Below are 57671 nucleotides of genomic sequence, written 5' to 3'. Positions count from 1 at the left end.
AGCATTTTTCTTGTTTCAAGACCAAGCAGGACATTTTTATAAACAGAACGCCACTCAAAAAGACTGTCTTTTTGAAGCATATATCCTATATGAAGAAGTGAACCGGATGAGCTACATCCATTTATATATATTTCACCGCTGTCGGGATGCAAAAGCCCTGAAATCAGGGAAAGAAGTGTAGATTTGCCGCATCCGGACGGACCGACAATACATGTGAAGCTTCCGGAGCTGACATCAAAACTTATGTCAGTCAGGGCGGGAGTTTCACCTTCCTGTGTATGATAAGAATAGCTTACATTTTTAATGGAAAGAATATTTTTCATAACAGGGCTCCAATCAGGTTATATCTTATATTATGCATTTGTGTTGGAAGTGTCCGGCATAAGCATGCATATGCCAGGAAAATGATAAAAGTTGTAAAAAATCTTTACTTTTTTTGTTTGATATGGTAACATAACTTTTGTTTCATGCTACCATGGCTCAGTCGGTAGAGCGTCTCACTCGTAATGAGAAGGTCGCCGGTTCGATTCCGGCTGGTAGCTTACATCAAAAATCCCCGCAAAACCTTGTAGATAGAGGCTTGCGGGGATTTTTACATGTAAAAAATGTTTGTCGGTTTTAGGTGAAAATCAAGTGTTTTTTGGTAGTCAGAAGGTGTTCAGCCATCGATCACATTGGCAAAACGCTGTTCAATTTCATTGGTCAGCTCGGAAATATATTTATCGTTGTGGACAGGGTCTGTAATACGTTTATCATAAGGAACGAAACCACCGGCCATATTTTCGTGTCCGCCGCCGCTTCCGATGCCCTCAAGTGCCTGATTGGCAACCTTTCCGGCGTTAATTGTTCCGACGCTTCGCACAGATATTTTTATTCCGTCATCTTTTACAGAGTAAACGACTGTGTTGTCAGTTGTGTCGAGCATCATAATAAAATCAGATATTGCAGCAATAAGCGGTTCTGGACTGTTATATCCGGTATTGGCATATGATGTTTTTCCATATGTTTTTATGCTGTTAATTGCTGAGGAATATGCAAGCAGGTCTGTCTTACGCAGAGTGTTGTTATCAAGTTCGGCAATCTTTTTGCGGTCGGCAAGATTGAATAATTTATAAAACATATCAAGGTCAAGATTGGACATACCACGGCTCAATCCGGCAGTATCAATACGTATTCCGTATAAAAGTGCTGTTGCAATATTGTCGGGTATCTGCAGACCTTCATCAAAAATATATTGTGCTATCATTGAAGCACATGCACCAACTTCAGGTCTTATATCAGAAAAAGTATATTGTGATTTGCCAAATATAGGATGATGGTCAATGCAGACCACCTCATTTCCGGGCATGTCGATTATATTGGCATTGCCTTTCTGCGAATCAACAAGAATTATTTCTGCATCCTGTGACATATCAGTCATATCAGAATATTCAATGATTTTAATACCAAGCTTTTTAACCATTGCATTTGAACTTCCGTGTTCAACTTTTCCTTTGTAAATAATAGTAGATTCAAGACCTCTGCTGTGCAGAAGATACTGAAGACCGTAAGCACTTGCTATTGCATCGGGGTCAGGAAAATTGTGTGTTTGTATAAAAACATGCTTGTGTGTGAAACTGTCTATCATTTTTGTTAAATCAATCATCAGTGTTCTCCAATTCTGCGTTTAATTATATGCAAATTAAACTTTTGCCGCTTGTGTAAAAATTACATTTGAATAGAACTGTTTCAACAGTCCATAATTAAAAGTTATATTTTATTTTAATATAAGCGGTCATTCATTGCAATATGTCTTAATGTGAATAGTATATCCATACGTGAATAAAAATAAATTTTAAAAGCACAATATTATGGAGTGATAATATTTTTAATTTATAAAAACGGGGGCAGTATATGGAAGAAAAGGAAAAAGATAAGAAAATTCAGGACTTTGGACAGGTAGTGCTTGAGAATAATAAAAAACATGGTAAAATACATTTAATGACGATTATCGGTGAAATAGAAGGACACGATGTTCTTCCGGCATCAAGTAAATCAACAAAGTATGAGCATATTCTGCCACAGCTTGCATCAATTGAAGATAATGAAGAGATAGATGGTGTATTATTTCTTATGAATACAGTTGGTGGTGATGTAAGTGCAGGGCTGGCTCTTGCAGAGATGATTGCTTCAATGTCAAAGCCGACAGTTTCGCTTGTGCTTGGTGATTCACACAGCATAGGAGTACCGCTTGCAGTGAGTACAGATTATAGTTTTATTGCACCGACGGCAACTATGATTATTCATCCTGTAAGAATGAATGGAACGATTATAGGTGCACCACAGACATTTGATTATTTTAAAATGATACAGGACAGAATTGTCAGGTTTATATCATCACATTCAAAGGTTTCGGAAGATGAACTGGAGAAAATGATGATGAACACCGGAATTCTGACAAAAGACTTAGGAACAATTCTTGTCGGACAGGAAGCTGTAGATAAAGGACTTGTAAATGGCGTCGGAGGAATAAAGGAAGCATTTGCGAAGATGCAGGAACTTATGAATGAAAAAGGAAAAGAACATGACTGAAAATATTGCGGATAAGGAAATGTCCGAATGTAAATTATGTCCAAGAAATTGTAAAAAAAACAGAAAAAATAAAGAAAAAGGCTACTGCCTTATGACGGATGAACTCTGTGTTGCAAGAGCGGCCCTGCATATGTGGGAAGAGCCATGTATTTCAGGAGAGGAAGGCTCAGGAGCTGTGTTTTTTTCAGGATGTACTTTAAGATGTGTATTTTGTCAGAACAGAAATATAGCCGCGGCACAAACAGGGAAGATTATCAGCATTGACAGGCTTGCTGATATTTTTCTGGAATTGCAGGAAAAAGGTGCCAATAATATTAATCTTGTAACGCCGACACATTTTGTGGTGCAGATTGCACAGGCTATAAAAAAAGCAAGAAGGAACGGACTGATAATTCCAATTGTATACAATACAGGCAGTTATGAAAACATAGAAACTTTAAAGCTTCTTGATGGTCTTATTGACATATATCTTCCGGATATGAAATATATGGATGGTTTACTGTCGCTTAAATATTCCAATGCAAAAGATTATTTTGATGTTGCATCCAAAGCTCTTGATGAGATGTTTAAACAGGTTGGAAAACCAGTTTTTGATAAACGTGGAATTATGAAAAGAGGAATGATAGTAAGACATCTTATACTGCCGGGGATGACATATGATTCAAAAAATGTTATAAAGTATTTATATGAAACTTTTAAAGATGATATTTATATAAGTATTATGAACCAGTACACACCGCTGAAACAGGTTGAAAAGTACCCTGAGATAAACCGGAAAGTGACAGATAAAGAATATGATGAAGTTGTTGATTATGCCATTGAACTCGGAGTTGTAAACGGTTTTATCCAGGAGGGAGAGACTGCATCGGAAAGCTTTATCCCTGAATTTGACTGTGAGGGAGTTTGACTATATAATGAAAAAAGAAGTACATGGGCAGGATAATAAAATAAAACAAAATAGGGCACATATCTGGCAGATAGCCTTTTTTTCGCTTAATAATACATCGACTAATTTATTTCTGGCAATGATGGGATATGTATCATATTATGCCAATGGCATTGCGGGAATAGGTGTAGTTGTAATATCATTTATTCTTACCGGAATGAGGGTGTTTGACGGAATTACAGACCCTGTTATAGGATATATTCTTGATAAGACAAATGGTAGATTTGGAAAATTCAGGCCATTTATAGTTCTTGGATATATTCTTATGGCAGCAAGTTCACTGTTGCTTTTTTTTACAACACACCTTGTGCCTCGTATTATACGTGCACCGTATTTTATAATAATTTATGCTGTGTATATAATAGGATATACTTTTCAGACAACAGTTGTAAAATCAGGTCAGTCAGTTATAACGAACGATGTAAACCAGAGACCGCTTATAACATTTTTTGATTCAACATTTATAATGTTCGCACATGGTCTTACAGCATTTTATGTTTCGGTATATCTTATACATAAATATAAAAATTTTAATTCCAGTGAGCTTTTTGCTGAATTTGTAATAACTGTTGTTATTTTATCGGCAATATGTACGGTTCTGGCTGTAATAGGAATATGGCAGAAAGATAGAAAAGAATTTTTTAATCTTGAAAATAATAATTCGGGTGATAAGCCCCAGAATATTAAATTCCGCGATTATGTTTCGATTTTAAAGCATAATAAACCTATAAGAATGCTTATAATTGCGGCTGCGTCAGATAAGTTCGCTGCTATGGTTTACGGCAATTCTACAGTTATTGTCATGCTATACGGCATACTTATGAAAAATTATCCTCTTGCTGGAATTATTGGCATAATAGTTGGAATACCTAATCTTGGAATTATTTATATAGGAATTAAATATGCACAGAAATATGGACAGAAAAAAGCAATGACAGGAGCGACATGGTTTGCAATTATATTCCAGTCTGTATTGATGATTATGATGATTTTTTGCGACCTTACAAAAGTATCAGTTACGAATATTAATCTTATAACGATAGTATTTTTGACAGTATTTGCACTGCTCAATGGTGTAAAATCAATAACAAACAATATGGTTGTGCCTATGATAGCTGACTGTACTGATTATGAATATACAATAAGCGGACATTTTGTTCCGGGAATCATGGGAGCTTTATTTTCATTTATTGACAAATCATTTTCGGCACTGGGAACATTTTTTGTGGGAATATTACTTTCACTTATAGGTTATTCAAAAGTGTTTCCTCAGGTTGGCGACGAACTTACGCAGCCATTAAAATGGATGACAATTTTCTTTTATTGTATAATACCTATTATTGGCTGGCTTATAACTTTATTTGCAATGAGATATTATAAGCTCGACAAAGCTGCGATGAAAAATTTATACAGTCTGAAGGGTGGAAAAGAATGATAAATATAAAAAAAGGCAATCCGGCACAGCGTGGAGCACAAAAAACCGGAAGTATGTCATATAATTTTGCATTTGCAGGTGTTTCTGATAATATAACACTGCTGATATTTGACGGAAGAAAAAATCTGAAATGCAGAGTAGAGTTAGATGAAACATACAAGACAGGCGATGTGTTTTCATGTAATATTTCCGGTGAAAATCTTGATAAAGCAATGTACTGTTATGAGTCAGATGGAAAAATGATACCGGATTTGTATGCAAAGACAGTTACATGCTGCAGTGAATTTAATAAAATACAGGATAATGCCAGATATCTGAGCAGAATTGTGCTTGATGAATTTGACTGGGAAGGTGATATGCCTCTTCAGACTCCATATGAAGACAGTATTTTTTACAAAATTCATGTCCGTGGATATACTAAAAGCAGAACATCAATGGTAAAACATAAAGGGACTTTTGACGGTATTATCCAGAAAGCAGATTATCTTAAAGAACTTGGAATTACGGCGGTTGAACTTATGCCGGCTTATGAATATGATGAAGCCGGACGCTTTCCGGATTATGATGAAAATGAAAAACCATCAGGAATGTATAAAATGGCAGAGCAGGGACGTCCGCTTAATTACTGGGGATATTGCAATGCACTCCATTTTGCACCGAAAGCTTCTTTTACTTCGTGTGCATCATACAAAAATGATTACACATATGAGTTTAAAAATATGGTAAAGCAGCTTCATAAAAAAGGAATAGAAGTTATTATGGAGATGTATTTTAGCGATGAGACACCTGAACTTATCACAGATTGTATACGTTATTGGGTGATGGAATATCATATTGACGGAGTGCATCTGTATGGTCCGCCATGTGCATTAAATGTCTGTGCCACAGACCCTGTTCTTTCATATACCAAAATAATTACAGTGTTCTGGGATGGCAAGAGAGGACATGTGCGTCATATGGCAGATTATAATGACGGGTATCTTGGAATTATAAGACGTTTTCTGAAAGGTGACGATAACCAGCTTGAAGATTTTATAAATACACAGAGAAATAATCCACAGAATGCGGCGGTAATTAATTATATTACTAATCATAATGGATTTACATTAAACGACTGTGTGAGTTATGACAGGAAACATAATGAAGCAAATCATGAAAATAACCGTGATGGCGAAAGCTTCAATTACAGCTGGAACTGCGGATTTGAGGGCCGCACGAAAAAGAAAAAAGTTCTGGCTCTCAGGGAAAAGCAGATGAAAAATGCACTTATGATGCTTATGTTTTCAGCGGGAACACCACTTATTTTCGGTGGTGATGAATTCCTTAACAGCCAGCTTGGAAATAATAATCCATATTGCCTTGATAATGAAATTTCATGGGTAAACTGGAATGATAATGAAGTATCAAAAAGAATGACGGAATTTGTAAAGAAACTTATTTCATTCAGGAAAAAATATAATATCCTTCATATGAAAGACAAGCTGCTTGCCTCTGATTCACTTTCATGCGGTTACCCTGATATTTCTTATCATGGAAGCGGTGCATGGTATCAGGTTACAGAAAATTATAACAGGCATATTGGAATAATGTATTGTACAAAATATTCCGATTGTAAGACAAATGCAGGAAAAGATGATGAATTTGAGCTTATATATATTGCATACAACATGCATTGGGAAGCACATGAACTTGCACTTCCAAAAATTTCTGAATCATCATCATGGAATGTGAAAATATGTTCGGCGGATGATGAAAGTGTAAGCGTTACAGACAACAGAACACTTCATATCGCACCGAGGACATCAGCTGTATTAACAGCAACTATAAAAAATATTAAAAATATAAAAAGGGGTCATCGTGAATATAAATAATCCGGAAGAATTAAAAAAATATTTTGAGGAATTTAAAGAACTTGTAAAAAATGAAGAAGCAGATAAAGCAATGCATATGCTTGAAGAACTTCTTAAATCAATAGAAGAACAGGTGAAAGTAAGACGAGCAGGTTCTATAGATGCAAGAGGAAATATAAGCATCAGCGAACCACAGGATAATTGTGAACATATATATATGAGCCTTAATCATGTTATGGAATATTATATATATGCATTTTATTTCAAACCTGATTGCGATGTGGTACTAAGTGAACTTCCATATGGTGAATATTACAGGTCCTATGGCGATTTGTGTGTGAAAAGCGGGCGTTATAAAGCAGGTATTGAAGCATACAGCAACGCAATATGCTGGAATCCCGTAGATTTGGATGCAATTCTTGGACTTGCGGAATGTTACAAGTATCTTAATATGTTAAAAAGATATATGATAGCAACAAAAGAGGCGTACAGGCTTTGCTGCACAAGAGCAACAATGGCCAGATATTACAGAAATATGGGATTTTATTATCTTTCTGCATACAAGCCGGAAGTGGCAAGAGCCTGTTATATATATAGCAATATTTATTACAAAACAGATAATGCAGATGCAGAACTTTCTTATATTGAGCAGGCTTTAAATCAGGAGACGCCTAAGCTTTCCGTTAAAGAAATGCAGAAAATGTTTGATGATGAAGGAATTGAGCCGGGACCATCATCAGATACTATAGGTGTAATATATCGTGTCGGACAGATAATGATGGAAAGTCAGGATTATCGACTTGCAAAAGATTGTTTTTCGATAGTTTATGATATAACACAGGAAGAACAGCTTGAAAAGCTTCTGGAGGAACTTGAAAATGTTTGATTCAATAATATTTGACCTTGACGGAACATTGTGGGATTCAACAGTGCCAATCTGTGAGTCGTGGAATGTTGTATTAAAAAGACACGCTGAAATAAAAAGACCACCGGTTACAATAAATGAACTCGGTGAATGTATGGGACTTCCAATGTATGATATTGCGGCTAAACTATTTCCTTTGGAATCAAAAGAAGTACAGACTGCGATTATGGACGAATTGTGTGCGTATGAAAATGAATATCTTTCAGAACATGGTGCAAGGCTTTTTGACGGACTTGAAAATGTATTATCATTATTATCAAAAAGATACAGGCTGTTTATAGTGAGCAACTGTCAGGACGGCTATATAGAAGCTTTTTTAAAGGCTCACAGGCTTGCAAAGTATTTTGATGATACTGAGTGCTGGGGAAGGACGAGAACATGCAAGGGCGAGAGTAATAAGATTCTTATAAAAAGAAATAATCTTTGTAACCCTGTGTATGCCGGAGATACATCAGGTGATGCCGAATCGGCGGATTATGCGGGGATTCCGTTTATTTATGCAGCTTATGGTTTTGGAAATGTAAGCAGTGATAAATATATTGCAAAAATAGATGATATAAAAAATCTTCCGGAACTCATGGAAGAATTGTAAAAAAACTCATGGAAGAATAGTAAAAAACATTGACATGAAAATTTTTTAGTGTTACAATCAATCACAAGTTAAGTAAATAGAAAAAGTCGTTGAACAAAATAGTACATTTGGCACGTACATCACAGAGAGTCAGAGCAGGTGTGAACTGATATGGAAGGCTTTATGGAATGGGTTTGGGAGATGCGTAGGTGAATATATAAGTAGCTTACGACGTGGCCTCACGTTACAGGGGAAAGATATTATATACCGGCAGGTATTAAGTATCGGAATGAGACAAGATTTGTTTTTGTAAACGGTGGCATATCCAGTTTGGATATGTCTTTTTTTTTATACAGATATCAGAGCGGATGTCAATGTATAGACTACATTTTCAATCTTGTGAATAAGGGTGGCACCACGTTAATTCGTCCCTGGCAGCTTTTATGGCTGTCAGGGACTTTTTATATGCAAAGGAGTTGGATTATGAAAAAAGTTTTAAGAGCATACAAAAAGACAGTCAGTATAGTAAATGAAACTGCTATCTGGATGTATGAAAATCTCGGAAGTGATAGAATTGGTTTCCTTATGGAAAGTAATGAAAAAGAAAGTGGAAAATATACATTTATGGGTGTTGATCCGCAAGCACTTGTTCAGTCAGAAAAAGATGGTCTTGTGATAACTGAAAACAATGGAAATGTAACAAAACTAAAAGGAAACCCACTTGTTTTATTAAAAGAATATTTCAGCTCTTTTGAAGTACATTCAGATGAAACACAGGATGAATTTAATGGTGGACTTGTTGGAAGTCTGGGATATGATTTTATAAGATATACAGAAAATCTTCCGGATGATAATGAAGATGAGATTGGAATTGAGACAATCCAGCTTATGCTTGCTCTTAAATTCATTGCCATAGACCATATGGCAGAGACGGTTACGGCGGTCGTTCTTGACGAAGATAACGAAGAGGGAAAGAAAAGAGCACTTGCTGAGGCAGAAAAGCTTATTGATGAAGCGAGAACTCCTGGAAATGAAAATAAAAAGAGCTGTGAAATAAAAAATCATCACGATGGAGTGATAATAAAAAAGTCGGATACGCTTGAACAGTATTCTGAAAAAGTAAATAAAATAAAAGAATATATTAAAGAAGGTCATATTTTCCAGACAGTATTGTCACAAAGATGGACAATACAGACTAAACAGACAGGATTTGATTTGTATAAACAATTAAGAGTTCTTAATCCGTCACCGTATCTTTATTATTATAATTTCGGAAAATTTGAGATAATCGGAAGTTCACCGGAAATGATTGTAAAACAGACAGGTAACAATGTTTATACATGTCCTATTGCAGGAACGAGAAAAAGAGGAAAAACTAAAGAAGAGGATGAAGCATTGGAGCGAGAACTTCTTTCTGATGAAAAGGAAAAGGCAGAACATGTAATGCTTGTTGACCTTGCAAGAAACGATTGCGGAAGGGTATCGCAGATTGGTAGTGTCAAAGTTACAGAATTTATGAGAGTCCAGAGGTATTCACATGTAATGCATATTGTTTCACTTGTTGAGGGAAAAAGATACGGTTCATGTCATCCGCTTGATATGGTTTCCTCATTTTTACCGGCAGGAACATTAAGCGGTGCACCGAAAATCCGTGCAATGGAAATTATAGATGAATTAGAGACAGTAAGAAGAGGTCTTTATGGCGGTGCAACAGGATATCTTGCATTTGACGGAAATATGAATTTTTGTATAACAATCAGAACAATGATTAAAAAAGGCGATAAGGTATATCTTCAGGCAGGAGCCGGAATAGTTGCCGATTCGGTACCGGAAAACGAATATCAGGAATGCTGCAACAAAGTAATGGCACTTGCAAAAACGCTTGTTGAGGAGGAAAATTTATGATTTTGCTGATTGATAACTATGATTCATTTACATACAATCTTTATCAGTATATAGGTACATTTAATGATGATATAAAAGTTGTAAGGAATGATAAAATTACAATAGAAGAAATTGAAAAAATGAATCCGGAAAGAATCGTCATCTCTCCAGGACCTAAGAGCCCAAAAGAAGCCGGAATATGTCTTGATGTAATAAAAAAATTCGCACCGGCGATTCCGATTCTTGGCATATGTCTCGGACATCAGTGTATAGGTGAGGCGTTTGGAGCAACAATCGACCATGCAAAAAAGATATTTCACGGCAAGCAGTCGCTTGTCACACATACGGGAACAAGCGTGTTTACAGGAATTGATTCACCTGTAAAGGTGGCAAGATATCATTCACTTGCAATAATACCTGAGACAGTTCCTGACTGCCTTTCGGTTATCGCAAAGACAGATGACGGTGAGATAATGGCTGTGAGACATAAAGAGTATAAAACAGTAGGTCTTCAGTTCCATCCTGAATCAATATATACAGAGCATGGCAAACGAATGATAGAAAACTTTGTAAATGACAGAATTTAAGCGGGAGGAAATAAAATGATTCTTGATGATATAGTAGCTGCAAAAAAGAAAAGACTTGTTCGGCATAAAGAAAATGTAAGTGAACAGGATATGAAAAATCTCGCATTAAATGAAAAACGCGTTCCGATAAGTTTTTATAATGCTTTAAGAAAGCAGGGGCTTTCAATTATAGGCGAATTTAAAAAGGCATCGCCAAGTCACGGGAAAATGAATAATAAAATTGAACTTACGGACAGAATAGACCAATATAATAATGCGGTTGATGCGATATCATGTCTTACTGAAGAAGATTATTTTCTCGGAAATACTGATTATCTTAAACAGATAAGAAAGATTACGAATCTTCCTATTATACGAAAAGATTTTATAATTGATGAATATCAGGTGTATGAGGCAAAAGTGATAGGGGCAGATGCAATACTTCTTATTGCTGCAATACTTGACGATGAAAAGTTCAAAGAATTATATGACCTGGCATACAGCCTTTCACTTGACGTTCTGTGTGAAGTTCATAACGAAGAGGAAATGCAAAGAATGATTAATCTCGGAGTTAAAATAATAGGAATTAACAACCGCAATCTGAAGACATTTGAAGTATCTTTGGATACAACAAAAAAACTCGCTTCATTAGCACCTGAAGGAACGGTTCTTGTATCCGAGAGCGGCGTTTTAAATGATGATGACATAAAAGTTTTGAAGGCAAGCGGTGCCGATGCACTTCTTATAGGAACAGCATTTATGGAAAACGAAAATCCAAAAGGACTTGCGTTGGAATGGAAGGCGATTTATGACGGAAATTAAAATATGCGGAATAAAATATGATGAGGATATTGGGATAATCAATGAATTAAAACCTGATTATGCAGGAATGGTGCTTTTCTTTGAAAAGAGCAAAAGAAATATTGCAATAGACAGGGCAGCAGAAATGATAAAAAAGCTTGATAAAAATATTCAAAAAACTGCTGTTGTTGTTTCACCCGACATAAATCAGATTAAAGCAATAACGGATGTGGGATTTGATTACATACAGATACACAAAGATATGCCTGATGATATTCTTGAAAAAATAACAATTCCGGTAATAAGGGCTGTCAATATGCCTGATGAAATTAACGGTGCAGAAACAGAAAGTAATTTTAATGATGAAATTGAAAAACTGATTAAAAATGACAAAATATATGGCATTCTTTTTGATGCCGGGGTGCCGGGAAGTGGAAAAACTTTCCGATGGCACCGCATAAATGACATAAAAGAAAAAATAAAATACAGCGGAAAAAAATTTTTTCTTGCAGGCGGGCTTAATCCCGATAATGTAAAAGAGGCGGTATTACAGGTTAATCCTGATGTTGTCGATGTAAGCTCGGGTGTCGAAAAAGATACAGGTGCAGGAAAAGACAGAGAAAAAACAGAAAAATTCATAAAAAATATAAGGAAAGAGCAGGAGAAAAATTATGGATAAAAAAGATAACAGATATTATGGAGAATTTGGTGGACAGTATGTTTCTGAATCACTTATGAATACGCTTGATGAGCTTGAAAAAGCATTTGATGAGGCGATTAAGGACCCTGAATTTATTAAACAGTATAATTATTATCTCAAAGAGTATGTTGGAAGAGAAACACCTCTTTATTATGCAGAGCGTCTCAGCGAAAAATATGGCCCGAAAATTTATTTGAAGAGAGAAGACTTAAATCATACGGGAGCTCATAAAATTAATAATGTAATAGGACAGATTCTTCTTGCAAAAAGAATGGGAAAAACAAAGGTTATAGCCGAGACAGGTGCAGGACAGCACGGTGTTGCAACGGCTACAGGTGCAGCACTTTTTAATATGGAATGTACAGTTTTTATGGGGGCTGAAGATATTGAGAGACAGAAGTTAAATGTATTCAGAATGGAAATGCTCGGTGCAAAAGTACAGCCTGTCACAAGTGGAAGTTCAACATTAAAGGATGCCACTAATGAGGCGATAAGAACATGGGCAGAAAGAGCAGAAGATACATTTTATATAATCGGTTCTGCCGTAGGTCCTCATCCATATCCTAAGATGGTAAAAGAATTCCAGCGTGTTATTTCAAAGGAAGCAAGAAAGCAGATTCTTGAAAAAGAAGGAAGACTTCCGGATGTTGTAATGGCATGTGTCGGCGGCGGTTCAAATTCTATCGGAATGTTTGCTGATTTTATAGATGATAAAGATGTGAAGCTTGTCGGAGTTGAGGCTGGCGGACTTGGAATTGAGACAGGAAAACATGCAAGTGCAATGGCACTTGGAGAAGTAGGAATTCTTCATGGAATGAAGACATATCTTTTACAGGATAAAGACGGTAATATTGAACTTGCACATTCAATTTCAGCAGGTCTTGATTATCCCGGTGTCGGACCGGAACATGCTTATCTTCGTGACAGCGGACGTGCACAGTATGTTTCTGTTACAGATGATGAGGCAATGCAGGCACTTCTTGAACTTTGTAAGCTTGAAGGAATAATTCCGGCTATTGAGAGTTCACATGCACTCGCGTATGCTATTAAAGCAGCAAAGACAATGGAAAAGGATAAAATAATTGTTGTATGCCTTTCAGGCCGCGGCGATAAAGATGTCAATACAGTACAAAGATACCTTAACGGAGAGGAGACAAACAAATAATGAACAGAATAGAATCAAGAATGAATTATTTAAAAGAAAATAATAAAAAGGCATTTATCACATATACGACAGCCGGATTTCCGGATATGAAAAAAACTAAAGAAATTATACTTGCACAGGAAGAAGCTGGAATTGATGTAATAGAGCTTGGAATTCCTTTTTCAGATCCTGTAGCTGACGGACCTGTAATTCAGGATGCTTCTGTAAAGGCAATTAATGCCGGTGCAAATCTTGAAAAAGTATTTGTTCTAATGAAAGAATTAAGAGATGAAAAATGTGAAGTTCCAATTCTTTTTATGATGTATTATAATACAGCATATCATTACGGACTTGATGCTTTTATTAAGAAATGTGCCGAGTGCGGAGTTGACGGCCTTATCATTCCTGACCTGCCTTATGAGGAGCAGGATGAAATTCTTGCAATTATAGATAAAACTGAAAATGCACCTGTATTTATTGAGCTTGTTTCACCTGTTTCAAGAGGCAGAATTGCTAAAATTGTAAAACGCTCAAGAGGTTTTGTTTACTGTGTATCACAGATGGGTGTAACCGGTGGTGATGCACATGATTTTCATAAAAATCTTCATGATTATCTTGCAGAAGTTAAAAGACAGAGTGATGTTCCTGTAATGATGGGATTCGGAATAAAGACAGCAGCAGATGTAAAACCATTTGAAGATGTTATAGATGGTGCAATTGTCGGAAGCCGTTTCATTAAATTGCTTGAGGAGAGTAATTTCTCAACTGAAGCAGTAAAAGATTATATTAAAAAATTTAAGGAAGAGATGTAATAATGGTGACATTGCTTGCTAAAAATGCTGTCCAGATAAAATGTGGTTTTGAAAATGCTATTATGACGGGAAATTATGAATGTGCATATGCACTGGGGGTGCTTTGTGCAATAAGCGGTCAGCAACAGTATGAAAATTACGGAAATATAATAGAATTAAAGAAAAAAGTTTTCGACAATATGGGACAGTTTTCATCCGATGATAAAAAAATAAAAAGAATGGTTGAAATGCTTGAAGGCTATGAACCATCTGAACAAATGGACAATCAGATGGAAGAATTATACAGCTGCGGATTTAAAGACAAAAATGTATAAAAATTAACAAAAAAAATTATAGATGTTGACTTTAAAAGTTTAATAGAGTATATTTTGTTCATGTATTAAAAAAATATTAATTTAGAAAGTATAAGGTGAATGTTAATCTATGATAGCAATGGTAGAAGTGGCAGACATCAATAATGCTTATGGTAATCCGGTAGCAGAATTGGTACAGACTGCCTGCAGGTTTGACAGCCATATTACAGTTTCAAATGATGGCAAGTATATTAATGCTAAGAGTCTTATGGGTATGATGGCGTTTGGTTTAAAGAAGGGCATGCAGGTGGAAATTTCAGCTGACGGTGCAGATGAGACACAGGCAGTTGAAACTATAAAAAATTTTTTAGCATGTAAATAATGCTGGATGAGGAGGTAATCATAATGGGTAGAAAAGCATCTTACAGAAGGAATAATGTAAAGGAAGCAGTTAATGATGAGACTGCTGTGAAGAATGTTGAAACAGTAAAAGAAAAAGTTGAAGCTGTAAAAGATAAGGCGGAAGCTGTTGTTGAGGCTGTAAAAGAAAATGTAAAAGCTGAAGCAGTAAAGGCAGAAGCTGCTGTTACAGCAAAAGCAGCAATTGAAAAAGAAGCTGAACAGCCAAAGCCAAGAAGAGGCAGACCTAAGAAATCAGAGACTGCTGCAAAAGAGACAGCAGCAAAGGCAAAAACTCCGGTCAAGAAACCAGCTGGCAGATCTAAAAAGAGCACTGAAGCAAAGAAAGAATTTGTTATTCAATTTGAGGGTAAATCAGTTAATCAGGCAGCAATTATTAAGCGTGTAGAAGCTGATTTAAAGGCACAGAACGTAATAGCAAAAGATATTAAGCTGTATGTTAAGCCTGAAGATAATAAATGCTATTATGTAGCTGATGAAAAAATAACAGGTGATGTTGAACTTTTTTAATAATTAAATAAATATTACATAAAAGGCGGGAGACGTATTGCTGTATATTTTATTTATATGCATCAGTAGTATATCCCGTTTTTTTATGCTTTTTAAATATGTTTTTTTAATATGTTAAAAATTTTCTTTTGAAAATTAATTAATAAAAGTGTATAATGTATTACGAGGTACGAAATGCACGGGGATTGATTTGTTTACTTGTCAGAAACGGAGGAATAAAAATGTTTGAAGTAAATGATAAGGTTGTGTATGGAATAGTTGGTGTTTGTGAAGTTGAAGACATTGCAGCACCTCCTATAAAGGGAATTGAAGGAGATTATTATTTTTTACAGCCGGTATATGATGATAAAGGAATAATTTATTCTCCTGTAAATAGTACAAAAATACAGATAAGAAGTATTATTTCAAAAAATGAATGTGAGAAAATTATTGAGAAGGCAAAAAACTGTGTGAAAGATGAATTACTTAATGAGAAACTTTCTCCGGCAAAGTACGATGAAATTGTAAAATCACAGGATATAGAGCAGCTTATGCATCTTGTAAGACATTTATATAATATTAAAAATGAGCGTGCAAAAGATTTAAGAAAAATGAAATCGGCAGACAGCAGGACTTTATCGCTTGCAAGAAAATTATTATATGGAGAGATTGCGGCAGCATCAGGAAAGGAACTGACAGAAGTTACACATGAGATGGACGCATATTTAGGCATATAGAATTAATGAATATTATTTTTTATATTACATATATTTGCAATAAGATATTCTTGTGGTGAGCATATGTTTTCCAGTTTTGAATTTGCAAAAAAAAGAATTATTGTCAGACTGATTATATTATTTTTTTTAATTATGGCTATTGGTGCATTTATTATTATTGGATTTTTAACGAAAACGGATGATGTCAATGAATTAAAAAAAACGGATGCTTCAGGCGGCAATGATTATATGTATGACAGAATAGTTGCTATTACATTTGATGACGGACCGTGCAGCAGGACAACAAACAGACTGTTAGATGGGCTTAAAGAGAGAAATGTAAAAGCAACTTTTTTTCTTGTGGGCGAGAATGCAGAATCAAATGAGAAAGTTGTAAAGCGGATGTATGAGGAAGGGCATCTGATTGGAAATCATACATACTCGCATATAAAACTCGATGAATGTAATGTTTCAAGTGCAGTTGGTGAAATAAATAAAACAAATGAAATTATAAAAAGTATAACAGGTGAAGATGTGAAATATATTAGACCGCCATATGGTGCATATAGTGACAAACTTCTTTCACATGTTAATATGACTCCTGTGTTGTGGAGTATAGACCCTGATGACTGGGCAACGACAGATACTGCATATGTTGTAAAAAGTGTTGTGTATAAAGTTAAAAATGGTGATATTATTCTTTTACACGACATATATGATTCATCTGTGGAGGCGGCACTTGAAATAATAGACCGGTTATCATCGAAAGGATTTGTATTTGTGACAGTTGACCAGCTTATGCTGGATTAGTATTGTAACTTTTTTTGAAAAACAGTTGCTTTTTTTATTTGGTTAGATTATTATTAATTTAATAATGAAAAAAATAAATGCAGTGAAAAAGAGGAGTAAGTCATTACCGCCAGAAGAGAGAGTTGTCCACAGGCTGGAAGGCAGCTTTGGAAATGTGTGGCTGAATGTAGCTTTGGAGCAGTATAGCTGAACTTAGAGTAAGCTATAACGGAGTTATTCACGTTAAAGAATATTAATAAGGATTGTACGATTTCCGTTTGATAATCAAAGCGGATTACGGCAATTGAACAAAGGTGGTACCGCGATTATTCGCCCTTTGCAAGGCATAAGCCCTGCAAAGGGCTTTTTGTGCATATGCCGCAATAATATGTTTATGCGGACAATGAGAAAAAGGAGAATTTTATGAGCAAGGAATTAGAAAAGAATTATAATCCGTCTGAGATTGAGGACAGATTATATCAGAAGTGGCTTGATAAGAAGTATTTTCATGCAGAAGTAGACAGAAGCAAGAAACCATTTACTATCGTTATGCCACCACCAAATATTACAGGTAAACTTCATATGGGACATGCACTTGATAACACAATGCAGGATATTCTTATCAGATTTAAGAGAATGCAGGGCTATGAAGCACTCTGGGTGCCCGGAACTGACCACGCAAGCATTTCAACAGAGGTAAAAGTTACAAATGCACTCAAAGAAGAAGGCATTGATAAGCATGAACTCGGAAGAGAAGGTTTCTTAAAGAGAACATGGGAATGGAAGAAAGAGTATGGCGGAACAATTACAAGCCAGCTTAGAAAAATTGGTTCTTCATGTGACTGGGACAGAGAGAGATTTACAATGGACGAGGGCTGTTCAAAGGCTGTCCAGACTGTATTTATCAATCTTTATAATAAGGGACTTATCTACAAAGGTTCAAGAATTGTAAACTGGTGTCCTGTATGTAATACATCTATTTCTGATGCGGAAGTTGAACATGAGGAGCAGGCTGGACATTTCTGGCATATTAATTATCCGGTTGTCGGCGAGGAGGGAAGATTTGTTGAAATTGCAACGACAAGACCTGAGACACTTCTTGGTGACTCTGCACTTGCTGTAAATCCTAAGGATGACAGATATAAGGATTTAATTGGAAAACAGGTACAGTTACCTCTCACAGACAGAACTATTCCTGTTATTGCAGATGAATATGTTGATATGGAATTTGGTACAGGCGTTGTTAAGATTACTCCTGCACACGACCCTAACGATTTTGAAGTGGGAAAGAGACATAATCTTCCTGAAATTAATATTTTAAATGATGATGCTACAATTAATAATCTCGGTGGAAAATATGCCGGAATGGACAGATACGAAGCAAGAAAGGCTATGGTCGCAGATCTTGATGCACTTGGACTTCTTGTAAAAGTAGAAGACCACGTTCACAATGTTGGTACACATGACAGATGTAAGACAACAGTTGAACCTATGATTAAACAGCAGTGGTTTGTAAAGATGGATGAACTTATCAAACCGGCAGTTGAAGGTGTAAAAAATGGCGATATTGAGCTTATGCCGGCATCTATGGATAAGACATATTTTAACTGGACAGACAATATCCGTGACTGGTGTATTTCAAGACAGTTATGGTGGGGACACAGAATTCCTGCATATTATTGTAAGGACTGCGGTGAGATGACAGTATCAGCTGAGAAAGTATGTACATGTCCTAAGTGTGGAAGCACTAATGTTGAACAGGATCCCGATACACTTGATACATGGTTTTCATCAGCACTCTGGCCATTCTCAACACTTGGCTGGCCTGAAAAGACAGAAGAACTTGATTATTTCTATCCTACAGATGTACTTGTAACAGGTTATGATATTATTTTCTTCTGGGTAATCAGAATGATTTTCTCAGGATATGAGCATATGGGCAAGAAGCCTTTTGGCAAAGTATTATTCCACGGTCTTGTAAGAGATTCACAGGGACGCAAGATGAGTAAGTCATTAGGCAATGGTATTGATCCACTTGAAGTTATCGAAAAGTATGGTGCAGATGCATTAAGATATACACTTATAACAGGTAATGCACCGGGTAACGATATGCGTTTTTATTGGGAAAGAGTTGAGGCAAGCCGTAACTTTGCCAATAAAGTATGGAATGCTTCTAGATTCATTATGATGAATGACCCTGATAATAAGATTAAGACAACAGATGAACAGCCGGATAATCTTACTGCAGCCGATAAGTGGATTTTATCAAAGATGAATCATCTTATTGCAGAAGTTACTGAAAATATGGAAAAATATGAGCTTGGTATTGCTGTTGCAAAACTTAACGATTTCATATGGGAGGAATTCTGCGACTGGTATATTGAGATGGTTAAGCCTCGTCTTTACAATGATGAAGATACAACAAAAAATGCAGCAATATGGACATTAAAGACTGTACTTATTGATGCTTTAAAGCTTCTTCATCCTTATATGCCATTCATTACAGAAGAGATTTTCTGCAATATCCAGGATGATGAGGAATCAATCATGATTTCAAGCTGGCCTGTATATGATGAAAAGTTCAATTTCCCTGATGAGGAAGTTGCAATACAGACAATAAAGGAAGCGGTAAGAAATATCCGTAATGTTCGTGCACAGATGAATGTTGCACCTAGCAGAAAAGCTAAGGTTTATGTTGTGTCAGAAGATGCTTTAATAAGAGATATATTTGAAAACGGCAGAGTGTTCTTTGCAACACTTGCATATGCAAGTGAAGTTGCAGTACAGAGCGATAAATCAGGTATACCTGATGATGCTGTGTCAGCAGTAATTCCGGGAGCTGTTCTTTATATTCCGTTTGCAGAACTTGTTGATATTGACAAAGAAATCGAGCGTTTAAAGAAAGAAGAAGGCAGATTAAACGGAGAAATCAAGCGTTGCGAAGGCATGCTTGGCAATGAAAAGTTTATATCAAAAGCACCACAGGCAAAGATTGATGAAGAAAAGGCAAAGCTTGAGAAGTATCAGCAGATGCTTGCACAGGTAAGAGAACGTTTACAGGCACTTACAAAGTAATATATGTAAAACGGCAATTTCACAAAGTTTGTCTTGCACATGATAATGTGCGGAAATGGAGGTTATTATGTCAGATATGCGAAGGATGCATTCAATACCTAATGGTCGTTATTCAATGGAGATGAGAAGCGGAAAGCTTCTTGATGTTGATGAAGGATTTACACAGCTTCTCGGTTATACTGATGAAGATATAAAAAATGGACTTATATTCAAACAGCTTATGCCTGATGTAGAATATAATGAAATAATTGCAGATTTGCGTGCCAAGTTTATAGAGAGCCGTTTTGCATGTTATCAGCATGAAATGGTGACAAAAGACGGAAAGGTTCTTGAGGTCGTTTCTTTTGTAAATATTCAGAATAAACTTTTGGAAGGACATCGTGTATTAGAGGTCGGAATGGCTGATATTACAGGATATGCAAAGCCTGTTAAATAGGTTTTTGAGGGACAATAATGGAAATACAGTATTCAGAAAAAGCAAAGTTTTTCAAGCCGAATATTTTTAATATTTTAAATGAGCGTAAAGCGAAGATAGCACAGAAGGGAGTTAAGGTGTACGATTTATTTGTCGGGACACCTGACTTTCCACCGGCAGAGCATGTTATGAAAGTGGTGCAGGAGGCTGCTTTGAATCCTGAAAATTATAAGTATTCGCTTACTGATACACAGGAGTTAAAAGATGCAGTTAAAAACTGGTATGACCGTCGTTATGACGTCACTCTTAATGATGATGAGATTATGTCAATAAACGGTTCGCAGGAAGGATTTGCACATGTTGCTATGACAGTATGTAATCCGGGGGATCTCGTTTTAGTACCTAATCCGGGATATCCGATTTTTGAGGTCGGACCGTATCTTAACGATGCTTCAATTGATTATTACGAGCTTGACCCGGATAATCATTATATGCCTATGCTTGATAAAATAAGCGAGGAAAAGGCACAGCGTGCAAAGATGATTGTCGTGTCATATCCGCTTAATCCTACATGTACATGTGCTGATAAAGCATTTTATGAAAAACTTGTAGAATTTGCAAAAAAATATAATATTCTTGTTGTGCATGATAATGCATATTCCGAGATTGAATATGATGGAAGAAGAGGATTTTCGTTTCTTTCAATTCCGGGAGCAAAAGATGTGGGAATTGAATTTAATTCACTTTCAAAGACATACAATCTTACAGGATTAAGAATTTCTTTTGCATTGGGAAATGCAGATGTTATAAAACATTTTAAGACAATACGTTCACAGTTTGATTATGGTACAAGTTATATAGTACAGAAAGCTGCAGTGGCTGCATTAAACGGTCCACAGGATGGAGTTGTAAAGCAGCAGGCACAGTATCAGTCAAGAAGAGACGCACTCTGTGACGGACTTAATGCAATTGGCTGGAAAGTTCCATATTCAGAAGGAACAATGTTTGTGTGGGCTCCGGTTCCAAAGCAGTTTAAGAATTCTGATGAATTCTGTATACAGATGCTTGAAAATACAGGTGTTGTATGTACACCGGGAAGTGCATTTGGAAGTCTGGGCGAGAATCATGTAAGATTTGCACTTGTTCTCAATGAAAATCTTATAAAAGAAGCAGTTGAAAAGATAAAAGAATGGTTTGAAAAAGAAAATATTGAATTATAAGTAAGAAATATTTGGAAAAACAATAATCAGCATTGACTTGACTGCATTACAGTGTTATAGTAATGCAGTCAGCTGATAAAACAATTGAATAGAAGAGTGAGTTTTATACTCCAACCTTCAGGGCAAAGTGAGACAGTAATGTCAATTCTTGACCGGCGGTGATGTATCTGTATGCAGCATGATAATAAGTCCGCGAGCCAAAAAGGCCGATTAAGTGAGAATCTTAAACCGACAGTATAGTCTGGATGAAAGAAGAAGGAGCGTTTAAAAATGACTAATTTATCAAAATTATTTGATTCGTTACAGAAAAACATCGTATTTGTACTAGTGTCGCTTGTACTTATGGCAGTAGTATATTTTATAGCTTTTGGATTTGAAAAGCTAATCGAAAAGAAGAACAATATTAAGTTCTCATCAGAAAAAACCAGAGTAAACAAGATGGTTATCATGGCAATGCTTGCCGCAATTTCAGTTATTTTAATGTATTTTGAATTTCCATTGACTTTTATAGCACCATCATTTTATGAAATCGATTTAAGTGAAGTTCCTGTCCTTATCGGCTCATTCTTGCTGGGACCTTGTGCCGGTGTTGTTATAGAGGCGGTAAAAGTTATTCTTAAAGTATGCATTAAAGGAACAACTACTGCATTTGTGGGTGATTTTGCCAATTTTATATTGGGATGTTTTTTAACAGTTCCTGCTTCAGTTGTATATCATTTTCACAGAACAAAGAAAAGAGCAGTATTGGGACTTGTTGTTGGAAGCCTTACACTTATAGTTTCAGGCGTATTTATGAATGCATTTTATCTGCTTCCAAAATATTCAGAACTTTATGGAATGCCGATAGAGGCTTTTATTGCAATGGGTAATAAAATAAATGCAAATATTAATAATGTATTTACATTTGTTGTTCTTGCCGTTGCACCATTTAATTTTGTAAAAGCACTGATAACAAGTGTCATTACTTTTGTTTTGTATAAGTATCTGAGCAGACATTTAAAAGTTTCAGCATGATATGATTAAAAATAAAAATAAAGTCCATACTAAAAATAGTTCGTAAAAAGGAGGACTTTATGAAAAAATGTAAAATAATTATCATGGCGGCTCTTGCAGTTTTTGCAGTGGCGGCACTTGCGGGATGCGGCAATGCTGATAATGAGGAAACAGGGAGTAATCCTGATTCGGATAATGGAGTTGTTGAGCAGATAGTTACAGATGCAGCAACAGGAGCGAAAGAAGTTATAACGGATGCGGCAACAGGAGCGAAAGAAATAATTACTGATGCTGCAAAAGGAATAGAAGATGGTTTTACTGACGCTGTAAATGGATCAGAGGAGCCGGTTACAGACGATTATGAAGGAATGAACCATGAGCGTTGAAAATCAATAATTATATGCTTGTTTTATGGCAGTATATCTATGCTTTATTGCAGATATGCTGCCATTTATGTATGGTGAACATTTGTTGAAAATTAATAAAAAATGTTGCTTAAATTCTTGGAAAATTGTATAATAAAACACATGATTTTATGATGCGTGATAAGTTACGCGGAAATGGGGAGAAGTTGAAAGATGGATTTGTAAGAGTCGCTGCCTTGACACCCAAAATCAAAGTGGCAGACTGTGATTATAATACCGAACGTATAATTGAACTTATAAAAGAGGCATCGCAAAAAAAGGCTTCACTTGTCGTGTTGCCTGAGATGTGTATAACAGGATATACATGTGGAGATTTATTTTTGCAGGAGACACTTCTTGAGAGTGCAAAGAGAAGTCTCATAAAAATATGTAATGAATCTTTAAAATATAAGAATATGCTTATATTTGCCGGACTTCCATTTGAATATAATTCAAAGCTTTATAATGTTGCTGCAGCAATAAATAATGGCAGGATTCTTGGACTTGTACCGAAAAAATATCTTCCGAATTATGGTGAATTTTATGAGAGACGACAGTTTACTCCGGGATTTGACAAGTGTGTAAATGTTGAAATAAACGGAATGTATACGTTATTTGGCACCAATATTCTGTTCAGATGTGCTGGAATGGATGAATTTGTTGTTGGGGCAGAAATCTGTGAGGATTTATGGACACCTGACCCACCAAGCACGAAGCTGGCACTTCATGGTGCTACTGTGCTAGTAAACTGTTCTGCAAGCAATGAGACAATCGGAAAAAGACAGTACAGGACAGAACTTGTCAAAAACCAGTCTGCAAGGCTTGTCTCATGTTATGTATATTCAAGTGCAGGAGATGGAGAGTCAACACAGGATATAGTATTCGGCGGACATGATATTATATGTGAAAATGGTACAATACTCGGGATGTCAGAACTTTTTTCCGGACAGCAGATATATGCAGATATTGATTTAAAAAAGATAAAAGCTGAAAGACGGAGAATGACAACATTTGTTCCGGCTGATGATATGTCAGAATGGAATGAGGTCGTATTTGAAGCTTATACAGACAGCCAGATAAAGCTTGAAAGACATTTTGATAAGACACCATTTGTTCCTAAGAATAAAAAGGAACGTAATGAAAGATGTGAAGAGATATTAAATATTCAGACATTTGGTCTTAAAAAGAGACTTGAACATACTAAATGTAAGAGTGCAGTAGTCGGCATATCAGGCGGACTTGATTCAACGCTCGCACTTATAGTTACTGTAAGGGCGTTTGACGCATGTGGAATTGACAGAAGCAATATAACATGTGTTACTATGCCGTGTTTTGGCACAACTGACAGAACTTACAATAATGCGGTAAGCCTTACAAAAAAGCTTGGGGCAACGCTTAGGGAAATTTCTATAGAAAAGGCTGTGCGGCAGCATTTTGCTGATATTGGACATGATGAGAGTGTTCATGATGTCACATATGAAAACGGACAGGCAAGAGAACGTACACAGATTCTAATGGATATCGCAAACCAGACAAACGGTATGGTTATAGGTACTGGTGATATGTCAGAGCTTGCACTTGGCTGGGCGACGTACAATGGAGACCATATGTCAATGTATGGAGTCAATGCGTCAGTTCCAAAGACGCTTGTAAGACATCTGGTACGTTATTATGCAGATATCTGTGATGACAGTGAGCTAAAGGGTATTTTCCTTGATGTCCTTGATACTCCTGTGAGTCCTGAACTTCTGCCGCCTCAGGAAGATGGAACAATAGCACAGAAAACGGAGGATTTGGTTGGACCATATGAATTGCATGATTTCTTTATGTATCATATATTGAGGTTCGGTGTTAATCCTAAGAAGCTTTTCAGAATTGCCAGATGTGCATTTAAAGGTGAATTTGAAGATAAGGAAATATATAAGTGGCTTCGCACATTTGTATGGAGATTTTTTGCACAGCAGTTTAAGCGTTCATGTCTTCCTGACGGACCTAAAGTCGGAAGCGTTGCAGTTTCGCCAAGAGGCGATTTAAGAATGCCGAGTGATGCAAGTTCAGCCGTATGGATGAAAGAATTAGATGAAATAAAAGAGGAAAATGGATTTTAGGAGGATTAGTAATGGCTAAGGTTAAAGGAAACAAGGCAGTACTTAATAATACAGAGGAAAAGATTGTTACAAAGTATGATAAAAAGGTTCAGAAAAAACAGGAGCAGGAGAGAAGAGATGCAAAAGCTAAAAAGATAACATCGATTGCTGCAACTGTAATTCTTGTAATTATTGTCGCTGTGGCAGGAACAGCAGCATGGATGAATTATGATAAGATACATAATGAATATATTGATGTTGACGGCGATAAGATAAGTAAGATTGAATTTGATTTCTATTATTCAATGACAAAGCAGAATATTCTTAATCAGGAATTATTCAGCGGAATGACTTATGGAAGTTATTTTGCATCATATATGGGATATGATACATCAAAGAGTGATTCGTCACAGACTTACGGTGGCAACTCTGATTATACATGGTATGACTATTTTGCTAATGCAGCACTCTCAACAATAAAAGAAGATAAAGCACTTTTAAAGGATGCTGACAAGAATGGATTTACATATAATGCAGATGATGACTATAATAATTTTATTGACAATCTCAAGTCATCTGCAGATTCAGCAGGTTCATCCGTAAAAGATTATTACAAGACTGTATTTGGCGAAAATGCAACAGAAAAGAATATAAAAGGTTATTTGTGCAGTTACCTTAAAGCAGCGTCATATCAGGGAGAAATTCAGACTAAGTTAAAACCTGATGATGCAGAGATTGCTTCTTATTATGAGGAACACAAAGATGATTATGATACTGTAAATTACAGAATATTTGATATAAAAGCAGAGACAGAAAATGATGATAATTCACTTGCTGATGCAAAAGCAAAGGCTGATGAGATGGCAGCAAAAGCTACCGATGAATCATTGTTTGCAGACCTTTGTATAGAATATGCAGGTGATAATGCGGATACATATAAGAGTGATTCTAATGCTTCATTAAAGACACTTGTTAAAAAATCTTCAGTTGACGGTGATGCGGCTGACTGGCTGTTTGACAGCACAAGAAAGACAGGGGATGTAACTGTTGTGTCTGACTCATCTGCAAGTAAATGCAGTGTTGTAATGTTTGTTTCAAGAAGCTACGATTCATCAAATGATTCAACAATTTCAAATGCTATTATAACAGAAAAGTATAATGAACTTATTGCTTCATATGCTGATAATATGAGCGTTAAGAATATTAAGAACAGAATAAAAATGTATGAAGACTAGATTTGATTTTGGCAGATTCAGATGTGCCATATTTGATTTGGATGGCACTCTTTTGAATTCCACGGACGTGTGGGCGAAGGTTGATATTGATTTTCTTGGTAAAAGAAATATTGAAGTGCCTGAAGATTTTATAAGAAAAATAAAAACACATAATTTTGCAACAGGTTCAAAATATGTAATTGAAAGATTTAATCTTGACGAGAAACCGGAAGATATTGCAAAAGAGTGGTTTGATATGGCTGTACAGGCATATGCTGATGATATAGATTTAAAACCGGGAGCAGCTGATTTTCTTGAGAATCTCAGACAAAAGGGATATAAAATATGTATAGCAACAGCGTCTGACAGGGAATTGTATGAGGCATGCCTAAAAAGAAATAAGATATTTGATTATTTTGATAATTTTACGCAGAGCGATGAGGTTGAAAGAGGAAAAGGATTTCCTGATGTATATGAACTTGCCGCAAAAAAATGCGGATTTGGTGCGGATGAATGTGTTGTTTTTGAGGATGTATATGAAGCTATATGCGGAGCAGTAAATGGGGATTTTTATACGGTTGCTGTAAAGGATGATGCATCGAATGGCGACATTGAAAAGATAAAAGAAAAATGTAATCTGTTTATAAATGATTATTATGATTTACTTTAAGATTAGGTAAAATTTATGCAGGACAGATTCATTGAAAGGGAAAGAATATGAATAAGAAATATATTTTATTTGATCTGGACGGAACACTTACCGATACAGCTGAAGGGATTACGAAATCTGTCCAATATGCATTGGAAGCACAGGGGATTAAAGAGGAAAATCTTGATAACCTTACGTGTTATATAGGACCGCCGCTTGATGAAAGTTTTCAGAAGTTTCATGGCATGACAAAAGAACAGGCCTGGGAAGCAGTGGAAAAATACAGGGAGAGATATAAAGATACCGGTATATATGAAACCAGTGTGATAGACGGAATGATTTTTGTCCTTGAGACACTCAAAGCAGCGGGAAAGACGCTTGCACTTGCAACATGTAAGCCTGAACCGTTTGCATTAAAAATACTTGAACATTTTAATCTTTCAAAGTATTTTACGGTAGCCTGCGGAAGTAATCTTGATGGGACAAGAAAATACAAAAATGAAATTATTGAAGAGGTTTTTGCAAGACTTAACAGACTTGAAGGAAATGGGGAACTCACAGAGGCTGTTCTTGATGAAATGAAAGCTGATTCTATAATGGTAGGCGACAGAAAAGATGATATATATGGAGCACATAATGCGGATATAGAGGCAGTCGGAGTAAGATTCGGATATGCGGCAGACGGTGAGCTTGAGGAAGCCGGTGCAGATTATATCGTAAATACAGTGTTTGAACTTACAGCACTGCTTCTTATGGATGATGATTCGGTATTGTGTGATTAAGATATATATAATGTATTAGAAAAGAGGTAGAAGAGAATGGTAGCACAGATTTTGGCGGTGACTATCTTCGTTGCAATGTTTGTTCTCATTGTAATTGATAAGATAGAACGTCAGTACATAACACTAGGATGCGGGGTTATTACACTTGTAGTTGTATTTGGCTTATGTATGCACAGTGTTACAGCAATCACGGATACTCTTAATATTCACAGCATTTTTACCAGAACATTCTGGTATACAGGCGGTGCGGCAGAAGAGTCATCAAGTGGTATTAACTGGGCGACAATTATATTTGTTGCCGGAATGATGGTAATGGTAGAAGGAATGGCAAGAGTCGGCTTTTTCAGATGGCTCTGCATGAGAATTGCCAAACTTGTACATTACAAGACAATGGCGATTTTTATGACATTTATGATTATGTCAGCTGTATTATCAATGTTTATCGACAGCATTACTGTTATTTTGTTCCTTGCAGCAGTTACAGTCGAGTTGTCACAGCTTTTAAAATTTAATCCTGTGCCGATGATTCTGTCGGAGATTTTTTGTGCAAATCTTGGCGGTTCGGCAACAATGTGCGGAGACCCGCCTAATATCATAATTGGAACATCACTTGGATATTCATTTGCTGATTTTATAACAAATACAGGTCTTATTGCACTTGTGGCACTTGTTGCCGTGCTTGTATATTTTTATTTTGTGTTTCATTCAGAGCTTTCGGCTTCTAACGGAGAAAATGTTGATATTTCTTCACTTCCGGACCCGAAAGAGGCAATTAAGGATAAAAAAGGATTTGCAATAAGCTGTATTATATTTGCAACAGCAGTAGTTCTGCTTATAACACATGCCATGACAGGTCTTACGGTTGCATTTATCGGACTTTTTATTGCTCTTGTTACAATTATTACAGCACCTAAACATATACATGAGATAGTAAGCAAAGTTGATTATAAGACATTATTGTTTTTTATTGGTTTATTTGTAGTTGTAGGAGGACTCGAGCAGACAGGAATTCTTGAGATAGCTGCTAATTTCATTGGAAAGATAAGTGGTGGAAATGCAATGCTTATGGTGGCAATAATTATATGGCTTTCAGCATTTGCAAGTGCATTTGTCGATAACATTCCTTTTGCAGCAACTATGATTCCTATTATAAAAGCACTTGCCGCAACAGAAGGCGTGAGCCTTTCTACACTGGCATGGGCATTATCAATGGGAACTGATATAGGTGGAAGTGCAACACCGATTGGTGCTTCTGCTAACGTAGTAGGTACATCTGTAGCTGCCAAAGCAGGACATCCTATTGGCTGGGGTTTGTATTGCAAGAAAGTAGTTCCGGCTACAATTCTTGTGCTTGTTATTTCCACAGTTGGTATATTTGTAAGATATTTTTAAAGGAGGAGCAGGTGTATGGGAAAACAGCTGATTATAGCGGTAAGCCGTGAATTTGGAAGCGGCGGACATGAGATTGCGGATATTCTTGCAAAAAAATTTAATATTCCGATTTATGACAACAATCTTTTAACTGAAATTGCAAACAGTAAAAATCTTGATGTTGATACTTTGGAAAAATATGATGAAAAGCCAAAGAATATATTCCTTTCAAGAAGTGTAAGGGGCTACAGTAATTCACTTTCGGAAGTGCTTGCACAGATGCAGTTTGATTATATAAGAGAACTTGCAAACAAAGGTGAGTCTTTTGTAATTGTCGGCAGATGTGCGGAGACAGTGTTAAAAAATCATCCGGCACTTGTCTCTATATTTGTACTGGCTGACAAAGAGAGCAAGATTACAAGAGTTTCAAAGCATAATGATATTTCAAGGTCAGAAGCTGAATCACTTATAAATATGCAGAATAAGAAAAGAAAGACTTATCATAACAGATATTGCGAAGATAAGTGGGGCGATTCAAGAAATTATGATGTCTGCGTAAACAGTGCAAAGCTCGGAATAGAGCGTACAGCAGATATTCTTGAAGAATATATAAAAGAATTTGCACAATAAATAGTTATTTAAATATTTATTACACATCTGTCATGTGAAAAATGGCAGATGTGTTTTTTTATGCCCTTGTTTTGACAGTTAAATACGCAGAATGTCAATTTGAAAAAATAAGAGTTCAATATTTGACAGATGTGTTGTATATTAATAATGCAAAAGAAATAATTAATATCATGAAACGGAGAAAGTAAGTGGAGAAACAGTTTATAGCTGTTATTATTATATTTATACTAATTGCTGTTACAGTTGTAATTTTCCTTGTAAAAGCTCTTCTTAAAAATATGGAAAAGTACAGGGCAGCGTTAGAGACAGTTAATAATCTAGAGCAGCTTAATGCACGCATGAGAAGCCAGAGACATGATTACATAAATCAGATGCAGGTTATATATGGACTTCTCGAACTTGAAGAGTATGATGAGGCACTCGATTATCTGAAACCGATTTTTACGGATATGATGAAAGTCGGTAAGGCATTAAAGACAAAGATTCCTGCTGTCAATGCACTTCTTATGGCAAAGATGCAGACGGCTGAAAAACAGAACATTGACATGTATGTTGAAGTTAAGTCCAACCTTGAAAATATAGGAGTTGAGGGCTGGGAATTGTGCAAAGTGATGTCTAACATAATTGATAATTCTATAGCTGCTTCGTTGCAGAGTGAGTATGAAAGCCGAAAGGTATATATAGAAATCAGTGAGTCAATTGATTCGTATATTATAAGAATAGGAAATAATGGTCCGGTTCTTACAGCTGATGATAAGAAAATTATATTTAAGTCAGGATATTCAACAAAGAAAGAACCGGGACACGGTGAGGGGCTTGCAATTGTAATGAATATATTAAAAAAATATAATGCAAAAATAAAAGTCGACTCATCAGATAAAGAAACATTTTTTGAAATAGAATTTGTTAAAAAAGGAGATGGATTATTATGAACACAATGGAAGTTATTGGAATTATATTAATTATTGCCGGAATTATTCTTGCATCTGTCGAGATGTATATTCCGGGATTCGGAGTACCGGGAATATCAGCTGCAATATGTCTGGTGGCAGGTGTGCTTCTCACAGCAAAGAATGTTATGCAGGGAATTATAATTGTTATCGTAATTTTATGTATTCTTCTTGTTATATTTGTGATTATGTATTTTCTTATATTCAAGGCAAAAGTAAAATCGCCGATAGTTCTTGATAATGCGATAGACAGTAATGCCGGATATCTGGGGGAAGATGACCTCAGATACCTTCTTGGAAAAGAAGGCGTGGCAGTTACAGATTTAAGACCTGCCGGAAAAGGTAATTTCGAGGGTGTCGAATTTGATGTTAATTCTTCAGGACAGTTTATCCAGAAGGGTGCTAAAATAGTTATTTTTAGTATAAAAGATTCAAGACTTACTGTGAAAGAAGTGTAAGAGAGGCGGGAAAACTTTTATGAAAGTTATGATAGTTGAAGATGAAGAGGGTATAAGAAAACTTCTTGTAAAGATTGTTTCAAAAAATGAATCATTTCAGGTTGTTGCAGAATGTGCAGGTTTTCATGATGCTATAAAGATGTATTCTGAATGTCAGCCGGACATTATATTTATGGATATTGAGATAAAAGAAAATGAAGCAGATGAAAATGCAAGCGACAGGGTAAATGGTGTTGAGTGTGCAAGAATTCTAAGCAATATTAATCCTGATTTAAAAATTATATTTGTGACGGCACACAGTGAATATATGTCAAATGCTTTTGATATATATGCTTATGATTATATAGTAAAACCTTTTGATATACAGCGTGTTGAACGTACATTAAGAAGGATTGCCGCTTCTGGGGAAAATGTAACCAGTAGTGACAACACCGGTAAGGTAAAATCCTCGCCAGGCAGAAAAATGATGATACGTGGCAGGGAGAGTACGAATTTTATAGATATAGATGAGGTTGTAATGGTTGAAAGACAGGGCAAATCTACAATAATACATACAATCCGGGATGAATATAATACGTCAATGGGGCTTGGCGATATTGAGGAAAAGCTGACTGACAGTAAGTTCATAAGAAGTCATAAATCTTTTATAATTAATATGGATTACGTAAGCAGAATAGAACCATATGGACGCTGGACATATATTGTCAAGTTTAACGGAAAAGATTATGACGCACTTATTACATCGTCAAAGTATGACGAGATAAAGAAAATCTATGGGTAAGAAAGTATAGTGCAATGTACATTACGAAAAAATTAAACGGACAGGAGGGATTTTATGAATAATGTTTTTTTGCGTGACAGGATGGAAAGAAATAATTCCGATTTTGAGGGAAGCGGAATCGGAGAAGGCAGATTCGATGAATATGAGGAAGAAAAGGCAAAATTTTCTGATGCAATACTTCCATTTATAATTCTTACATTTATGATTATTGGACTTGCAGGAATTATTTATCTTCATATTACGGAAATTAGAAAAATATCCGGTGCGACGGCAGTTGAGATTGAATATGACGGAAAACAGCAGTTTGTTACATGGAAAGCACCGGATGGAAGAACATATTCTTACAATGCTTCGTATGCACCTGAAAAAAGCAATTCAGTGACGCTTTATTATAAAGGAACTGACTATAGAAATGGAATTATAAAAACCGACGTTGCGTCGTGGATAAAGTTCTATGCAGCTTTTACGGTTATCATCGGCGGTTTGATTTTTTGGATTTATAAGATTTTTCATAAGAAAAAACATGTTATATCAAAATAATGCTGTGCCAATATAATAATATCTGTTGGTTAAAGGCTCTGAGACATCACATTTGTGTGTTTCGGAGTCTTTTTTGTTACGGCGGTGTAAGGTTACGCTGTTGCAACGGTAGGAAGATGTCAGCGATGACACGGCAATATTTCCGCTGGGGTGCACTAATCGCAGTTTTATAAAAAATTTTGAATTTAAGTATTGAATTTGGCAAAGAATCATAATATAATGTTTCAAGAATTCCTAGTAAGCCAATCGGAATTCTGAAAATAACAAGATTGTGAAAGGATGAAAAATGATGAGCAATAATTTGTTGGAAGTAAAAGACTTGTCAGTAAATGTTGAAGAACAGCAGATTCTTCGTGGTATAAATTTGAATATTGGTAAAGGGGAGACTCATGTGCTTATGGGACCTAACGGTGCAGGTAAATCTACACTCGGATACACTATAATGGGTAATCCTAAGTACAGCGTTACAGGCGGCGAGATTATATTTAACGGAAAGAATATAGTTGATGAAGAGGTTAATGTAAGAGCAAAAGACGGAATATTCTTATCATTCCAGAATCCTATCGAAATACCGGGAATTTCACTCAGCAATTTTATAAGAAGTGCATTGGAGCAGAGAAATGGTAAGAGAATCCGTCTCTGGGAATTCAAGAAAGAATTAAAAAAGGCAATGGAAGTTCTTGATATGGATGAGTCATATGCGGAAAGAGACCTTAATGTAGGATTTTCAGGTGGTGAGAAAAAGAAGGCAGAGATTTTACAGCTTCTTATGTTAAAGCCGTCTCTTGCTATTCTTGACGAGACAGATTCTGGCCTTGATGTAGATGCGGTGCGTACAGTATCTAAGGGGGTCTGTGAATATCAGAAGGACAAGGAGGGTTCTCTTCTTATTATCACACATAATACTAAGATTCTTGAATCACTCCACGTTGATTACACACATGTTCTTGTGGATGGTAAGATTGTTACAACAGGCGGAGCAGAGCTTGTAGAAGAGATTAACAATAACGGATTTGACAGATTTGTGAAGGGAGAGTAATTACCCATGAGAGAAAAGACGAACGTCAATGATGTAGACAGAAGTATGTATGACTTCCGAAATGAAGAAAAAGATGTATACAGAGTAAAAGAAGGACTTACACCAGCGATTGTAGAAAAGATTTCATCTGAGAAACATGACCCTGTGTGGATGCAGAATTTCAGACTTGAGTCACTTCAGATTTACAATGAGATGAAAGTTCCTGACTGGGGTCCGTCAATTGAGGGACTCAATATGGACGATATTGTAACTTATGTCCGTCCAAATACTAAAATGAGTGCAAAGTGGTCTGATGTTCCGGAAGATATTAAGGATACATTTGAAAAACTTGGTATTCCTCAGGCAGAAAGAAAATCACTTGCCGGGGTTGGTGCACAGTATGACTCAGAACTTGTATATCACAATGTCCGTGAAGAAGTTGCAGCACAGGGGGTTGTATACACAGATATGGAAAGTGCATTGACAGGTGAGTATGCAGATATGGTTAAAAAGCATTTTATGAAACTTGTAACACCTAGAGACCATAAATTTGCCGCACTTCACGGAGCTGTATGGTCAGGCGGTTCATTTGTATATGTACCACCCGGAGTTTCAGTTGAGATTCCGTTACAGTCATATTTCAGACTTAATGCACCAGGGGCAGGACAGTTTGAACATACGCTTATTATTGTAGATGAGGGTGCATATCTTCACTTTATTGAAGGATGTTCAGCACCAAAATATAATGTTGCCAATCTTCATGCCGGTTGCGTTGAATTATTTGTTGGTAAGAATGCGAAACTCAGATATTCAACTATAGAGAACTGGTCAAAGAATATGTATAACCTTAATACAAAGCGTGCATTAGTAGAAGAAGGCGGTACTATTGAGTGGGTATCAGGTTCATTTGGCTCACATGTTTCATACCTTTATCCTATGAGTGTATTAAACGGAGAAGGTGCGAGAGCAGAATTTACAGGAATAACATTTGCTGGAAAAGGACAGAATCTTGATACAGGTACAAAAGTTGTCCATAATGCACCTAAGACGACATCATATGTCAATACAAAGTCAATTTCAAAAGATGGCGGCATAAGTACATTCAGAAGCTCTGTTGTTGTAAAACCACAGGCAAAGCAAAGCAAGTCTGCAGTATCATGCCAGTCACTTATGCTTGATGATATTTCCCGCTCAGATACAATTCCGGCAATGGATATAAGAACAAAGGATGCTGATGTCGGACATGAAGCAAGAATTGGAAGAATCAGCGATGAGGCTGTATTCTATCTTATGTCGAGAGGTATTTCCGAGGAAGAGGCAAGAGCAATGATTGTAAGTGGTTTTGCCGATAATGTATCAAAAGAACTTCCTCTTGAATATGCAGTTGAAATGAATAATCTTATCCGCCTTGAAATGAAGGGCAGCATAGGTTAATGATGCAGAAATGGAGAGTAATATGGATATTAAGATAAATGAATTGTCAGCAAAAACATTTAACTGGCTGGGAATGAATGAAAGCGTTGTCAAAGATGTGCCGGAATTTGAGTGCGGAAGCATGGTTGTGACAACTCCTGACGAAGTTACATGTGAAAGAGAACTTGTGGATAGTATTGCACTTTCCGGCATTGACAAAGAAACAAGCGGCATGGGAAGAGATATTGATGAACTTATAAGTGATTCAGGCGTAAACAGCTTTGTTTTAAAGACAAAACCGGGAATTACATCGTCAAAACCGGCTATAGTAAAAGTGCCTGCTGATGCGGGAACAATTAACAAGCTTGTTATTGATACGGATAAGGACAGCACAATAACTGTTGTGATGGATTATCTTTCAGACAGTCTGCATGATGAAGAAAAAAATAAAATGTTTGGTGTTCAGACAAGAATACAGGCCGGAAGCGGCTCAAAAGTTAATCTTGTCCAGCTGTTAAGACATTCTTCAGATTATTCATGCCTTAATGATATCGGGGCGGTTCTTGATGATAATGCACGACTTAACATAGTACAGGTTATACTTGACGGCGATAAAAATTATATGGGGTGCCGTGTTGTTCTTAAAGGAAAAGGAAGTTCATTAAAGACTGATATCGGTTATATGGTAAACAATGACGGCAGACTTGATATGAACTATGAAGCCGTTCATGAAGGAAAAGTTACAGAGAGTGAAATAAATGCAGCCGGTGTATTGAAAAACGGTGCATTTAAGCTGTTCAGAGGTACAATTGATTTTAAGAAAGGGGCAGCCGGTGCTGTAGGTAACGAAAAAGAGGATGTGCTCTTGCTTGATGATAATGTTGTAAACCAGACAATTCCTATTATTTTATGTGCTGAGGAAGATGTTGAAGGTAACCATGGTGCAACAATAGGTGAGCTTGATGAGCAGATAATGCTTTATATGCAGGCAAGAGGTCTCAGCCGTGAACAGGTATATGAAGAAATGTCAAAGGCAAGAATTAAGGCGGTATGTAATCTTATACCGGATGAGGATACTAAAAATATGATGAGTGATTACCTTGAAGGTGAACAGTTACTTGAAAATGGAGGCGAGCAGGAGAATGAATAAAGAGCAGTTCAGACAACAGGGGATTGAAATAAGAAAAGATTTTCCGCTTTTTAATTCTGCTGATGTTGTATATCTTGATAATGCTGCAACTTCACAAAAGCCTGAATGTGTAATACAGGCAGAGCGTGATTTCTATGAAAAGTCAAATGCAAATCCGCTTCGAGGTCTTTACGCACTTGCTGAGAAAGCAACAAAAGAGTATGAAGATGCAAGAAAGACAGTTGCAGATTTTATCGGTGCAGCAGATTCATCAGAAATCATATTTACAAGAAATGCAACTGAAGGACTTAATCTTGCCGCATACTGCCTTTCACAGATAATGTTAAAAGAAGACGATGAGATTGTTGTAAGCATCATGGAACATCACAGCAATCTTTTACCATGGCAGCAGGCCGCAAGAAGAACAGGTGCGGTTCTTAAATTTATTGAATGTTCAAAAGACGGCGTTATAACAGATGAAGCTTTTGAAAATGCTATAACAGATAAGACGAAAATAGTTGCAATGACACAGATTTCCAATGTACTTGGAAGTAAGAATGATATAAAGAAATATGCTTCATATTGCCATGACAGAGGAATTGTTTTTGTTGCTGATGGAGCACAGAGTGTTCCGCATATTCCTGTTAATGTCCAGGAACTTGGAGTGGACTTCCTTTCATTTTCGGGACATAAAATGTTTGCACCTATGGGAATTGGCGTATTATATGGAAGGAAATCACTTCTTGAGCAGATGCCACCATTTCTTTATGGTGGTGAAATGATTGAATCCGTTACAAGAGAAAGTGCGGTATATGCGGAGGTTCCTCACAAGTTTGAAGCGGGAACAGTTAATGCGTCAGGTGCGGTTGCACTGGCAGAGGCGATAAGATATATCAACAAAACCGGATTTGATGTTATACAGGAAAGAGAAGATTATCTTACAAAGTATGCTTTTGAAAAAATGACAGCCGTAAATGGTGTGCATATTATAGGCTCGCCTGATGCATCATCACATCACGGAATATTATCATTTACACTTGACGGAGTACATCCGCATGATGTAGCATCTATACTTGATGCAGATAATATAGGAGTGCGTGCCGGACACCACTGTGCACAGCCGCTTCTTGCATATCTTGGTATTTCTTCATCTACAAGAGTGAGTCTTGCATTTTACAATACATGTGAAGAAATAGATACATTTGTGGATAGTCTTTCACAGATAAGGAGACAGATGGGTTATGGAGAATAAGACATTCTATAATGAGGTACTGACAGACCACAATCTTCATCCTGGTCATAAGCATGCACTTGATGATGCCAATATGATTCTTGAGGGTGTTAATCCAAGCTGTGGTGATGACATTTTTCTCAATCTTAAATTTGAGGACGGAGTTATCAAAGATGGTTCATTTCAGGGTGACGGCTGTGCTATATCACAGGCTTCAGCTGATATGATGCTTGATCTGATTGTTGGAAAAACAAAAGAAGAAGCTTTACAGCTTGCTGATATTTTTTTGAGAATGATAAAGGGTGAAGCATCAGATGATGAAATTGACCAGCTTGAGGAAGCATCAGTATTAAAGGATATTTCGCATATGCCGGCAAGAGTAAAATGTGCTGTGCTTGGATGGCGTACATTAAATGAAATGTTTAAAGATGGTAAATAAGTACTATTGGTGAGCTTATATTTCCCTGTTACATTTACAGCTAATATATTTAGGTGTTATAATTATATGCAACAAAGATGTATTAGCTAATGATGTAATCAGGGGATTTTATTTTATGAAACAGAAGAAAAACGGTTTTTTTATTACAATTTTGCTGCTTTTGATATCGTTGGCTTTTATTGTGACGGTATCAGTTGTATTTAATAATATAAAGACAAATCTTGAACGCGAAATTATTTCGAGTCTCAGTGAGGAAGCTGAAGAGAATGCAGCTTTGATTGAAAAAGAGATTGATGCAAAATTTGGTGTATTGCAAAGTTTTGCCAATGAATTATCATCAACAGGTGATGAGATTGCAGAGATTCGCGATATGCAGAGTTTCGTTGAAGTGTATAATTTTAGAAGAATGGGATTTGTTGACCTTAATGGTATTGCGAAGACGACAGATGGATTTGAAAAAGATTTGTCATTCAGGGAATTCTATCAGGTTGGTCTTAAAGGTGAATCATTTATTACAGAATCGCTTCAGGAGACTATAGGTGATTATACAGAAGATATGATAAATATTCTCAGCGTTCCTGTATATGATAATAAAGGTGAGATTAAGGGCGTGTTGTTTGCTACATATCTTACAGAAAAATTTCACGAAGTGATATTTTCAGATTCATTTCAGGGTGAAGGATATACATATATTGTTGCCGGCGATGGTGATGTAATATCATCATATGGTGACGGGATGCAGAAAGAATATGATAATATTTTCATATATACAGGTGATGCGGCACAATATGACGATGCCATACAGGAAAAAGTTGAAAATGATATGCGGGAGAAGATTAGCAGGGTTGGTATAGGTGTTAATGAGGATAACGATAAGTATTTTTATTGCTATAAACCACTCGAGATTGAGTCTGCTGATATGAACTGGTATATTTTCTCTATTGAACCAAAGAGTGTTCTTGATGAAAGAATGCATCCTATAATGAGAGATATACAGTTTCTTACAGTTATCCTTATATGTATCCTTGTTATGGCTAATATTATATTCTTATATTACAATGTAAGAAGAAGACAGGAATTATTCAGGCTTGCATATAAAGATAGTATTACAGGTGGAGATAATTTCTCAAATTTCAAGGAAAAAGCAAAGAAGTATGAAAATACAGAAGGATATGTAATTGCACTTGATATAAGTGAGTTTAAGCTCGTCAATAATGTATGCGGCAACGCCCGTGGTGATGAAGTATTAAAGGCTATATGGGATGTCATAATGGCTAATTGCAATGATAATGAGCAGGCAGCCAGAGTTAATGCTGACAGGTTTGTAATATTCTGGATTGAAAGAAGCAAAAAGACAGTTACTTACCGTATCGAAAAGCTGATAAATGAGATTGAAGGCATATCAGAGCAGTTGAGCGTGCCTAGATTGTATCCTGTAATAGGAATACGTGCTGTAGAAAAGCTTGATGATGCAGATAAACGTTATGGTGAGGCATTGAGAGCTAAAGCACTTGTAAAGAACAGACGTGACCGTCATTATGCTTTTTATGATGAGATTGATTATGATACAATAGTTGAGAATAAAAAGCTGGAGAATGGTTTTGAGAAAGCACTTGCAGATAAGAAATTTGAAGTGTGGTATCAGCCTAAATTTAACTCACATACAGGTAAAATAGTTGGCTCAGAGGCACTTATCAGATGGCGTGCGGACGATGGTTCACTTATTTCACCCGGACGGTTTATTCCTTTGTTTGAAAAAAATGGTAATATAATAAGACTTGATGAATATGTATTCCGTGAAGTGTGCAGACAGCAGAAAGAATGGCAGGAAGAAGGGATTCAGATACTTCCTGAATCTGTAAACATTTCCAGATTCAGCCTCTACTATTCAAATGTTGTAGAAAAATATGAGAGGATAATTAACTATTATGATGTGGATCATAAGTATGTACAGATAGAGATTACAGAGAGTGCAATAATTGAAAATACTGTGATTGTTGAACTTATACAGAAATTCCATGATGCAGGTTTCGATATTCTTCTGGATGATTTTGGAAGTGGATATTCATCACTTGCATCTCTTAACCAGATGCCATTTGATACAATTAAGCTTGATAAAAGCCTTGTTGATTATGTTGGCAATGAAAATGGTGAGAAGCTTCTTAAATTTATTGTACAGCTTGTCCAGAGTCTTGGAATGAAGATAACAGCAGAAGGGGTAGAATATAAAGAACAGCTTGATTTTCTTGAAAATCTTAACTGTGATGACATACAGGGGTTCTATTTTTCAAAACCTCTTATGTTAGCAGATTTTTCAGCAAAACTGACGGAAAATAATTAATAAATAAAACTATTGAAATGCTAGGAAATAAAGTGATAAGCGGATGCCTGAAGCATCCGCTTATATTATGAAAGAGGATAGAATCTATGCTTACACAATTTTCAAGAACAGAGCTTCTGCTTGGTAAGGAAGCAATGGATAAACTTGCAGCTTCAAGAGTTGCGGTGTTCGGAGTCGGCGGAGTCGGCGGATATGTATGCGAGGCACTGGTGAGAAGTGGTGTCGGTGCATTTGACCTGATAGATGATGATAAGGTTTGTCTTACAAACCTTAATAGACAGATAATTGCGACAAGAAAAACAGTCGGGCAGTATAAAACAGAAGTTATGCGTGACAGAATCCTTGAAATTAATCCTAAGGCGGATGTGAGAATTCACAAATGTTTTTTTCTGCCTGAAAATGCAGATGAATTTCCATTTGATGAGTATGACTATATAGTTGATGCAGTTGATACTGTTACAGCAAAAATTGAGCTTGTAATGAAAGCCAACGAGATGAATATTCCGATTATAAGCAGCATGGGAGCAGGAAATAAACTTGAACCAAGCATGTTTCAGGTGGCTGATATATATAAGACAAAGGTATGCCCTCTTGCAAAAGTTATGCGAAGAGAGTTAAAGAAACGTGGAATTAAGAAGCTGAAAGTTGTATATTCAGAAGAAAAGCCGATAAGACCTCTTGAAGATATGGCGATAAGCTGTCGTACAAACTGCATATGTCCACCTGGTGCACAGCATAAATGCACGGAGAGAAGAGTTATTCCGGGCAGTACAGCATTTGTTCCGTCTGTTGTTGGACTTATAATAGCAGGTGAAGTTGTTAAAGATTTATGTGATTATAAAAGACGTGACGAATAAAGCAAGGAGAATTTATGGCAGATATTACAGAAAACCAGCAGATTAAATATGAAAAGCTGAAGCAGTATATTAAAGAATTAGGCTCTGTTGCAGTGGCATTTTCAAGTGGAGTTGATTCTACGTTTTTGTTAAAGGCAGCACATGATGTGCTCGGTGATAACGCCATAGCTGTCACAGCACGTTCATGTTCATTTCCTAAAAGAGAACTCAATGAGGCAGTGGATTTCTGCAAAAAAGAGGGAATAAGACATTTTATATGTGATTCTGAGGAATTAAAAATAGAAGGATTTGCCCAGAATCCGAAAAACAGATGTTATCTTTGTAAACATGAACTTTTTGAAGAAATCAAAAAAATTGCTGATGAAAATGGAATTGCATGTATTGCAGAAGGCTCCAATATGGACGATAATGGGGATTACAGGCCAGGACTTAAAGCAGTTGCCGAGCTTGGCATAAAGAGCCCATTAAGAGAGAGCAAAATGACAAAGGACGATATAAGAGCATTGTCAAAAATGCTGGGACTTCCTACATGGAACAAACAGTCATTTGCCTGTCTTTCTTCAAGATTTGTATATGGAGAGACTATTAATGAAGAGAAACTGGGAATGGTAGACAAAGCAGAGCAGTTTCTTCTTGATATGGGATTTCATCAGGTAAGAGTAAGAATTCATGGTATGATGGCAAGAATTGAAATTGAACCGGCTGAATTTGATAAACTTATGAAAGAAGAAAACAGATTTAAAATTGTGCAGGAATTTAAAAAGTATGGTTTTACATATGTTACACTGGACCTTTTGGGATACAGATGTGGAAGTATGAATGAGACACTTAAAGACGAGGAGAAAAGATAAGTGAAAATTAGCAGTATTGTGGGAAAAGACAAATTGACACTGTCATTTGAAGTATTTCCGCCTAAGACGGATTCAGATTTTGAAAAAGTTAAAGAAGCTGCTTTTGGAGTGGCAGCAATAAAGCCGGCATATATAAGTGTTACATATGGTGCCGGTGGAAGTACAAGCACAAATACGCTTGCAATAGCAAAAGGAATTCAGGAAAAATATGGTGTTGCAACAATTGCACATCTTACATGCGTTGGAGCATCAAAAGATTCAATTATAAAATCACTTTCTGATATGAGAGATGCAGGAATAGAAAATGTACTTGCACTTCGTGGTGATAAGCCTAAGTGGTTTGATGGAGAACCTTTTAAAGAATACAAATATGCATCTGAACTTGTATCAACAATAAAAGAGTTTGGTGGTTTTTCTGTAGGTGGTGCATGTTATCCTGAAGTACACCCTGATTCAGCAAACAGACAGGAAGATATAATTAATCTTAAAAAGAAGGTTGATGCCGGATGTGAATTTCTTACAACACAGATGTTTTTTGATAACAGCGTTTATTATGATTTTGTTGAAAATGTGCGTAAAGCAGGAATTGATGTGCCGGTAATTCCGGGAATAATGCCTATTACAAGAGAATCACAGATTGAAAATGTAATAAAACTTTCAGGCTGTAAGATGCCACAGCAGTTTATTAAAATTGTAGACAGATTTAAAGAAGACAAAGCATCAATGAAGCAGGCAGGAATTATATATGCGACACAACAGATACTTGATTTATATGCAAACGGAGTGAAAAACGTCCATGTATATTCAATGAATGATTCATCTGTTGCAGGTGCAATTTACAATAATCTGTCTGATATTTTATCAATGTAAATAACGGAGTGCAGAGTATGAGTATATCAGTAAAAAGAATGAAAAAACTCTTAAAAGATGATTATCAGATTATAGATATAAGAAGTGCTGCTGAGATTGCACACGGCGAAATTCCGGGAGCAGTAATCGTGGCACCTGAAAATGTACTTGATAATAAAAATATAGATTATTCTAAAAAACTCATTATATGTTGTGCAAGAGGCGAGAAAAGCGAGGAGACAGCTAGACTTTTACAGTCGGAGGGTTACGATGCACAAAGTCTTGAAGGTGGATTTGGGGCATGGCTTCTTGATAAAATGAGCATGACTGATGAAAATGAGAAGGCTTTTGAAGTAGAAAAGAGTCTCCGTAAAAAATTCAGAAAAGAAATATGGTCAAAGTTCACAAAGGCCGTAAATACATATGAGCTTGTGAAACCGGGTGATAAAATAGCGGTTTGTATTTCAGGCGGAAAAGATTCAATGCTTATGGCAAAATGTTTTCAGGAATTAAAGCTTCATGACAAGTTTGATTTCGATGTGAAATTCCTTGTTATGGATCCGGGCTACAGTCCGAGAAACAGGCAGGTAATAGAGGAAAATGCAAGGATTCTTAATATACCGATTACCGTATTTGAATCTGATATTTTTGAGTCTGTATACAATATTGAAAAATCACCTTGTTATCTGTGTGCGAGAATGAGAAGAGGACATCTTTATGCGTATGCTAAAGAACTCGGATGTAATAAGATTGCACTTGGGCATCATTATGATGATGTTATAGAGACGATACTTATGGGAATGCTTTACGGTGCACAGGTACAGACAATGATGCCTAAACTTCACAGCACGAATTTTGAGGGAATGGAGCTTATCCGACCACTCTATCTTGTGAGAGAAGATGATATAAAAGCATGGCGTGATTATAATGGACTTAATTTTATCCAGTGTGCCTGCAAATTTACGGATACATGTACAACATGTAATAATGAAGAAAACCAGTCAAAGCGGGTTGAAATCAAGGAACTGATAAAAACATTGAAGCAGGTTAATCCTCATGTTGAGAGTAATATTTTCAGAAGCGTTGAAAATGTTAATATTGACACAGTTATTGCTTATAAGCAGAACGGTGTAAAGCATAATTTCCTTGATGAGTATGATAATAAATGAAATTTTCAGATATAAGTTTTGGGTCTTTTGGGAGTGAATGAGAATGATTTATCTTGATAATGCCGCAACAACAAAAGTAAACAAAAAAGTTTTAGAGTCAATGATGCCGTATTTTTCGGAAATTTACTGCAATCCTTCGGCTGCATACAGCTTTGCAACGAAAGGCAGGATTGCGATTGAAGAAGCGAGAAATTATGCGGCAAAGCTGATAGGTGCTTCTGATATGGAAATATATTTCACAAGCGGTGGAAGTGAATCTGATAATTGGGCGATTAAGGCTGTAGCAGAATCATTTTCTGATAAAGGGAAACATATTATTACAACAAAAATTGAGCATCATGCAGTGCTTCATACATGTGAATATCTTGAAAGACATGGATTTGATATAACATATCTGAATGTTGATTCAGATGGCAAAGTAAGATTGGATGAACTTAAAAAATCAATAAGAGAAGATACAATTCTTATTTCAGTAATGACAGCAAATAACGAAATAGGAACAATACAGCCGGTTGCAGAAATTGGTAAAATAGCACATGAAAAAGGAATACTTTTCCATACAGATGCAGTTCAGGCATATGGACATATACCAATTAATGTTGACGAGATGAATATTGATTTGCTGTCTGCAAGCGGACACAAGTTTAATGGTCCTAAGGGTGTCGGGATAATGTATATAAGAAAAGGAGTGAAAATCCGTTCATTCATACATGGCGGTTCGCAGGAGCGTGGCAGACGTGCCGGAACTTATAATGTACCGGGAATTGCAGGGCTTGGAACAGCGGCAAAGCTTGCCATGGAAAATATGGCAAAACGTGCTGAAAAAGAAAAAGAATTAAGAGATTATTTTATTGACAGAATATCTGCGGAAATTCCATATACTGTATTAAACGGACACAGAGAAGACAGGCTTCCTAACAATATTAATTTCTGTTTTCGATTTGTTGAGGGTGAGTCAGTACTTATAATGCTTGACCAGGCAGGAATCTGTGCATCGAGCGGTTCAGCGTGTACATCCGGTGCAATAGACCCGTCGCATGTTCTTCGTGCAATAGGTTTAAGCGATGAGATGGCACATGAATCACTCCGCCTCACTTTGTCATATGAGAATACAAAGGAAGAGATAGATACAGTAGTTGGGGAACTGAAGCGGATAGTTGAAAGACTTCGTGGAATGTCTCCGGCTTATAAGGCGTTTTTAGGTGGGGAAAAAGAGTGAGTTTTGTAATTTGTAATATAATTGGTTAATAATTTTAAAATTGCTGTCGATATATTAAACACAAGGATGGTACTTTATTTCAACGGATTGATGTGAAATGGAGTGCTATCCTTTTTTATTTATTTACTGTTCGGACCTATTTGGAGAACAGGGTGGCTGTGAATGACGGAGCGGCCACGGAAAGGAATTATATGGAGGTCAGCACAAGATATGCAAACGGTTTTTTGAATGAATATGGACAGGATTTGCATAAGGAAGAGAAAACGGAGTATGATTTTGCTTCGGAACTAAAAAACAAAATGCAGGAACATTCAGAATCAAAAAAAGAAACGGTTGATTCGAGAGAACTGTATTACAGGCAGGTATCGTATGCATCAGCGGATATTAAAAAGGCTGAAGATGAGCCGGCACAGGATGTTAAGATGAAAAATCTCGGAGTGGGATTTTTATTCGTTGGAGGTGTCGGACTTGGAATGTCAGCAGGGCAGATAATAAGTGACGATTCGGAAGATGTAATAGTAAGGGTTAAAATTGCCGTGGGAGAGGGCAAATGTGAAACTGTCGATGTCAATCTTTCGGAAGTCGATGTAAGAAATGCGTCAGCAGTTGAAATGTTTGCATTTTGTCAATATGCCGACAGTAACGGCACAGGTATCGATAACAAATGGGGAAGCTGGCATGCCTTAAAACAGGTATTATCGGCAAGTGGAAATGATTTACAGTATGCGACGCTAAACGATGCGGTTAATGAAAAACGTGATTGGGCAGCAGCATTGGCATCTTCAGGCAGTGTTCTTAAAAAAGAAGCAACGGGTGAATCAATAAGTGCGGCTGATATTTTGCGTATGCTTGAAGAAAATATCAGTAAGAATGCAAATGTTAAAGAATGTGTGTCTGTAAGCGAAGATGAAGATAAAAAACAAAGATACACAATTACGGCATTTGGTCCTGACGGCATAATAAGCAAGGAATATTGCGACGGTGTAGAGATTGGCTCATGGAGAATCAAGTACAAAAATGCAGGTGACTACGACAAAGTTATGGGGTTTTTGAATCGCTTTGACAATGACATAAATTTAGCATTTGCAGGCTCGCTGAAATTCTGGGAGAATTTTCTTAACGGTGATGTAAAAGAAGAAAAGTTACGGGTAACACATGAGGCATTTTTTAAGAATTTCGGACCAAATGCACCACAGAGCGTAAAAGATGCGTGGATAAAGGCGGCACAAAAGGTTGGTGTAAACAATCCCGGACAAAAAGAAAACGGTATGATGACTCATATTACGCAGTTGGATATACAAAGATTCATGCAGTGGAATAAAGGAATTTATGATACAGATGTGCTCGGCTCGACTGTGGAATCTGCAAGAAGTGCGGTTGAAAGTGCACTGTATGCTCTTGAAAATCCATTGTCTTTATCAGCAGATATTTCAGATGAAGCACGTGCGGCAAAGCAAAAAGAACGCGAATTTTATGAGGAATTTTTAAAACTGTTATAAATCACATGATGTTAAAAGCCACGTGGCTGGCACAAAACGGGCAAACGAAGATATGATGTTATAAAAACAGACATTTTATCACCATTTGCCTGTTTTTTTATGCTTTTATTTTTGTTAAAATAAAGACAAATAAAAGAAAGGCGGCGGTAGTTATGAAGATATTAAAGAAAATTAAAATTGATATGTGGATTAATGCTATTATGACTTTGATAATCGGAATTTTATTTATAGCAAGACCACAGGGAGCAATGGAAGTCACAGCGATTGTTGCTGGTGCTGTTATTTTTGCAAACGGACTTATAGACCTTATATATTATATGAACATATGGAGTGAATTGTATATAAGAGGTGTGTTGTTTGAAGGAATATTAAAGTGTATATTGGGAATTTTTATTATTACACATTCAGGAATAACATCAATTCTGTTTTCGTATATATTCAGTATTTATATTATAATAAGTGGAATCATATGTCTGGAGACGGCAGTTTATATGCAGAAGGCATTTGGATTTAATGCGGGAATTTATGTAGTATTATCGTGTGTAGTTGTCATTGCAGGTATAATTATGATGTTTTTTTCACCGGATACTGTAAAATCAGCTGCTCTTATGGCTGGGGTGATTTTTGTTATAAGTGGTGTTATTGATAGTATAATGTTATATCGCATACATAAGATAAGCAAAAATTTTGTTGGTGAAATTAAAGATATCGTTGATGAGATAGATGATATAAGATGAAAAAGTTAAGAAAAATAATTCCTGTTATTGCAATTTGTATAATAGGAATAATGCTTACGGTTATTGTTAAAAAATCCGGGCATCCGTTGACGGTAGATACAATTATTGAATACACGCCGGATAATACACTGCTTGCAATAGTTGTTATGCTTACATTTTTTGCGTTAAAAAGTCTTACGGTGGTTCTGCCGCTTTCTGTACTATATTTTGCATGTGGCATGATGTTTTCGCCATTTAGTGCATTGTTAGTAAGTACGGCAGGACTTGCTGTTACTATAACAATACCATATCTGATTGGCAAATATGCAGGTAAGCAGACAGTTAAAAGTATTTGTGAAAAGTATCCAAAAGCGGCACAGGTTGCGGTATATCAGCAGAAAAATAATTTTTTTGCATGTTTCATAACAAGAATAGTAGGTTTTCTTCCGGGAGATATTGTAAGCCTTTATTTTGGGGCATGTGACGCACCATATGCGGAGTATCTTGCGGCGGGCATAGCGGGTTCAATGCTCAGCATTGTGACAACGACTTTATTGGGTGAAAAAATAAATAATCCGTTTTCAGTTGAATTTTTGATTATTCTGCTTTGCAGGGTTGCTGTATCAGCTGTAGCAGTTGTGATTAATCATGTTATAAATTATAAAAAAATTAAAAATGTATAAACTCAGCAGCGTTCAAATCCGCATAAATACTGGGTTTATATTTTTTTAATAAAAAATTAGCACTCGCCTCTTGACATTGCTAATAAAAAGGTATATAACATAGTCAAGAACAAAGGAAGAGAACAAAAAGAGATTAGGTAATGATTGAAAGAATCTATGAGTTTTCTATCCGGTTCTGAAAAAACTTGGTGTAATACATTGGGAAACCAATGCAGGCATAGCTGCTAGTGTTAAACAGATATGTAGGTTTGATATTAAAAAGGAGAGATGACTTATGTTAATGCCTAGTATTTTTGGAGAAAACTTATTTAATGATGATTGGATGAATTTTTCATTTCCTGAAGTTGACAAAGAACTTTATGGTAAACATGCAGGCAATGTTATGAAGACTGATGTAAGAGAAACAGATTCAGGCTATGAAGTAGATATTGATTTACCTGGATTTAAGAAAGATGAAATCAATGCACAGCTTGATAATGGTTATCTTACAATAAGTGCTTCTAAGGGTCTTGATAAGGAAGAGAAGAATAAAGAAGGCAAGTATATCCGTAAGGAACGTTATGCCGGTGCTATGAGCAGAAGCTTCTATGTTGGTGATGAAGTAACTCAGGCTGATATTAAGGCCAGATATGAAGATGGTATTTTAAGACTTTCAGTTCCTAAGAAAGAAAAGAAAGCTGTTGAAAATAACAAGTATATTGCTATTGAAGGGTAATAGCTGAAGTTTTTTAATAAAAATTTATCAATTATATTAAATAAAATGGAAAGGAAGCGATTGTTATGGATAAGAATCCAAAACATCCATTAAAGAAAAAGAAAGTTCATCAGAAGGTAAATGCAACAGCTGACCACAATATTGAGGAACAGGCAGTTACAGGAAAACATAAAAAACATATTTATGATTAATATGAACTATAATAATCCAATTTAATAGAATTGAAAACTGAATAAAATATTAAAGCCGTCAGGGTTCGTTGATGTACGAATTCCGATGGCTTTTTTAATTAAATAACATTAAATATAAAAATTATGTTATAATTTAGAAAAATTATTAAGGTATTAAGAGTACAGTGCTTCGGCAGGAATCAATACAGACTGGCTGAATTTACAATTGGAAAGTTGAATAAAGCTTTATAATTATGGGAGAAATATATGATAAAAATTGATTTGATTACAGGATTTTTAGGAGCAGGCAAAACAACATTTATAAAAAAATATGCATCATATTTTATAAAACAGGGACAGACAGTTGGAATTCTTGAAAATGATTATGGTGCAATTAATGTTGATATGATGCTTTTGCAGGATTTGATGAGCGACAATTGTGAATTGGAGATGATTTCTGGCGGATGTGATGAAGAAACCCACAGGAGGCGTTTTAAGACAAAGCTGATTTCAATGGGAATGTGCGGCTATGACCGTGTTATAGTAGAACCATCAGGAGTATATGATATAGATGAATTTTTTGATGTTATACATGATGAGCCGCTTGATAGATGGTATGAGCCGGGAAATATCATTGCGATTGCCGATGCGTCAGCAGCAGATAATTTATCAGAAAAATCGTCATATGTTCTGGCATCTGAGATTTCATGTGCCGGAAAAATCATACTTAGCCATTCAGATGAAGTGGACGAACAAAAAATAAAAGACACAATTGATTATATTAATTTATCATTAAAGGACATTGGCTGCAAAAGACAGATAGGAATGAGTGATATAAAAAAAGGAATTCTTAATCTGACTGATGAAGATTTAAAAGAAATTGCAGAATGTGGATACAGACTTAATTCGTACCAGAAGCAGGATATTAATATGCAGGACGGAAAATTTGCTTCACTTTATTTTATGAATACAGGGTTGGGAAGTGAAGATGTAAAAGAGGCAGCGGAAAATATATTTGCTGATAAAAAATGTGGAAATATAATCCGCATAAAAGGATTTTTTAAAGAAAATGACAAATGGTATGAAGTCAATGCGATAAAGAAAAAAACCAGTATTAATGAAATACGGGAAGGACAGGATGTTATAATTGTTATAGGTGAAAATCTCAATGCTGACATTGTTGGAAATTATATAGGAAAGCATGATTAATCTGAAAATATATTCATATTTATGTAAGCCTTCATATGTAATTGCAAGAGCATATCAGAATGGAGGCTTTTAAAAATTCCATTCAAAAGCATAATATTTACACACAAATGACATATTTTTTTCACAGGCGGTGCCTATTATAATCTTAGAAAAAAGATTAGGAGGTGCCGCTTGTGTTATTTAATTGGAAAAAAACGGAAAAAGGTCATTTGGCGTGGAGAATTTTCTATGGCATAGCATTGACGGGATTTACAGTGTATACATTGCTGATGTTACAGTGAGTGATGTGTCATTTCTGCGGGCGGGGCTTGCAAACGGTGTTTTTGGAAGAAATATAAAAGAGACAACATCAGATATTGCAAAAGAAAATAATGCGATTTTTGCGATTAACGGGGATTTTTATGGGTTCAGGGACAGCGGTCCGGTTATAAGAAACGGAGTTCTTTACAGGTCAAATAAGAGAAGCGGAAGTAATGATGTACTTGCGGTTTATAACGATGGCAGTTTTGTTACGATGAAAGAGGAAAATGTGGATGCACAAAATCTTCTTGATAGTGGTGTTTTGCAGCTTTTCAGCTTTGGACCCACGCTTGTAGATAACGGACAGATAAGCGTGTCGGCAAATCAGGAAGTAGAGCAGTCAATGAACAGTAATCCGCGTACTGCGATAGGAATGATAAGCCCGCTGCATTATGTGTTTGTTGTGTCGGACGGACGAACTTCGGAAAGTGCCGGGCTGTCGCTGGCACAACTTGCGGCAGTTATGCAGGATGCGGGATGTCAGTGTGCATATAATCTTGACGGAGGTGGTTCATCTACGATGTGGTTTATGGGTGATGTGGTAAATAATCCGACAACAAACGGAAACAGTATTTCAGAAAGAAAGGTGAGCGATATTGTATACATTGGACAGTAAAAAAAGAGCCGTAATATGGGGCATTATAAGTATTTTTTGTATAGTATTTTTTAGCATATATAACAGATATTCGCATGGAGTTCATTCACCGTTTATGACATATTTCTTTGCGGTTCCGCTCATTTTCGGCTGCCTGCCGAATTGCATTGCTGGTATTTTCGAAAGGAAAATAAGAACATGGCATATCGCTTCGGACATTTATTGTGCAGGAATTGCGGCAGTTACGGTAAGCTGTGTTCTGAGAGGAATATTTGAAATTGCCGGAACATCGTCTGTTTATCAGGCATTGCTTATGTGGTTTGGAATTGCTATGAGTGTAGTTGGTGCGGTTGCTCATGGAATATTTATGATAAAAAATGCATGAAAAAATATATCTTAAAACAAATACGAAGCATAATTCACAAAAATATAAAAAAATATTATGCAATTTTGTGAATTGTGCTTAAAAATATAATGTGATACAATCAAGGAAACTAGAACGGTGAAAATAGTTTCCTTGATTTTTTGTTATGGTAACGATGGCGACGGAGGTGATGATGTACGGAAAATACAAAAGAAAGAATTTTACAGGCGGCAATTACCGCTTTTAATGAAAAAGGATTGAAGTTTACTATGGACGACCTTGCAGCGATTCTTGGTATGAGCAAGAAAACGATTTATAATGTGTTTTCTGATAAGAATTCGCTGTTTCTTGATATGGTTGATTACCTTTTTGACACGATAAAGGAAAGCGAACAAAAAATAGTGAAGGATACATCGCTTTCTACGATTGAGAAAATAAGGCATATTCTCGGTGTTATGCCGGAAAGCTATAAAGAAATCGATTTTGGGCAGCTTTATCTTTTAAAAGATAAATATCCGGACATATACAGGAAAGTTGAAAAAAGGCTTGAAAGTGGCTGGGAGACTACACTTGGACTTCTTGAACAGGGGATGAATGAGGGTGTGATAAGACATGTTAATCTTACAGTGTTTAAGATGATGATGGAGGCTTCGCTTGAGCAGTTTTTCCAAAGAGATATACTTGTGCGTGCGGATATGACATATGCACAGGGACTTAATGAAGTTGTAAGTATATTGCTTAATGGCATAGAGGAGGCGGATTATGGAAGATAAGTCAAAGAAAATTTATGGAAATGATATTGACAGGAGAGCATACAGAAAAGCTGTCAATTCTAAAAAGAGATTTGCAAAAAAATATGGGGATGATTCTAGGAAAAATTACCCGGTAACGGTAAATAAGAATAAGTATATCGGTGATGCACTCGGAGTTTACGATGTCCGTGTCGGTGATAAGTCAGAAGTTAAGGAAACAGAAAAATTTGATACAAAGTCGGGAATTATTGTAGGTAATATAAGAATGGGGTTCGGACATTACCGTATTTCAATGGCGATTGCATCCGCAGCTAATGCTATGGGATATGTCCCTTATTGGATGGATTTGAATTCTTACGAAGATACAACATGTACAAAGGTTATAAAAGCACAGAATGATTTATATTCGCTTGGTTCAAGATTTTCGCAGAAAAGCAGGCTGTTTAACCATTTTGTATGGGAACCCATGAATTACGAGGGTTTCAGAAAGCTTTCATATAATGCATCAGACCAGAAAAATGCCGAGCTTATGGCTCCTGTATATAAAAATGTTCCGAAAGAAATACCTGTAGTTGCGACGCATGTCTGGCCTGCACAGGCAGCAGTCCATGCAGGAATGAAATATGTTGTCAATGCGATTCCTGATAACTGGCCGATGGCACTTCATTTATCAGAGGGAAGCATACATACTGTCCAGACACATTTTGCATATCAGGGATATAGGATTTTGAACGGAATGAATGGTAAAAAGGTTCTGAATCCAATGCCGTCAGAAAGTCTTATATACACAGGACATTATATAGACCATGAACTTGTTGCTGGTATAGAGACTGATTGTCAAGCAAGAAGGGAAAGAAAGAAAAATAAAAAGACTATGAGATTTCTTCTTACAATAGGTGGTGCCGGTGCACAGAAAGAAATTTTTGCACATATAATCAGGTATCTGCTTCCTTATGTTAAGTCAGAAAAAGCAGCTCTTTATGTTAATGTCGGTGATTATAAAAATGTGTGGGATGATTTGGAACGTGAAATTCCTGAAATGTCAGATATTGCAATAAAACATTTCGATGACTGGGATGATACAACAAAGTTTGCAAATGATGCACTGACAGGTGATGTTACGGGAATTCACGGATTTTTCCATAAAAATATTTTTGAGGCGGTTTACTGTACCAATCTTTTGATGAGAAGTGCGGATGTGCTTGTCACAAAGCCAAGTGAACTTGCATTTTATCCGGTTCCGAAGCTTTTTATCAGGCGTGTCGGCGGACATGAACAGTGGGGAGCAATCCATTCTGCCGAGATTGGAGACGGAACACTTGAATGTAGGGATATTCCGCATACATTGCAGATGATAAAGCTATTTATGAATGATGATAAGCTGCTTTGCGATATGTGCGATAATATCGAAGCAAATAAAAAAGCGGGTATTTACAACGGTGCATATGAGGCAGTCAAAATTGCTATGAATATGAAGAAGGAGTGAGATGAGTATGGGGCTTAATAAAAAAGAAATGGCATCATATGGCATTGGTGCGGTTGGAAAAGACATGGTATATATGTTCTGTGCAAGTTATATTTTATATTATTATCAGGATATTCTTGGGGTTAGTGCGATTGCCATGGGAATTATTCTTATGGCTGCGAGAGTATTTGATGCATTTAATGATCCTGTGATGGGTGTGATAGTTGCAAAGACGAGAACACGCTGGGGAAAGTTCCGCCCGTGGCTTTTTGTGGGAACTGCACTTAATGCGGTAGTTTTATATCTTATGTTTGCTGCACCACCTGCATTAAACGGAAGCGGTCTTGTTGCATATGCAGCGGTTACATATATTTTATGGGGTGTTACATATACGATGATGGACATTCCGTACTGGTCAATGATTCCTGCATTTACGGAAGGAGGCAGGGAGCGGGAAAATATGTCTACAATGGCTCGTTCATGTGCAGGAGCAGGTTCTGCAATTGTTACAGTAATAACAATGCAGTGTGTTTATCTTCTTGGAAATGGAAATGAATATACAGGATTTAAGTGGTTTGCACTTATAATTTCAATATTGTTTTTTGTATCAATTCTTATAACTTGTGTTAATATAAAAGAAAAGTCTACGGTTAATGTTGAAAGTGTATCAGTAAAGCAGATGTTTAAGGCACTCGTACAGAATGACCAGGCAGTTGCTGTGGTTGTGACAATTGTGCTTATCAATGCCTCTGTATACATAACTTCAAATCTTGTAATTTACTTTTTTAAATATGACTTTGGTGGTGCCGATTGGTATAATGGATATACACTTTTTAACACATTCGGCGGTGCGGTTCAGATTCTGTCAATGATGGTTCTGTTTCCGCTTCTTAGAAAATTAATGAACACAATGAAAATATTCTATGTAAGTTTTGCAATGGCAATCACAGGATATATAGTGCTTCTAATACTTGTATTTACATCAATGTCAAGCGTATTTGTTTTATTTATACCTGCGTTTTTCATATTTGCGGCAAATGGAATGTTACTTGTACTGACTACGATTTTCCTTGCAAATACTGTAGATTATGGTGAACTTAAAAATAACAGGCGTGATGAGAGCGTGATTTTTTCTATGCAGACATTTGTTGTTAAACTGGCATCGGGTGTTGCGGCACTTGTAGTTTCAATCTGTCTGTCACTGAGCCATCTTAGCAGTAATACTGATGCAGATGCAGCTGTCACAACGGGCGGTTCGGTTGCAGGACTCAGAATGACAATGACTGTAATTCCTATAATCGGTCTTATTATTGCACTGATTTATTTTCACAAAAAATATATTCTTACAGACAAGAAAATGGAAGAGATTACAAAAGGCATTAAAGAGCGTAGAAACTGATTACTTATAAGGATGGATAAATTATGATTACTGCACAAAATGGCATTTATAAGCTTGATACAGATAATACATCATACATATTCAGGGAGTGCGAGAGCGGACATTTACAGCATCTGTATTATGGAAGAAAAATTCATGCGGATGCACAGGTTCTTTGCGAAAAACATGTTAGCATACCCGGAAATACTAATATATACAGTCCTGATTTTAATAATTTTTCACTTGAGGATATGTGCCTTGAAATGTCTTCATGGGGAAAGGGTGATATAAGGGAGCCGTTTATAGAAGTAAGCCATGCTGACGGAAGTAGTACATCTGATTTTTTATTTGAAAGTTCTAAGATTACATTGGGAAAAGAAGAATCAGAAACGCTTCCGGGCTCGTATGATGAAGATGGAAATGTCGGACATCTTACAGTTATTTTAAAAGATTCAAATTATAATCTGAAGCTGGAATTACACTATTATGTATATGAAAAATGTAATGTTATTACAAGAAGTGCAAAGTTTATAAATGAGAGTACAGATGATGTCAGATTAAAACGTCTTATGAGTATGCAGCTGGATTTTAATGATTCTGATTATGAACTTTCGTCTTTTAATGGTGCATGGATAAGAGAGATGAATAGGAATATTATCAGCCTAGAGGCTGGAAAATATGTCAATGAATCAGTTACGGGAACATCATCAAACCGTGCAAATCCGTTTGTTATGATTGCAAGACATAATACATCGGAGAATTTCGGAGAGTGTTTTGGATTTAATCTTATTTACAGCGGCAATCATTATGAGGCAGCACAGGTTAATTCTTATGGAAAGTTAAGAATTGTAACAGGGATTAATCCGTCATTATTTTCCTATAAAATCAGTGCCGGAGAAAGTTTTGAAACTGCTGAGGCAGTTATGACTTATGGATATGCTGGATTTAATTCAATGAGCCATAATATGCATGATTTTGTAAATAATAATATTATACGCGGCAAATGGAAAAATAGAGTGCGTCCCATATTGTTGAACAGCTGGGAGGCAGCATACTTTAATATTAATGAGAAAAAGCTTTTAAGACTAGCAAAAGCCGGAAAAGAAGCCGGCGTCGAGCTTTTTGTAATGGATGATGGCTGGTTTGGCGAAAGAAATGATGATACGTCATCGCTTGGGGACTGGACACCGAATGAAAAGAAACTTCCCGGTGGCATTAGGGAGATTGCGGATAAAATCAAAGCACTAGGGCTTGACTTTGGAATATGGGTTGAGCCTGAGATGGTTAATGTTAAGAGCCGGTTATATGAAAAACATCCGGAGTGGGTTGTTGATATTCCTGAAAAGCCACATTCAGAAGGCAGAAACCAGAGAATTCTTGACCTTTCAAATACTGAGGTTCAGGATTACATAATAGAGCAGATGAGCAATATTTTTTCATCGGCTGACATTTCCTATGTGAAATGGGATATGAACAGGATTTTCAGTGATTATTATTCAAAAAATCTCCCACCTGAAAGGCAGGGAGAGATGGCACACAGATATGTATGCGGATTGTACCATTGTATGAGAGAGCTTACAAAAAGATTTCCTGATATTTTATTTGAGGGCTGTTCAGCTGGCGGTAACAGGTTTGATCTTGGGATTCTTTGTTATTTTCCGCAAATCTGGGCAAGCGATAACACAGATGCACTTTGTCGTACACAGATTCAGTATAATTACAGTTATGGCTATCCGCTAAGCTGCATTTCAGCACATGTTTCGGCGAGTCCTAATCATCAGACATTAAGAAATATGCCGCTTGAGACAAGATTTGCTGTTGCGGCGTTTGGAAATCTCGGATATGAATTTAATCTATGTGATTTGCCAAAAGATGAATTTATGGCAGTTAAAGCTCAGATTGAATTGTATAAAAAATGGCGTGAAGTTATACAGTATGGTACTTTTTACCGCAGAGAATGTTTTGATAACAGAAATTCACGTAATCATGGTGTGCTTAATAACGGAGCTGGCAACAATGCTTCATGGTGCGTTGCATCAAAGGATATGAGCAAAGCTGTCGGGTTTACTATGCAGAAACTTGTCGTGCCTAATACACAATTCGCCTGTTTTTTTGCGAATGGCTTAAAGGACGATGCAGTATATCATTTTTACAACAGAAGGTTAAAGCATAATATTAAAGAGTTTGGGGAGCTTGTAAATATGGTTTCACCTGTTCACATAAAACAGGGCTCTCTTGTTCAGGAACTTGCCTCAAAATTTGTAAAACTGGATGGAGAGACAGAAGATTATACGGCTTACGGAGACACACTTATGTATGCTGGAGTTAAGTTAAAACAATCTTTTTCCGCTACAGGATACAGTGAAGATGTAAGGCTGTATCAGGATTTTGCTGCAAGATTGTATTTTATGGAGGAAGTAAATGCAGACGATAACGCTTGAAACAAATGAAAGATATAAGCATTTGGAAAAAGGATTTATTGAAAAATTCGGACATGCCACGGAATATGAAAATGGTGGAAATTGTACAATTCAGTTTTTTTCAGCACCGGGACGCAGTGAAATAATAGGAAATCATACCGACCACAACGGCGGCAAGGTGATAGCGGCAGCTATTGATATGGATACAATTGCGGCAGCGGCTCCAAATGAAACTGATATTATTAGAATTTACAGCGAGGGACATGAATATATTGAAGTTGACCTTAAATCTATCGCTGATTATGTTAATAACTATAATACAGATGCAAAAGTATGCTATTTATACGATGGCAGCAGATCGCTTGTTGCGGGAATATGTACGTATATTATGAAAAATGGATTTGATGT

Annotated in this window: 58 protein-coding genes, 1 tRNA gene, 1 riboswitch and 2 other annotated features (2 of these 62 cut by a window edge); of the genes, 57 read left to right on the top strand and 2 right to left on the bottom strand. The window is 36.4% G+C overall.

Translation table 11 applies throughout. The features are described from left to right. Nucleotides 1-323, bottom strand: partial view of an ABC transporter ATP-binding protein gene (locus H8S01_RS03375; protein WP_021865938.1) — the start only. 445 nt of this gene lie to the left of the window's left edge; the window shows 323 of its 768 coding nt (coding positions 1-323); its start codon is at nucleotides 321-323; its stop codon lies off the left edge, out of view. A 146-nt stretch (nucleotides 324-469) separates the two neighbouring features. Between H8S01_RS03375 and H8S01_RS03370 the strand changes: the two genes are divergently transcribed. Beyond that, nucleotides 470-542 (top strand) — tRNA-Thr (locus tag H8S01_RS03370). A 116-nt stretch (nucleotides 543-658) separates the two neighbouring features. Here the strand turns inward: H8S01_RS03370 and H8S01_RS03365 are convergent. Then, complete coding sequence (locus tag H8S01_RS03365) at nucleotides 659-1645, bottom strand: DHH family phosphoesterase (protein WP_186836177.1); 987 nt, start codon at nucleotides 1643-1645, stop codon at nucleotides 659-661. 248 nt (nucleotides 1646-1893) lie between these two features. Here H8S01_RS03365 and H8S01_RS03360 point away from each other — a divergent pair, with 248 nt between their 5' ends. The 56 genes from H8S01_RS03360 to H8S01_RS03090 all read left to right on the top strand — a co-directional run. Next, nucleotides 1894-2571: a ClpP family protease gene (locus tag H8S01_RS03360; protein ID WP_021865936.1), complete on the top strand. Its 678-nt coding sequence runs from the start codon at nucleotides 1894-1896 to the stop codon at nucleotides 2569-2571. Further along, nucleotides 2546-3478: a radical SAM protein gene (locus tag H8S01_RS03355; RefSeq protein ID WP_243204190.1), complete on the top strand. Its 933-nt coding sequence runs from the start codon at nucleotides 2546-2548 to the stop codon at nucleotides 3476-3478. Before H8S01_RS03360 ends, H8S01_RS03355 begins: the two co-directional genes overlap by 26 nt. Nucleotides 3479-3485: 7 nt before the next feature. Then, the gene (locus H8S01_RS03350; RefSeq protein ID WP_186836176.1) at nucleotides 3486-4952 is read left to right on the top strand and encodes an MFS transporter; all 1467 of its coding nucleotides are present in this window, start codon (nucleotides 3486-3488) and stop codon (nucleotides 4950-4952) included. Then, nucleotides 4949-6823: an alpha-amylase family glycosyl hydrolase gene (locus tag H8S01_RS03345; RefSeq protein WP_186836175.1), complete on the top strand. Its 1875-nt coding sequence runs from the start codon at nucleotides 4949-4951 to the stop codon at nucleotides 6821-6823. The genes H8S01_RS03350 and H8S01_RS03345 overlap by 4 nt, the downstream gene beginning before the upstream one ends. Next, nucleotides 6810-7688 carry a tetratricopeptide repeat protein gene (locus H8S01_RS03340; protein WP_021865427.1) on the top strand — a complete coding sequence of 293 codons (879 nt, stop codon included), beginning with the start codon at nucleotides 6810-6812 and terminating at the stop codon, nucleotides 7686-7688. Before H8S01_RS03345 ends, H8S01_RS03340 begins: the two co-directional genes overlap by 14 nt. Then, nucleotides 7681-8319, top strand: a complete 639-nt coding sequence (locus H8S01_RS03335; protein ID WP_186836174.1) for an HAD family hydrolase — start codon at nucleotides 7681-7683, stop codon at nucleotides 8317-8319. Before H8S01_RS03340 ends, H8S01_RS03335 begins: the two co-directional genes overlap by 8 nt. 80 nt (nucleotides 8320-8399) lie before the next feature. Beyond that, nucleotides 8400-8734, top strand: a binding site (T-box leader). A gap of 47 nt (nucleotides 8735-8781) precedes the next feature. Then, complete coding sequence (gene trpE, locus H8S01_RS03330; protein WP_186836173.1) at nucleotides 8782-10203, top strand: anthranilate synthase component I; 1422 nt, start codon at nucleotides 8782-8784, stop codon at nucleotides 10201-10203. Next, a complete protein-coding gene (locus H8S01_RS03325) occupies nucleotides 10200-10769 on the top strand; it encodes an anthranilate synthase component II (protein WP_021865424.1) in 570 nt (189 codons plus the stop codon). Before trpE ends, H8S01_RS03325 begins: the two co-directional genes overlap by 4 nt. Nucleotides 10770-10784: 15 nt before the next feature. Continuing rightward, nucleotides 10785-11570 (top strand): indole-3-glycerol phosphate synthase TrpC, encoded by a 786-nt coding sequence (gene trpC / locus H8S01_RS03320; protein ID WP_186836172.1) that lies wholly within the window; start codon nucleotides 10785-10787, stop codon nucleotides 11568-11570. Beyond that, on the top strand, nucleotides 11557-12228 hold the full coding sequence (locus H8S01_RS03315; protein ID WP_186836171.1) for a phosphoribosylanthranilate isomerase: 672 nt from the start codon (nucleotides 11557-11559) through the stop codon (nucleotides 12226-12228). Before trpC ends, H8S01_RS03315 begins: the two co-directional genes overlap by 14 nt. Then, nucleotides 12221-13414, top strand: coding sequence for a tryptophan synthase subunit beta (gene trpB, locus H8S01_RS03310; protein WP_021865421.1), 1194 nt, complete (start codon nucleotides 12221-12223; stop codon nucleotides 13412-13414). The genes H8S01_RS03315 and trpB overlap by 8 nt, the downstream gene beginning before the upstream one ends. Continuing rightward, nucleotides 13414-14205, top strand: a complete 792-nt coding sequence (gene trpA / locus H8S01_RS03305; RefSeq protein WP_186836170.1) for a tryptophan synthase subunit alpha — start codon at nucleotides 13414-13416, stop codon at nucleotides 14203-14205. The genes trpB and trpA overlap by 1 nt, the downstream gene beginning before the upstream one ends. A 2-nt stretch (nucleotides 14206-14207) precedes the next feature. Then, on the top strand, nucleotides 14208-14519 hold the full coding sequence (locus H8S01_RS03300; protein ID WP_021865419.1) for a DUF3837 domain-containing protein: 312 nt from the start codon (nucleotides 14208-14210) through the stop codon (nucleotides 14517-14519). A 109-nt stretch (nucleotides 14520-14628) separates the two neighbouring features. Beyond that, nucleotides 14629-14880 carry an HPr family phosphocarrier protein gene (locus H8S01_RS03295; RefSeq protein ID WP_021865418.1) on the top strand — a complete coding sequence of 84 codons (252 nt, stop codon included), beginning with the start codon at nucleotides 14629-14631 and terminating at the stop codon, nucleotides 14878-14880. Nucleotides 14881-14903: 23 nt separating this feature from the next. Further along, entirely contained in the window at nucleotides 14904-15428 is a 525-nt protein-coding gene (locus H8S01_RS03290; RefSeq protein ID WP_186836169.1) for a DUF6465 family protein, read from the top strand. A 221-nt stretch (nucleotides 15429-15649) separates the two neighbouring features. After that, nucleotides 15650-16144, top strand: coding sequence for a CarD family transcriptional regulator (locus tag H8S01_RS03285; RefSeq protein ID WP_186836168.1), 495 nt, complete (start codon nucleotides 15650-15652; stop codon nucleotides 16142-16144). A 63-nt stretch (nucleotides 16145-16207) separates the two neighbouring features. After that, nucleotides 16208-16933 (top strand): polysaccharide deacetylase family protein, encoded by a 726-nt coding sequence (locus H8S01_RS03280; RefSeq protein WP_243204189.1) that lies wholly within the window; start codon nucleotides 16208-16210, stop codon nucleotides 16931-16933. A gap of 73 nt (nucleotides 16934-17006) precedes the next feature. Further along, nucleotides 17007-17253 (top strand) — a binding site (T-box leader). A gap of 82 nt (nucleotides 17254-17335) precedes the next feature. Further along, on the top strand, nucleotides 17336-19987 hold the full coding sequence (locus tag H8S01_RS03275) for a valine--tRNA ligase (protein WP_186836167.1): 2652 nt from the start codon (nucleotides 17336-17338) through the stop codon (nucleotides 19985-19987). Between the two features lie 67 nt (nucleotides 19988-20054). Further along, on the top strand, nucleotides 20055-20423 hold the full coding sequence (locus H8S01_RS03270; RefSeq protein WP_021865413.1) for a PAS domain-containing protein: 369 nt from the start codon (nucleotides 20055-20057) through the stop codon (nucleotides 20421-20423). A gap of 17 nt (nucleotides 20424-20440) precedes the next feature. Beyond that, complete coding sequence (locus H8S01_RS03265) at nucleotides 20441-21622, top strand: pyridoxal phosphate-dependent aminotransferase (protein ID WP_021865412.1); 1182 nt, start codon at nucleotides 20441-20443, stop codon at nucleotides 21620-21622. A 109-nt stretch (nucleotides 21623-21731) separates the two neighbouring features. Beyond that, a riboswitch (FMN riboswitch) is annotated at nucleotides 21732-21883 on the top strand. Between the two features lie 9 nt (nucleotides 21884-21892). Next, entirely contained in the window at nucleotides 21893-22636 is a 744-nt protein-coding gene (locus H8S01_RS03260; protein WP_186836166.1) for an ECF transporter S component, read from the top strand. A 59-nt stretch (nucleotides 22637-22695) separates the two neighbouring features. Next, complete coding sequence (locus H8S01_RS03255) at nucleotides 22696-23001, top strand: hypothetical protein (RefSeq protein ID WP_021865410.1); 306 nt, start codon at nucleotides 22696-22698, stop codon at nucleotides 22999-23001. Between the two features lie 152 nt (nucleotides 23002-23153). Next, nucleotides 23154-25127 (top strand): NAD(+) synthase, encoded by a 1974-nt coding sequence (locus tag H8S01_RS03250; RefSeq protein ID WP_186836337.1) that lies wholly within the window; start codon nucleotides 23154-23156, stop codon nucleotides 25125-25127. Between the two features lie 11 nt (nucleotides 25128-25138). Further along, a complete protein-coding gene (locus H8S01_RS03245; RefSeq protein ID WP_021865408.1) occupies nucleotides 25139-26341 on the top strand; it encodes a peptidyl-prolyl cis-trans isomerase in 1203 nt (400 codons plus the stop codon). Further along, a complete protein-coding gene (locus H8S01_RS03240) occupies nucleotides 26331-26990 on the top strand; it encodes an HAD family hydrolase (RefSeq protein ID WP_186836165.1) in 660 nt (219 codons plus the stop codon). Before H8S01_RS03245 ends, H8S01_RS03240 begins: the two co-directional genes overlap by 11 nt. A 47-nt stretch (nucleotides 26991-27037) precedes the next feature. Then, the gene (locus H8S01_RS03235; protein ID WP_021865406.1) at nucleotides 27038-27751 is read left to right on the top strand and encodes an HAD hydrolase-like protein; all 714 of its coding nucleotides are present in this window, start codon (nucleotides 27038-27040) and stop codon (nucleotides 27749-27751) included. Nucleotides 27752-27787: 36 nt separating this feature from the next. Beyond that, a complete protein-coding gene (locus H8S01_RS03230) occupies nucleotides 27788-29143 on the top strand; it encodes an SLC13 family permease (RefSeq protein ID WP_021865405.1) in 1356 nt (451 codons plus the stop codon). A gap of 15 nt (nucleotides 29144-29158) precedes the next feature. Next, nucleotides 29159-29752 carry an AAA family ATPase gene (locus H8S01_RS03225; protein ID WP_021865404.1) on the top strand — a complete coding sequence of 198 codons (594 nt, stop codon included), beginning with the start codon at nucleotides 29159-29161 and terminating at the stop codon, nucleotides 29750-29752. A 188-nt stretch (nucleotides 29753-29940) separates the two neighbouring features. After that, nucleotides 29941-30684 carry a sensor histidine kinase gene (locus H8S01_RS03220; RefSeq protein ID WP_021865403.1) on the top strand — a complete coding sequence of 248 codons (744 nt, stop codon included), beginning with the start codon at nucleotides 29941-29943 and terminating at the stop codon, nucleotides 30682-30684. Beyond that, nucleotides 30681-31160, top strand: a complete 480-nt coding sequence (locus tag H8S01_RS03215) for an NfeD family protein (protein ID WP_186836164.1) — start codon at nucleotides 30681-30683, stop codon at nucleotides 31158-31160. The genes H8S01_RS03220 and H8S01_RS03215 overlap by 4 nt, the downstream gene beginning before the upstream one ends. Before the next feature lie 19 nt (nucleotides 31161-31179). Further along, nucleotides 31180-31941 (top strand): LytR/AlgR family response regulator transcription factor, encoded by a 762-nt coding sequence (locus tag H8S01_RS03210; protein ID WP_186836163.1) that lies wholly within the window; start codon nucleotides 31180-31182, stop codon nucleotides 31939-31941. A gap of 54 nt (nucleotides 31942-31995) precedes the next feature. Beyond that, nucleotides 31996-32481 (top strand): hypothetical protein, encoded by a 486-nt coding sequence (locus H8S01_RS03205; protein ID WP_186836162.1) that lies wholly within the window; start codon nucleotides 31996-31998, stop codon nucleotides 32479-32481. 286 nt (nucleotides 32482-32767) lie between these two features. Continuing rightward, a complete protein-coding gene (sufC, locus tag H8S01_RS03200; RefSeq protein WP_021865399.1) occupies nucleotides 32768-33520 on the top strand; it encodes a Fe-S cluster assembly ATPase SufC in 753 nt (250 codons plus the stop codon). A gap of 6 nt (nucleotides 33521-33526) precedes the next feature. Beyond that, entirely contained in the window at nucleotides 33527-34933 is a 1407-nt protein-coding gene (sufB, locus tag H8S01_RS03195; protein WP_186836161.1) for a Fe-S cluster assembly protein SufB, read from the top strand. Between the two features lie 22 nt (nucleotides 34934-34955). Continuing rightward, on the top strand, nucleotides 34956-36062 hold the full coding sequence (locus H8S01_RS03190; protein ID WP_186836160.1) for a SufB/SufD family protein: 1107 nt from the start codon (nucleotides 34956-34958) through the stop codon (nucleotides 36060-36062). Then, entirely contained in the window at nucleotides 36055-37293 is a 1239-nt protein-coding gene (locus H8S01_RS03185) for an aminotransferase class V-fold PLP-dependent enzyme (protein WP_186836159.1), read from the top strand. The genes H8S01_RS03190 and H8S01_RS03185 overlap by 8 nt, the downstream gene beginning before the upstream one ends. Next, nucleotides 37283-37711, top strand: a complete 429-nt coding sequence (sufU, locus tag H8S01_RS03180) for a Fe-S cluster assembly sulfur transfer protein SufU (protein WP_021865395.1) — start codon at nucleotides 37283-37285, stop codon at nucleotides 37709-37711. The genes H8S01_RS03185 and sufU overlap by 11 nt, the downstream gene beginning before the upstream one ends. Nucleotides 37712-37826: 115 nt before the next feature. After that, the gene (locus H8S01_RS03175; protein WP_186836158.1) at nucleotides 37827-40052 is read left to right on the top strand and encodes an EAL domain-containing protein; all 2226 of its coding nucleotides are present in this window, start codon (nucleotides 37827-37829) and stop codon (nucleotides 40050-40052) included. An 86-nt stretch (nucleotides 40053-40138) separates the two neighbouring features. Then, nucleotides 40139-40909 carry a tRNA threonylcarbamoyladenosine dehydratase gene (locus tag H8S01_RS03170; protein ID WP_186836157.1) on the top strand — a complete coding sequence of 257 codons (771 nt, stop codon included), beginning with the start codon at nucleotides 40139-40141 and terminating at the stop codon, nucleotides 40907-40909. A gap of 14 nt (nucleotides 40910-40923) precedes the next feature. Next, nucleotides 40924-41760 carry an ATP-dependent sacrificial sulfur transferase LarE gene (larE, locus tag H8S01_RS03165; RefSeq protein WP_186836156.1) on the top strand — a complete coding sequence of 279 codons (837 nt, stop codon included), beginning with the start codon at nucleotides 40924-40926 and terminating at the stop codon, nucleotides 41758-41760. Next, the gene (metF, locus tag H8S01_RS03160; protein ID WP_021865391.1) at nucleotides 41761-42630 is read left to right on the top strand and encodes a methylenetetrahydrofolate reductase [NAD(P)H]; all 870 of its coding nucleotides are present in this window, start codon (nucleotides 41761-41763) and stop codon (nucleotides 42628-42630) included. It abuts the gene before it with no gap. A 17-nt stretch (nucleotides 42631-42647) separates the two neighbouring features. Further along, nucleotides 42648-43778: an ATP-binding protein gene (locus tag H8S01_RS03155; RefSeq protein WP_186836155.1), complete on the top strand. Its 1131-nt coding sequence runs from the start codon at nucleotides 42648-42650 to the stop codon at nucleotides 43776-43778. A gap of 37 nt (nucleotides 43779-43815) precedes the next feature. Beyond that, a complete protein-coding gene (nifS, locus tag H8S01_RS03150; protein ID WP_186836154.1) occupies nucleotides 43816-44997 on the top strand; it encodes a cysteine desulfurase NifS in 1182 nt (393 codons plus the stop codon). A gap of 158 nt (nucleotides 44998-45155) precedes the next feature. After that, nucleotides 45156-46496, top strand: a complete 1341-nt coding sequence (locus H8S01_RS03145) for a hypothetical protein (RefSeq protein ID WP_186836153.1) — start codon at nucleotides 45156-45158, stop codon at nucleotides 46494-46496. A gap of 152 nt (nucleotides 46497-46648) precedes the next feature. Next, entirely contained in the window at nucleotides 46649-47233 is a 585-nt protein-coding gene (locus H8S01_RS03140; RefSeq protein WP_186836152.1) for a DUF308 domain-containing protein, read from the top strand. Further along, complete coding sequence (locus tag H8S01_RS03135) at nucleotides 47230-47895, top strand: TVP38/TMEM64 family protein (RefSeq protein WP_186836151.1); 666 nt, start codon at nucleotides 47230-47232, stop codon at nucleotides 47893-47895. The genes H8S01_RS03140 and H8S01_RS03135 overlap by 4 nt, the downstream gene beginning before the upstream one ends. A 274-nt stretch (nucleotides 47896-48169) precedes the next feature. Further along, nucleotides 48170-48610, top strand: coding sequence for an Hsp20/alpha crystallin family protein (locus H8S01_RS03130; protein WP_021866253.1), 441 nt, complete (start codon nucleotides 48170-48172; stop codon nucleotides 48608-48610). A gap of 65 nt (nucleotides 48611-48675) precedes the next feature. Next, a complete protein-coding gene (locus H8S01_RS14205) occupies nucleotides 48676-48801 on the top strand; it encodes a hypothetical protein (protein WP_021866252.1) in 126 nt (41 codons plus the stop codon). Between the two features lie 246 nt (nucleotides 48802-49047). Beyond that, the gene (locus H8S01_RS03125) at nucleotides 49048-49989 is read left to right on the top strand and encodes a GTP-binding protein (protein ID WP_186836150.1); all 942 of its coding nucleotides are present in this window, start codon (nucleotides 49048-49050) and stop codon (nucleotides 49987-49989) included. A 214-nt stretch (nucleotides 49990-50203) separates the two neighbouring features. Continuing rightward, on the top strand, nucleotides 50204-50905 hold the full coding sequence (locus tag H8S01_RS03120; RefSeq protein WP_330605473.1) for a phosphodiester glycosidase family protein: 702 nt from the start codon (nucleotides 50204-50206) through the stop codon (nucleotides 50903-50905). Beyond that, nucleotides 50886-51269 (top strand): hypothetical protein, encoded by a 384-nt coding sequence (locus tag H8S01_RS03115; RefSeq protein ID WP_186836149.1) that lies wholly within the window; start codon nucleotides 50886-50888, stop codon nucleotides 51267-51269. Before H8S01_RS03120 ends, H8S01_RS03115 begins: the two co-directional genes overlap by 20 nt. A gap of 197 nt (nucleotides 51270-51466) precedes the next feature. After that, complete coding sequence (locus H8S01_RS03110) at nucleotides 51467-52021, top strand: TetR/AcrR family transcriptional regulator (protein ID WP_186836334.1); 555 nt, start codon at nucleotides 51467-51469, stop codon at nucleotides 52019-52021. Continuing rightward, nucleotides 52011-53486 (top strand): DUF6937 domain-containing protein, encoded by a 1476-nt coding sequence (locus tag H8S01_RS03105; protein ID WP_186836148.1) that lies wholly within the window; start codon nucleotides 52011-52013, stop codon nucleotides 53484-53486. Before H8S01_RS03110 ends, H8S01_RS03105 begins: the two co-directional genes overlap by 11 nt. Before the next feature lie 7 nt (nucleotides 53487-53493). Further along, nucleotides 53494-54864 (top strand): glycoside-pentoside-hexuronide (GPH):cation symporter, encoded by a 1371-nt coding sequence (locus H8S01_RS03100; protein ID WP_186836147.1) that lies wholly within the window; start codon nucleotides 53494-53496, stop codon nucleotides 54862-54864. Between the two features lie 23 nt (nucleotides 54865-54887). Beyond that, nucleotides 54888-57284: an alpha-galactosidase gene (locus H8S01_RS03095; protein WP_186836146.1), complete on the top strand. Its 2397-nt coding sequence runs from the start codon at nucleotides 54888-54890 to the stop codon at nucleotides 57282-57284. Beyond that, nucleotides 57265-57671 carry the 5' end (the start) of a galactokinase gene (locus H8S01_RS03090; protein WP_186836145.1) on the top strand. Its footprint extends 886 nt past the window's final position, so 407 of the gene's 1293 nt are visible here — the first part of the coding sequence; the start codon lies at nucleotides 57265-57267; its stop codon lies off the right edge, out of view. The genes H8S01_RS03095 and H8S01_RS03090 overlap by 20 nt, the downstream gene beginning before the upstream one ends.

It is taken from the genome of Lachnospira hominis (ex Liu et al. 2021) (genome assembly GCF_014287955.1).
Taxonomy (GTDB): domain Bacteria; phylum Bacillota; class Clostridia; order Lachnospirales; family Lachnospiraceae; genus Lachnospira; species Lachnospira hominis.
This window is presented reverse-complemented; position numbering and strand designations above follow the sequence as displayed.

Coding starts and splice junctions, on each gene's coding strand:
- H8S01_RS03365 (WP_186836177.1), bottom strand. CDS start 1,645: ATGATTGATTTAACAAAAATGATAGACAGTTTCACACACAAGCATGTT.
- H8S01_RS03360 (WP_021865936.1), top strand. CDS start 1,894: ATGGAAGAAAAGGAAAAAGATAAGAAAATTCAGGACTTTGGACAGGTA.
- H8S01_RS03355 (WP_243204190.1), top strand. CDS start 2,546: ATGAAAAAGGAAAAGAACATGACTGAAAATATTGCGGATAAGGAAATG.
- H8S01_RS03350 (WP_186836176.1), top strand. CDS start 3,486: ATGAAAAAAGAAGTACATGGGCAGGATAATAAAATAAAACAAAATAGG.
- H8S01_RS03345 (WP_186836175.1), top strand. CDS start 4,949: ATGATAAATATAAAAAAAGGCAATCCGGCACAGCGTGGAGCACAAAAA.
- H8S01_RS03335 (WP_186836174.1), top strand. CDS start 7,681: ATGTTTGATTCAATAATATTTGACCTTGACGGAACATTGTGGGATTCA.
- trpE (WP_186836173.1), top strand. CDS start 8,782: ATGAAAAAAGTTTTAAGAGCATACAAAAAGACAGTCAGTATAGTAAAT.
- H8S01_RS03325 (WP_021865424.1), top strand. CDS start 10,200: ATGATTTTGCTGATTGATAACTATGATTCATTTACATACAATCTTTAT.
- trpC (WP_186836172.1), top strand. CDS start 10,785: ATGATTCTTGATGATATAGTAGCTGCAAAAAAGAAAAGACTTGTTCGG.
- H8S01_RS03315 (WP_186836171.1), top strand. CDS start 11,557: ATGACGGAAATTAAAATATGCGGAATAAAATATGATGAGGATATTGGG.
- trpB (WP_021865421.1), top strand. CDS start 12,221: ATGGATAAAAAAGATAACAGATATTATGGAGAATTTGGTGGACAGTAT.
- trpA (WP_186836170.1), top strand. CDS start 13,414: ATGAACAGAATAGAATCAAGAATGAATTATTTAAAAGAAAATAATAAA.
- H8S01_RS03300 (WP_021865419.1), top strand. CDS start 14,208: ATGGTGACATTGCTTGCTAAAAATGCTGTCCAGATAAAATGTGGTTTT.
- H8S01_RS03295 (WP_021865418.1), top strand. CDS start 14,629: ATGATAGCAATGGTAGAAGTGGCAGACATCAATAATGCTTATGGTAAT.
- H8S01_RS03290 (WP_186836169.1), top strand. CDS start 14,904: ATGGGTAGAAAAGCATCTTACAGAAGGAATAATGTAAAGGAAGCAGTT.
- H8S01_RS03285 (WP_186836168.1), top strand. CDS start 15,650: ATGTTTGAAGTAAATGATAAGGTTGTGTATGGAATAGTTGGTGTTTGT.
- H8S01_RS03280 (WP_243204189.1), top strand. CDS start 16,208: ATGTTTTCCAGTTTTGAATTTGCAAAAAAAAGAATTATTGTCAGACTG.
- H8S01_RS03275 (WP_186836167.1), top strand. CDS start 17,336: ATGAGCAAGGAATTAGAAAAGAATTATAATCCGTCTGAGATTGAGGAC.
- H8S01_RS03270 (WP_021865413.1), top strand. CDS start 20,055: ATGTCAGATATGCGAAGGATGCATTCAATACCTAATGGTCGTTATTCA.
- H8S01_RS03265 (WP_021865412.1), top strand. CDS start 20,441: ATGGAAATACAGTATTCAGAAAAAGCAAAGTTTTTCAAGCCGAATATT.
- H8S01_RS03260 (WP_186836166.1), top strand. CDS start 21,893: ATGACTAATTTATCAAAATTATTTGATTCGTTACAGAAAAACATCGTA.
- H8S01_RS03255 (WP_021865410.1), top strand. CDS start 22,696: ATGAAAAAATGTAAAATAATTATCATGGCGGCTCTTGCAGTTTTTGCA.
- H8S01_RS03250 (WP_186836337.1), top strand. CDS start 23,154: ATGCGTGATAAGTTACGCGGAAATGGGGAGAAGTTGAAAGATGGATTT.
- H8S01_RS03245 (WP_021865408.1), top strand. CDS start 25,139: ATGGCTAAGGTTAAAGGAAACAAGGCAGTACTTAATAATACAGAGGAA.
- H8S01_RS03240 (WP_186836165.1), top strand. CDS start 26,331: ATGAAGACTAGATTTGATTTTGGCAGATTCAGATGTGCCATATTTGAT.
- H8S01_RS03235 (WP_021865406.1), top strand. CDS start 27,038: ATGAATAAGAAATATATTTTATTTGATCTGGACGGAACACTTACCGAT.
- H8S01_RS03230 (WP_021865405.1), top strand. CDS start 27,788: ATGGTAGCACAGATTTTGGCGGTGACTATCTTCGTTGCAATGTTTGTT.
- H8S01_RS03225 (WP_021865404.1), top strand. CDS start 29,159: ATGGGAAAACAGCTGATTATAGCGGTAAGCCGTGAATTTGGAAGCGGC.
- H8S01_RS03215 (WP_186836164.1), top strand. CDS start 30,681: ATGAACACAATGGAAGTTATTGGAATTATATTAATTATTGCCGGAATT.
- H8S01_RS03210 (WP_186836163.1), top strand. CDS start 31,180: ATGAAAGTTATGATAGTTGAAGATGAAGAGGGTATAAGAAAACTTCTT.
- H8S01_RS03205 (WP_186836162.1), top strand. CDS start 31,996: ATGAATAATGTTTTTTTGCGTGACAGGATGGAAAGAAATAATTCCGAT.
- sufC (WP_021865399.1), top strand. CDS start 32,768: ATGATGAGCAATAATTTGTTGGAAGTAAAAGACTTGTCAGTAAATGTT.
- sufB (WP_186836161.1), top strand. CDS start 33,527: ATGAGAGAAAAGACGAACGTCAATGATGTAGACAGAAGTATGTATGAC.
- H8S01_RS03190 (WP_186836160.1), top strand. CDS start 34,956: ATGGATATTAAGATAAATGAATTGTCAGCAAAAACATTTAACTGGCTG.
- H8S01_RS03185 (WP_186836159.1), top strand. CDS start 36,055: ATGAATAAAGAGCAGTTCAGACAACAGGGGATTGAAATAAGAAAAGAT.
- sufU (WP_021865395.1), top strand. CDS start 37,283: ATGGAGAATAAGACATTCTATAATGAGGTACTGACAGACCACAATCTT.
- H8S01_RS03175 (WP_186836158.1), top strand. CDS start 37,827: ATGAAACAGAAGAAAAACGGTTTTTTTATTACAATTTTGCTGCTTTTG.
- H8S01_RS03170 (WP_186836157.1), top strand. CDS start 40,139: ATGCTTACACAATTTTCAAGAACAGAGCTTCTGCTTGGTAAGGAAGCA.
- larE (WP_186836156.1), top strand. CDS start 40,924: ATGGCAGATATTACAGAAAACCAGCAGATTAAATATGAAAAGCTGAAG.
- H8S01_RS03155 (WP_186836155.1), top strand. CDS start 42,648: ATGAGTATATCAGTAAAAAGAATGAAAAAACTCTTAAAAGATGATTAT.
- nifS (WP_186836154.1), top strand. CDS start 43,816: ATGAGAATGATTTATCTTGATAATGCCGCAACAACAAAAGTAAACAAA.
- H8S01_RS03140 (WP_186836152.1), top strand. CDS start 46,649: ATGAAGATATTAAAGAAAATTAAAATTGATATGTGGATTAATGCTATT.
- H8S01_RS03135 (WP_186836151.1), top strand. CDS start 47,230: ATGAAAAAGTTAAGAAAAATAATTCCTGTTATTGCAATTTGTATAATA.
- H8S01_RS03130 (WP_021866253.1), top strand. CDS start 48,170: ATGTTAATGCCTAGTATTTTTGGAGAAAACTTATTTAATGATGATTGG.
- H8S01_RS14205 (WP_021866252.1), top strand. CDS start 48,676: ATGGATAAGAATCCAAAACATCCATTAAAGAAAAAGAAAGTTCATCAG.
- H8S01_RS03125 (WP_186836150.1), top strand. CDS start 49,048: ATGATAAAAATTGATTTGATTACAGGATTTTTAGGAGCAGGCAAAACA.
- H8S01_RS03105 (WP_186836148.1), top strand. CDS start 52,011: ATGGAAGATAAGTCAAAGAAAATTTATGGAAATGATATTGACAGGAGA.
- H8S01_RS03100 (WP_186836147.1), top strand. CDS start 53,494: ATGGGGCTTAATAAAAAAGAAATGGCATCATATGGCATTGGTGCGGTT.
- H8S01_RS03095 (WP_186836146.1), top strand. CDS start 54,888: ATGATTACTGCACAAAATGGCATTTATAAGCTTGATACAGATAATACA.